Annotated in this window: 47 protein-coding genes (1 of these 47 running past the window's edge); 17 read left to right on the top strand and 30 right to left on the bottom strand. The window is 61.2% G+C overall.

Annotated elements, in window-relative coordinates:
* From H7C19_RS22255 to H7C19_RS22245, 3 genes are all read right to left on the bottom strand, one after another.
* Positions 1-1,601 carry the 5' portion of a stalk domain-containing protein gene (locus H7C19_RS22255; protein ID WP_185671269.1) on the bottom strand. 367 nt of this gene lie to the left of the window's left edge, so only the first 1,601 of its 1,968 coding nucleotides appear in the window; the start codon lies at positions 1,599-1,601; its stop codon lies off the left edge, out of view.
* A gap of 441 nt (positions 1,602-2,042) precedes the next feature.
* Entirely contained in the window at positions 2,043-2,243 is a 201-nt protein-coding gene (locus tag H7C19_RS22250) for a hypothetical protein (protein ID WP_185671268.1), read from the bottom strand.
* A 78-nt stretch (positions 2,244-2,321) separates the two neighbouring features.
* Positions 2,322-2,810, bottom strand: a complete 489-nt coding sequence (locus tag H7C19_RS22245) for a hypothetical protein (RefSeq protein WP_185671267.1) — start codon at positions 2,808-2,810, stop codon at positions 2,322-2,324.
* 158 nt (positions 2,811-2,968) lie between these two features.
* On the opposite strand from H7C19_RS22245, the gene H7C19_RS22240 reads away from it, so the two are divergent.
* From H7C19_RS22240 to H7C19_RS22220, 5 genes are read left to right on the top strand one after another with little or no spacing between them, the layout of a single operon-like run.
* On the top strand, positions 2,969-3,202 hold the full coding sequence (locus tag H7C19_RS22240; RefSeq protein ID WP_185671266.1) for a spore germination protein: 234 nt from the start codon (positions 2,969-2,971) through the stop codon (positions 3,200-3,202).
* Positions 3,202-3,438: a spore germination protein GerPB gene (locus H7C19_RS22235; RefSeq protein ID WP_185671280.1), complete on the top strand. Its 237-nt coding sequence runs from the start codon at positions 3,202-3,204 to the stop codon at positions 3,436-3,438. The genes H7C19_RS22240 and H7C19_RS22235 overlap by 1 nt, the downstream gene beginning before the upstream one ends.
* A 53-nt stretch (positions 3,439-3,491) precedes the next feature.
* Entirely contained in the window at positions 3,492-4,127 is a 636-nt protein-coding gene (gene gerPC / locus H7C19_RS22230; RefSeq protein WP_185671265.1) for a spore germination protein GerPC, read from the top strand.
* 1 nt (position 4,128) lies between these two features.
* Positions 4,129-4,353: a spore germination protein GerPD gene (locus H7C19_RS22225; protein ID WP_185671264.1), complete on the top strand. Its 225-nt coding sequence runs from the start codon at positions 4,129-4,131 to the stop codon at positions 4,351-4,353.
* The gene (locus tag H7C19_RS22220) at positions 4,350-4,781 is read left to right on the top strand and encodes a spore germination protein GerPE (RefSeq protein ID WP_185671263.1); all 432 of its coding nucleotides are present in this window, start codon (positions 4,350-4,352) and stop codon (positions 4,779-4,781) included. The genes H7C19_RS22225 and H7C19_RS22220 overlap by 4 nt, the downstream gene beginning before the upstream one ends.
* Before the next feature lie 358 nt (positions 4,782-5,139).
* On the opposite strand, the gene H7C19_RS22215 is transcribed toward H7C19_RS22220, so the two are convergent.
* From H7C19_RS22215 to H7C19_RS22205, 3 genes are all read right to left on the bottom strand, one after another.
* A complete protein-coding gene (locus H7C19_RS22215; RefSeq protein ID WP_185671262.1) occupies positions 5,140-6,819 on the bottom strand; it encodes a PucR family transcriptional regulator in 1,680 nt (559 codons plus the stop codon).
* A 394-nt stretch (positions 6,820-7,213) separates the two neighbouring features.
* The gene (locus H7C19_RS22210) at positions 7,214-7,804 is read right to left on the bottom strand and encodes a zinc ribbon domain-containing protein (protein WP_185671261.1); all 591 of its coding nucleotides are present in this window, start codon (positions 7,802-7,804) and stop codon (positions 7,214-7,216) included.
* Positions 7,805-7,942: 138 nt separating this feature from the next.
* Positions 7,943-8,764: a helix-turn-helix transcriptional regulator gene (locus tag H7C19_RS22205; RefSeq protein WP_246469667.1), complete on the bottom strand. Its 822-nt coding sequence runs from the start codon at positions 8,762-8,764 to the stop codon at positions 7,943-7,945.
* A gap of 160 nt (positions 8,765-8,924) precedes the next feature.
* Here H7C19_RS22205 and H7C19_RS22200 point away from each other — a divergent pair, with 160 nt between their 5' ends.
* Positions 8,925-10,223 carry an alpha-glucosidase/alpha-galactosidase gene (locus tag H7C19_RS22200; protein ID WP_185671260.1) on the top strand — a complete coding sequence of 433 codons (1,299 nt, stop codon included), beginning with the start codon at positions 8,925-8,927 and terminating at the stop codon, positions 10,221-10,223.
* Between the two features lie 90 nt (positions 10,224-10,313).
* Here the strand turns inward: H7C19_RS22200 and H7C19_RS22195 are convergent, their stop codons facing one another.
* The gene (locus tag H7C19_RS22195; protein WP_185671259.1) at positions 10,314-11,036 is read right to left on the bottom strand and encodes a DUF1361 domain-containing protein; all 723 of its coding nucleotides are present in this window, start codon (positions 11,034-11,036) and stop codon (positions 10,314-10,316) included.
* On the bottom strand, positions 11,033-11,983 hold the full coding sequence (locus H7C19_RS22190) for a hypothetical protein (RefSeq protein WP_185671258.1): 951 nt from the start codon (positions 11,981-11,983) through the stop codon (positions 11,033-11,035). The genes H7C19_RS22195 and H7C19_RS22190 overlap by 4 nt, the downstream gene beginning before the upstream one ends.
* Positions 11,984-12,260: 277 nt before the next feature.
* Here H7C19_RS22190 and H7C19_RS22185 point away from each other — a divergent pair, with 277 nt between their 5' ends.
* From H7C19_RS22185 to H7C19_RS22170, 4 genes are all read left to right on the top strand, one after another.
* A complete protein-coding gene (locus tag H7C19_RS22185) occupies positions 12,261-13,187 on the top strand; it encodes a sugar phosphate isomerase/epimerase family protein (RefSeq protein WP_185671257.1) in 927 nt (308 codons plus the stop codon).
* Positions 13,184-14,302: a Gfo/Idh/MocA family protein gene (locus tag H7C19_RS22180; protein ID WP_185671256.1), complete on the top strand. Its 1,119-nt coding sequence runs from the start codon at positions 13,184-13,186 to the stop codon at positions 14,300-14,302. Before H7C19_RS22185 ends, H7C19_RS22180 begins: the two co-directional genes overlap by 4 nt.
* Before the next feature lie 4 nt (positions 14,303-14,306).
* Positions 14,307-15,413 (top strand): Gfo/Idh/MocA family protein, encoded by a 1,107-nt coding sequence (locus H7C19_RS22175; RefSeq protein WP_185671255.1) that lies wholly within the window; start codon positions 14,307-14,309, stop codon positions 15,411-15,413.
* Between the two features lie 181 nt (positions 15,414-15,594).
* Positions 15,595-16,530, top strand: coding sequence for an AraC family transcriptional regulator (locus tag H7C19_RS22170; protein WP_246469666.1), 936 nt, complete (start codon positions 15,595-15,597; stop codon positions 16,528-16,530).
* A 519-nt stretch (positions 16,531-17,049) separates the two neighbouring features.
* Here the strand turns inward: H7C19_RS22170 and H7C19_RS22165 are convergent.
* The 9 genes from H7C19_RS22165 to H7C19_RS22125 form a co-directional block, all read right to left on the bottom strand.
* Positions 17,050-19,032 carry a glycoside hydrolase family 15 protein gene (locus H7C19_RS22165; RefSeq protein WP_185671254.1) on the bottom strand — a complete coding sequence of 661 codons (1,983 nt, stop codon included), beginning with the start codon at positions 19,030-19,032 and terminating at the stop codon, positions 17,050-17,052.
* 18 nt (positions 19,033-19,050) lie between these two features.
* Positions 19,051-20,478, bottom strand: coding sequence for a glycogen synthase GlgA (glgA, locus tag H7C19_RS22160; RefSeq protein WP_185671253.1), 1,428 nt, complete (start codon positions 20,476-20,478; stop codon positions 19,051-19,053).
* Between the two features lie 28 nt (positions 20,479-20,506).
* Positions 20,507-21,619 (bottom strand): glucose-1-phosphate adenylyltransferase subunit GlgD, encoded by a 1,113-nt coding sequence (gene glgD, locus H7C19_RS22155; protein ID WP_185671252.1) that lies wholly within the window; start codon positions 21,617-21,619, stop codon positions 20,507-20,509.
* Positions 21,616-22,785 (bottom strand): glucose-1-phosphate adenylyltransferase, encoded by a 1,170-nt coding sequence (locus tag H7C19_RS22150; protein WP_185671251.1) that lies wholly within the window; start codon positions 22,783-22,785, stop codon positions 21,616-21,618. The genes glgD and H7C19_RS22150 overlap by 4 nt, the downstream gene beginning before the upstream one ends.
* A 41-nt stretch (positions 22,786-22,826) precedes the next feature.
* Positions 22,827-24,737 (bottom strand): 1,4-alpha-glucan branching protein GlgB, encoded by a 1,911-nt coding sequence (gene glgB / locus H7C19_RS22145; protein WP_185671250.1) that lies wholly within the window; start codon positions 24,735-24,737, stop codon positions 22,827-22,829.
* 361 nt (positions 24,738-25,098) lie between these two features.
* Positions 25,099-26,583 carry an L-arabinose isomerase gene (gene araA, locus H7C19_RS22140; protein ID WP_185671249.1) on the bottom strand — a complete coding sequence of 495 codons (1,485 nt, stop codon included), beginning with the start codon at positions 26,581-26,583 and terminating at the stop codon, positions 25,099-25,101.
* A gap of 224 nt (positions 26,584-26,807) precedes the next feature.
* On the bottom strand, positions 26,808-27,038 hold the full coding sequence (locus H7C19_RS22135) for a DUF3892 domain-containing protein (protein WP_185671248.1): 231 nt from the start codon (positions 27,036-27,038) through the stop codon (positions 26,808-26,810).
* Positions 27,039-27,087: 49 nt separating this feature from the next.
* Positions 27,088-30,219 (bottom strand): beta-galactosidase, LacZ type, encoded by a 3,132-nt coding sequence (gene lacZ, locus H7C19_RS22130; protein ID WP_246469665.1) that lies wholly within the window; start codon positions 30,217-30,219, stop codon positions 27,088-27,090.
* A gap of 65 nt (positions 30,220-30,284) precedes the next feature.
* Entirely contained in the window at positions 30,285-32,312 is a 2,028-nt protein-coding gene (locus tag H7C19_RS22125) for a beta-galactosidase (protein ID WP_185671276.1), read from the bottom strand.
* A gap of 119 nt (positions 32,313-32,431) precedes the next feature.
* Here H7C19_RS22125 and H7C19_RS22120 point away from each other — a divergent pair, with 119 nt between their 5' ends.
* The 3 genes from H7C19_RS22120 (at position 32,432) to H7C19_RS22110 (ending at position 36,489) form a co-directional block, all read left to right on the top strand.
* The gene (locus H7C19_RS22120) at positions 32,432-33,262 is read left to right on the top strand and encodes an AraC family transcriptional regulator (protein WP_185671247.1); all 831 of its coding nucleotides are present in this window, start codon (positions 32,432-32,434) and stop codon (positions 33,260-33,262) included.
* A 319-nt stretch (positions 33,263-33,581) separates the two neighbouring features.
* Complete coding sequence (locus tag H7C19_RS22115; RefSeq protein ID WP_185671246.1) at positions 33,582-35,342, top strand: ABC transporter ATP-binding protein; 1,761 nt, start codon at positions 33,582-33,584, stop codon at positions 35,340-35,342.
* Positions 35,343-35,529: 187 nt separating this feature from the next.
* A complete protein-coding gene (locus tag H7C19_RS22110; RefSeq protein ID WP_221469397.1) occupies positions 35,530-36,489 on the top strand; it encodes a phosphotransferase enzyme family protein in 960 nt (319 codons plus the stop codon).
* Between the two features lie 222 nt (positions 36,490-36,711).
* On the opposite strand, the gene H7C19_RS22105 is transcribed toward H7C19_RS22110, so the two are convergent.
* The 3 genes from H7C19_RS22105 to H7C19_RS22095 form a co-directional block, all read right to left on the bottom strand.
* The gene (locus tag H7C19_RS22105) at positions 36,712-37,347 is read right to left on the bottom strand and encodes a bifunctional 4-hydroxy-2-oxoglutarate aldolase/2-dehydro-3-deoxy-phosphogluconate aldolase (protein ID WP_185671244.1); all 636 of its coding nucleotides are present in this window, start codon (positions 37,345-37,347) and stop codon (positions 36,712-36,714) included.
* A gap of 600 nt (positions 37,348-37,947) precedes the next feature.
* On the bottom strand, positions 37,948-39,879 hold the full coding sequence (locus tag H7C19_RS22100) for an ABC transporter ATP-binding protein (RefSeq protein ID WP_185671243.1): 1,932 nt from the start codon (positions 39,877-39,879) through the stop codon (positions 37,948-37,950).
* Positions 39,876-41,609, bottom strand: coding sequence for an ABC transporter ATP-binding protein (locus H7C19_RS22095; protein ID WP_185671242.1), 1,734 nt, complete (start codon positions 41,607-41,609; stop codon positions 39,876-39,878). The genes H7C19_RS22100 and H7C19_RS22095 overlap by 4 nt, the downstream gene beginning before the upstream one ends.
* A gap of 291 nt (positions 41,610-41,900) precedes the next feature.
* Between H7C19_RS22095 and lplA the strand changes: the two genes are divergently transcribed.
* Together lplA and H7C19_RS22085 are read left to right on the top strand one after the other, a co-directional pair.
* Positions 41,901-42,890, top strand: coding sequence for a lipoate--protein ligase (gene lplA, locus H7C19_RS22090; RefSeq protein ID WP_185671241.1), 990 nt, complete (start codon positions 41,901-41,903; stop codon positions 42,888-42,890).
* 22 nt (positions 42,891-42,912) lie between these two features.
* Positions 42,913-43,740: an aldo/keto reductase gene (locus H7C19_RS22085; RefSeq protein WP_185671240.1), complete on the top strand. Its 828-nt coding sequence runs from the start codon at positions 42,913-42,915 to the stop codon at positions 43,738-43,740.
* Positions 43,741-43,972: 232 nt separating this feature from the next.
* On the opposite strand, the gene H7C19_RS22080 is transcribed toward H7C19_RS22085, so the two are convergent.
* The 6 genes from H7C19_RS22080 to H7C19_RS22055 form a co-directional block, all read right to left on the bottom strand.
* Positions 43,973-44,908 carry an RluA family pseudouridine synthase gene (locus H7C19_RS22080; protein ID WP_185671239.1) on the bottom strand — a complete coding sequence of 312 codons (936 nt, stop codon included), beginning with the start codon at positions 44,906-44,908 and terminating at the stop codon, positions 43,973-43,975.
* Positions 44,909-45,137: 229 nt separating this feature from the next.
* The gene (locus tag H7C19_RS22075; protein WP_185671238.1) at positions 45,138-46,091 is read right to left on the bottom strand and encodes an ABC transporter permease; all 954 of its coding nucleotides are present in this window, start codon (positions 46,089-46,091) and stop codon (positions 45,138-45,140) included.
* Entirely contained in the window at positions 46,075-47,178 is a 1,104-nt protein-coding gene (locus H7C19_RS22070) for an ABC transporter permease (protein WP_246469664.1), read from the bottom strand. The genes H7C19_RS22075 and H7C19_RS22070 overlap by 17 nt, the downstream gene beginning before the upstream one ends.
* Positions 47,175-48,722: an ABC transporter ATP-binding protein gene (locus tag H7C19_RS22065; protein ID WP_185671237.1), complete on the bottom strand. Its 1,548-nt coding sequence runs from the start codon at positions 48,720-48,722 to the stop codon at positions 47,175-47,177. The genes H7C19_RS22070 and H7C19_RS22065 overlap by 4 nt, the downstream gene beginning before the upstream one ends.
* Positions 48,723-48,980: 258 nt before the next feature.
* A complete protein-coding gene (locus H7C19_RS22060) occupies positions 48,981-50,093 on the bottom strand; it encodes a BMP family lipoprotein (RefSeq protein ID WP_246469663.1) in 1,113 nt (370 codons plus the stop codon).
* Positions 50,094-50,187: 94 nt separating this feature from the next.
* A complete protein-coding gene (locus H7C19_RS22055; protein WP_185671236.1) occupies positions 50,188-51,120 on the bottom strand; it encodes a nucleoside hydrolase in 933 nt (310 codons plus the stop codon).
* A 307-nt stretch (positions 51,121-51,427) separates the two neighbouring features.
* Between H7C19_RS22055 and H7C19_RS22050 the strand changes: the two genes are divergently transcribed.
* Together H7C19_RS22050 and add are read left to right on the top strand one after the other, a co-directional pair.
* Positions 51,428-51,832 carry a DnaJ family domain-containing protein gene (locus H7C19_RS22050; RefSeq protein ID WP_185671235.1) on the top strand — a complete coding sequence of 135 codons (405 nt, stop codon included), beginning with the start codon at positions 51,428-51,430 and terminating at the stop codon, positions 51,830-51,832.
* A gap of 46 nt (positions 51,833-51,878) precedes the next feature.
* Entirely contained in the window at positions 51,879-52,910 is a 1,032-nt protein-coding gene (gene add / locus H7C19_RS22045; protein ID WP_185671234.1) for an adenosine deaminase, read from the top strand.
* Positions 52,911-52,993: 83 nt separating this feature from the next.
* Here add and H7C19_RS22040 read toward each other — a convergent pair whose 3' ends face one another.
* From H7C19_RS22040 to H7C19_RS22025, 4 genes are all read right to left on the bottom strand, one after another.
* Complete coding sequence (locus H7C19_RS22040) at positions 52,994-55,417, bottom strand: glycoside hydrolase family 95 protein (RefSeq protein ID WP_246469662.1); 2,424 nt, start codon at positions 55,415-55,417, stop codon at positions 52,994-52,996.
* Between the two features lie 117 nt (positions 55,418-55,534).
* Entirely contained in the window at positions 55,535-55,951 is a 417-nt protein-coding gene (locus H7C19_RS22035; RefSeq protein ID WP_185671232.1) for a MerR family transcriptional regulator, read from the bottom strand.
* A 21-nt stretch (positions 55,952-55,972) separates the two neighbouring features.
* Positions 55,973-56,596 carry a GTP pyrophosphokinase gene (locus tag H7C19_RS22030; RefSeq protein WP_185671273.1) on the bottom strand — a complete coding sequence of 208 codons (624 nt, stop codon included), beginning with the start codon at positions 56,594-56,596 and terminating at the stop codon, positions 55,973-55,975.
* 32 nt (positions 56,597-56,628) lie between these two features.
* Positions 56,629-57,321 (bottom strand): TerC family protein, encoded by a 693-nt coding sequence (locus tag H7C19_RS22025; RefSeq protein ID WP_185671231.1) that lies wholly within the window; start codon positions 57,319-57,321, stop codon positions 56,629-56,631.
* Between the last annotated feature and the right edge of the window lie 350 nt (positions 57,322-57,671).

The following is a 57,671-nucleotide window of genomic DNA, read 5'->3' as shown; positions in this document are numbered from 1 at the left end:
GGCTGCGTGATCGAGACTTCGCGGTCCGCGCCGTGGAACGTGCCGCGGATATGCTTGCCGTCGCGCGGCAATACGGAAAGCGTCGGCAGCGAGGTGAGCGCGTCCTTGTCGCCCTTCACCGCGAACAAGGTGAACTTCACGTCCGACGAAGCGTTCACGTCCGCATAGGCGGAGAACACCTGGCCTGGCTTCAGCGGCTTCGCGCCCAGCTCCTGCGCGACCAGCTTCGTCTCGCCCGGCGCAAGGGTGATGGACGTCGTGTCCCCGTTGTCCTGGGAGATCAGGTAGCGGCTTGCCGCGACCTTACCCGTGTAGGCGCCGAAGCTGTCCGGTCCGGCTTGGCCTCTGGCGCCGAGCGTCACCGTCGCGGGGACCGCGCTATCGTTCGTCGCGGCCAGGTAGATCTTGAAAGGCTCGGTTCCGATGTTCTGGTGATAGAGGAACAAGCGGAAGTCCCCGATCATCGAATCCCGGTACAGGATGCCTTCCCGGTCGAAGTCCTCCGGACTGTCCGAGGCGATCAGCGCGCGATCCGATACGGTGTATGTATAAGGCACGGTCTGCATCTTGAGCACGTCTGCGCCGACGATCGGATACTTCTCGCCGACCGGCGTGAAGCGCTGGTTGAACTGCTCTTCGGTATACATCACTTCGGACGTGATCGTCACGGTCTTGCTGATCTCGCCGACGGCGCCGTGGCGGTCGGTGACCTTGAGGTTGATCGTCTGCGTGCCTTCGGTGAAGAACGCCGGCTTGTTGTTGGTCCACTCGGTCGACGTGATCGCGTTCTCGTCGTCCGTCGATTGATCCGTATACTGAATCGGCTCCCCGATCTTGTAGACTTCCTTATCCGTCGTAAAGGCGGCCTGCGGCGGCTGATTCGGCGGGCGTACGGTTATCGTGACCGAATACGGGGTGCTCCAGGTATAAGTCGCGTCCATGACGCTGCGGGTGACGGTGTATGTTCCCGGTTCGGCGAACATCGCCTCGTTGCCTTCCCAGCGCTCGTCGACGATCTTCTCCGGGAATTGGGAGAGGCTCGAATACGTCACCGGCGTCTGTCCGGCGTAGATCTCCGTCTGGTTCACCTTGAAATCCGCGGTCGGCGCCAAGCTCCACGCGAGCGAGACCTGCCCCTTCGCGGGTACCGTCAGCTTCGAGCCGGTCAAAGTCGACCACATGCGCACCGGAATCATGAGACTGCCCTTTTGGTTATAGGGCTTGCCGGCCGCGTCCACTTTCTGTCCGTTTAGCGAGAACGTCGTCGAGCCCGGCTTCATGCGGATCTCGTTCGTCCCTTGCACCGCGATCGATTCCTTCGTCTTGCTGTCGTAGCGCAAGGAATAACCGTAGCGCGCGGCTAGCGCGCTAAGCGGCGCATAGGTCACGCCCGCGACGACGGCGGTCGGCTGGGCGGTCGGATAATTCACGCCGTTCAGCGACAGCAGAGCCTTGTTGGCCGTGAGCGTCAGCACGTTCCCGGGGCTGGCGGCCGTCGTCGCGTCCGCTCCTTCCGCATAAGCCGGCGTAACCGCCGTAACCAGTAGCGCGGCGCCCGTCAAGAGGGGCAGCCACCGTTGTTTCTTTCCATTCCAAGCCATTCGGGTAAGTCTCCTTTGCTTCGATAAGAGAGTGATGAGAATGTGCGTCATAACAAAGAAAAAGGTCTGAATCGTCAAGAACACATGTTGGGATAGACGAAAATCAGCGATAAAAGTTGCGATGCGTATGGGAAACGGCCATGAAATGTTCACAAACAAGTAAAAACGGAATTGCCTTCTTCTTAGAAGAGGGCGACACGTTTTTATCGGAGACGGATCAGTAAAGTAGAGGTGAAACTAATACTTTCTGATACGTCAAGTAAAAACGGAATTGCCTTCTTCTCAGAAGAGGGCGACACGTTTTTATCGGAGGTCATACAGAAAGGAATAGGAGTGAAACTAATGCATGCCGTATGAACAAACGAAACGGCACCGCCGCAATCTGCGGCGATGCCGTATGTCGGACGCTGCCGGGAAGCGCGAAGCGCTCCCCCGGTTCCGTCAGCTGAACCAGCGATCGACGATCAGCACGAGCAGGAGCAGCGACAGCGCCGATCCGCTCATGAAGAACCATCCTTGACGCTTCTTCGTCTGGAAGAAGCGGAGCACGCCCATACTGAGCAGCCCGCCCACCAGCAGAATAAAAATAACCCCCGTCACGAACAACGCGGGCGACACTTCCGATACGTCCACGAGCTCCACACCGTTAGCCTCCCTAATCCGTTATGCGTACGCCGTTCGCTTAGGCGGCGCACGCCCGTTGATAGCATTATAACGGATTCAGGCCTGAATGAACAATTCCACTTCGTTCTTTTCCGTGCGCCGCCTGCGGAATCGGATGACGAGGCGGCCTTGCTTCCATTCGGCGCGGCCCGACTTGGCATAAACGCGGCACGGCATCAGGACGGTCTCCGAGCGTCCGCCCGGCAAGCCGGTCAGCCGGAGCCGATCCGCCGTGGCATAGAGCCGTACGGGCTTCAAGTCGGTCTCATTCGGCAGCTTGAACGCGACGGTCACGTGTTTGGACGACCGCGAAATCTCCGAAGGAACGGTCTTGCGGGCATCCCCCTGAACGACGGGCTTTTCGGCCGGCATCTTCTCCGGCGTTTGCGACTCCGCGGGCGCCATGAAGTTACGAATGAACCGGTCCAGCCACGCGTCGTCGTCCTTTTTGTCCCACTTCTCCACCAGCTCCCAAGGAATCTCCCTGCCGAGCCAGTTCTGGATCTCCTTCCAATTCGGCAACGGGCCGTTGTCGAAAAAAGACATGTTCTCCTCCCCCTTGAGGCCGGGAATATCGCTCCGCTCCCAGTATATGCCCGCCGGGCGCTTGCGGTGTCCGCCGGGGAGACCGCGGAGCTCCGGTAACCTCTGGGCGCGGACTATCATACAATGAACCATGACTGCATCAAAGGAGTCGTTGCGACATGCCCAGCATCGTCGGAGCCGTCAAGATCTTAACCGTGGGCTCGAGCGGCGTCGTGCTCTTTGGCGATACCTTGCAAGTGAAGCCCGTCAGCACCACGAAGACGTTTGCCGGCGCGGGATCGTTCGTGACCGGGGACTTCCCTCGAACGAACTCGATCAGCTCTACGAATACGAACGACCCTGACGTAGTGGATTCCTCCTCAACCGAAGTCGGTAATTCAGGGATCATATGATTCAGTGGAATATTCACCAGCAGATCACTATCGGCCAACTGCGCGTCGATGCCGTCTCGAACTCGTCCGTCCTGCAGATCGGCAGCGCGGGCAGCATCCAATCGCTGTCTCAGCTCTACAACACCGGCGGGTACACGGGGCCCGCCCCGCAATTGACCCCGACCCAAACCGCGGCCCAAGCCGAAGCGGCCGGGCTCGCGCCCACTTCGCTCGTATCGCTGCCGAATCCGAGCTAGGCGGCTAAGACCCATCCTTAAACTCCGCGCGAGCGTCGAAGGAGCGGATGCACGTGACAACGAATTCGACCTGGCCATGGCCGCAAGGTCCTACCGACTGGAAGGATATCGTTTGGCAGCTTCAGCTCACGGAGCAGCGCCTGCAGACGGCGCTCGCGCAGATCGACGCGATGCAACGGCAACTGGACGATCTGCAGAAGAAGCCGCCGATCCACGTCGAATATCATTTCGATCAGCTCAAGGTCAGCCGCTTGGACGGCACGCTCAATATCGGGTTGACGCCGCAGGGACAGCAAGGCGACGTCGACTCGTTCGAGACGCCCGTGCCGGGCATGTGGAATCCCCCGGCGCAGCCTCAAGACGAGATGGCGGATCAGATCGGCACGCTTCAGCAGCAAGCGCTCGCGTTCATGGATCAGGACGCGCAGGCCGAGCTGGAGCGGCTGTCCGCGCAGCATCAGACGCCGCTGGAGCGGGAGCAGGCTCAAGCGGTCATCCAGGATGTCAAAGCGCAATTGCGTGCGCGGGTGCATCACTATGCCCGCACCTCGCCGTTCCCGCAAACGGGGAGAGACGAGGAGAAGATTCAGTGGCGGGACGGCATCCTGCAGAAAACGAAACGAGATGTCTTGTCGGCCTTCGACGCCTACCTGCGCACGCGCAAAGGACCGAATCCGGAAGGAGGATAACATGTTCCCTTCACGACAACCCGTGCAATTGAATGTGACCAACGGCCCCGTGGCCATCGGCTCGATCCGCATCATCGGCGTGTCGAGCTCCGCCTCGTTCCTCATCGGCGATACGGAGTCGCTCACGCTGTCTTCGTTCTTCGACACGCCGCCGGAATCGGTCATCGTCGGACCGCTCGCACCGATGCCCAGCCTGCCCGACGAAGAGTTGGAGCAAGGGCTGTGAGCCTGACCTGTCGGGAATCGCGGGTCCGCAACGTCTACTTCAATACCGTGTCGCAAGCCTCGGTCTTGCAGTTCGGAGACGACAACGGCACTACCGACTTGTTCAACCGCGTAATCGCCATCCAGCGCGCGATCGCCGATTTTGAGAGCAACGAGCTGCCCTTCTCCGCCTACTCGCTCTACTACCGGCCGATCCTGCTTCCCGCTCCGCAGGAAGAAGTAAGCTTCTCCTCCACGGCCTGGGGCGACATCGAGATCGGAGATGTACAGGTCATCGGTCTCTCCAACTCGGCGTTGACGCGATTCGGCTGCAGCGGACCGTTGACCGCCGAAACCCGCATCGTCAATATCCGGCACTTCAACGCCTCGACGATCTCACCGGCGACTCCGGTCGCTCCGGTTCCTCCCGTCCCTCCGGTATCCGCCTGAATTAGGCGTCGCCGGATTGTGCGGGCGCACAAGCTGCCCTTTCTTGTCTCGCATAGACTGATTCCGTGAGGCAGCTCACACCACACCACATTCACGGGAGGTTACCGGTATGGCATACGTTGGAGGCTATGGTGGCTATGGAGGCTATGGAGGCGTTGGAGGCTATGGAGGCGTAGGTTGCGGTCCTGTAGGCGGATATGGCGGCGGAGCAGCATTCGTTCTCGTCCTTTTCATTCTGCTGGTGATTATTCTCCGCGCAGTCCGGTACTGACCGCATTGCCCAAAAGCCTTGCAGCCGGACGGCTGCAAGGCTTTTTTGGCATGCGGAACGAAGAGGAGCGGACGCGGCGCTTCAAGCTCAGTTGCCGGCCGGGGTGATGTGGCCAAGCTTTAGCGACAGCTGAAGCTGCAGTCGATCCTCGGGATCGTCGAGCGACACGCCGAGGATGTTCTGGATTTTGTCCAATCGGTAGACGACCGTGTTGTAGTGCGCGTACAGCTTCTCGGAAGTCAGCTTGATATTGCCGTTGCACCGGAAAAACATCTCCAGCGTCTCGACGAGCCGCCCTCCCCCTTTGCGGTCTGCCTGCTGCAGCGGGTGCGCGAAGCGCTCCAGGAATTGCGCCCGCTCTTCGCTCGAAGGGATCAGATAGAGCAGCGAGTAGACGCCCAGCCGATCGTAAGCCACCCGTTCGCCGGGCAAGCCGCACACCTCGGCGACTTGACGGGCGCGACGCGCTTGGGAGAGGCTCATCGGCAGCAGCTCCGGGCGGCCGGCCGGGCGGCCGGCGAAGAGCCGGAGCGACGCGTCGCCGATCAGCGACCGCAGCTCCGGCTGCAGTCGCTCGAGCAGGGCCGATACCGCAGACGCCGACTGCGGTTCGGCCCGATCCGTCTCGGGGACGGGGACGATGAGCGCAAGCTCGCCGCCGAACGGCGACGCGAGGAGCGTCTCCACGGTTCGGAACCGTTCGGCGCGGAGCCGGCGCGCCAGCTCCCGGAGCCGATCGGGCGAAGGATGCCGCTCGCTCATGCCGACCAGCACGGCGCACAGAGGCGTATCCTCGGGCAACGAGCAGCCGCACACTTCGGCGCGAAGCTTCCAGTCGCCGGCCGCGACGATCTTGCCGGACAGCCAATCCTGAAGAAACTGCTCCAGGTACTTCCCCTCCACTTCCCGAACCGCTTCTTCGTTCGCCAACTCCATGCCGATCAGCACGGACAAGCGATCCATGCTCAGCATGCCCAGCGAATCGATGTCCGCGTGGCGCTCGATCAGCAAGAGATTGGCCGGTTTGCTCCGGCGGGACGGAATCGGGCAGACATAGACGCGATAGGCGCTCTGCTGCGTCACGAATACGCCGCGCGCGCCACGCCCGGCCATATGCCGATAGGCGAGCGCCTGCGCGAGGGGGCCGGCGAAGGGCGCTTCCGCTTCCCTCAGCGACTCCGACACCCACGGCTGATCGTGTTCCTGCACGACGGCCACCGGATTGCCGAGCATCCGCTCCATCGCGTCCAGCAGCGCCAACAGGCCGCTGCCCTCCAACATCAGACGGGTCATTGCCTGGATGCGGCTCTGAAGCTCGGCGAGCGGCGTCTCCTCGTTCGGCGAAGCCCGCTCCATCACCGCGCGGACGACGTCGGCGAGCGCCAGATCGCCGGGCAGCTCGACCACCGGCAAGCCGACGGCATCCGCTTCATCCAGCGCGGCCTTCAGCGTCTCGGGATCGGCCAACCGGGCCGATCGAAGGCCGACGGCCGCGACGCCCTGCCGCGCCAACTCGGCGAAGAGCTGACCGAGCCGCTCCGGTTCCTCCCGTCCCGGCAGGAGCACCCATTCGCCCGCGCGCGCCCACCGGGCGGCGTCCGGCGACTCCAGCACGCGGACGCGCGCAACGACGGCGCCGGCTCCCCGTTCTCCCGCGGCGAGTCTGGCTCCGTCCAACGGCGGCAGCTCCAACAATTCGCGAACCGATAACATCGTTTGATCCGGACGGTTCTCCGGCAGGGATTCCTTGCGGGGCATTGCAGCCATCATACACCCTCCTTGCATTGTGTATCGATTAAGTCGCGCAGAATACGTCACTTATAATGACATTTTAAATCACTTGAATGGTTTTGTCATACTTTATGTAATATTATATAACATAACTTGAGGAAAATCATTCGATTTATCAAAAATAAGGCCAAAAGGGCCCAGAATAGATGCCAGGAAGACGGCTGCTACCCCAAAATAGCGTTACATATCATTACATTCAGCATCTACCTATCGATGGTCTGCTTAGTCAACGCTACATAATAAAAACGCCCCTGCCGCCATCTTCCGATGGTCGGCAAGGACGCTCAGTTGCATGCCGCTCGCCTCGCGTTCGATCTGTCGCGGCCGCCGCTTCGCAGCTCATCATCCTCGGGAGCTGCCTGGGGGCACCTTACGGATAAACCGGATGCCCGCAGGTCTGGCAGAATCGCGCGTCCTCCGGCAGCTCGGCGCCGCACTCCGCGCACAGCCGGACCACATCCGCCTCGGACTCCGGTGCCTCCTCCAGCTCGACGCGCTCGGCCGTCGGGTCCGCATCGGCCGCTTCCGCAGCCGCGTCGGCGACCGACTCGGACGGCGCGAGCGGATCAGCCGTCGCGACCGGCTCCGGCGGTACCGGGTCCGCGAACGGGCTGCCGCACGCCGGGCAGAACCGCGTATCGAACGGCACCTTCTGGCCGCAGGAGCACTCCTTCTCGTTGCGCAGCGCGCGAATCCGGTCCTCCAGCCCCGTGATCTCGCGCCGGAAGCCCGCAATCTCTTCACAGGCCGGTATGATCACGCCTTCCGCGCGGGACAGATCGTGCTGCAAGTACGCCTCGTATACGGCTTCCCCGATATCGGAGAACCGTTTCTCGATTTCTTTCCGCTTGCCTGAAATTTGCGAATGAATTTTCGTAATCTCGACCGTCTGCTGCGCCTTCTCCGTCGCAGTCGTTACGCCCTTGCTGACGGTCTCCGTGAATTTCTTAAAAAAGCTCATCCAAGCCGCCTCCTCATCCCTTTATGATCCCATACGAAAACCCGAGCTTACGGTTCCGTTGATATCATCTTACTCATCCTGCGGGCGACGTACAAGTTTCCCCTTCTTCATCTATACGCAGGAACCGGGCAGTTCAGCCTAAGTCCGAAGTCCCTTGCGATAGTCGGACGGCGTTCCGCCCATCCACTTTTTGAACGATTTGGAAAAGTACAACGGATCCGCATACCCGACGGAGGCGGCGACCTCCTCGACGGTCAGCGCTTCCTGCAGCAGCACGACGGCCCGTTCCATCCGGAGCTTCTGCAGGTAACGGATCGGCGACATGCCGTGGTGCCGACGGAACAGCTTGGAAAGGTGCGTACGGTGGTAGCCCAGCTCCTGCGCCATCTGCGCGATCGATACCGGGCGGTCCAATTGCGCATGCAGCCACCTCGCGGCGCGGTCCGCCTCTCTCGCGGACGCTTCCTCCCTGCCGCCGGCCGCCTCCGGCGCTTCGGGCCGGTTCGCCTTCATCCACGCGGACCAGGCGATCCGCAGCCACCCGGACGCTTCGAAGTCCGCCGTCCAGCCGCCCTCCCGGAACGCCGCGGCCACGGCCTCCATCGCGCGGAGCGACTCGCCCGCCGCGTAAATCACCGGACGCTCGGGAGAGACGCCCGCCCGCTGCTGCCACCGCGCCAGCGCGGGCCCGCGGCAAGCGATCCAGCGATAGAGCCACGGGTCCCGCTCGTCCGACCGGTAACCGTGCAGGACGCCCGGCAGGATGAAAAAGCTGTCGCCCGGTCCCAGTTCGTATTCGCGGTCCCCGCACCGGAAGTAGCCCTTCCCTGCTTCAACGGTATGCACGAGCACGTAATCGAGCACCTGCGGCCCGATCCGGTGATCGGGCGCCGTCTGCGATCGGCCGGTGAACAGCACCGACGCCTCGTCGCCCTCTCTGGGATGGGGATTGACGGTCAACCAGATCGACTCCAGAACGGTCCACCCCCCTTCTACGCGGAACTCAAACTACAAAATTCCATGCAACGCTCTTTTCTGTCCATAGGCAACGGGAGCGTTTTCATCTATTCTAAATCGCAGATGAGCCTTCATACAAGTGGAATCAAGGAGGATTAACCAAATGTCCAAAATTACGTTCCTTGGCGCGGGCAGCACGGTCTTCGCCAAAAATGTCCTGGGTGACTGCATGCTGACGCCCGCCCTGCAAGGGTTCGAGATCGCGCTCTTCGACATCGACGCCGAGCGCCTCGCCGACTCCGAGCGGATGCTGAACAACCTCAAAGCGACGTCCGGCAGCACGTGCAGCATCCGGGCCTATGCCGACCGCAAGGAAGCGCTGCGCGGCGCCAAGTTCGTCGTGAACGCCATCCAGGTCGGCGGCTACGATCCCTGCACGATCACCGACTTCGAGGTGCCGAAGAAATACGGCCTGCGCCAGACGATCGCCGACACGGTCGGGATCGGGGGCATCTTCCGGAATCTGCGCACCATCCCCGTCATGCTGGACTTCGCCCGCGATATCCAGGAGGTATGCCCGGATGCCTGGTTCCTGAACTATACGAACCCGATGGCGGTGCTGACCAACGTGATGAATACGTACGGCGGCGTTCGCACCGTCGGCCTGTGCCACAGCGTTCAGGTCTGCGTTAACGACCTGTTCAAGGCGATCGACATGGACACGACCGGGGTGAAGTCGAAGATCGCCGGCATCAACCATATGGCATGGCTGCTCGAAGCGAGCAAGGACGGCGTCGACCTCTACCCCGAGATCAAGCGCCGCGCCGCCGCCAAGCAGCAGGAGAAGCACCCCGACATGGTGCGCTTCGAGCTCATGCTGAAGTTCGGCTACTACATCACCGAGTCGTCGGAGCACAACGCCGAGTATCATCCTTACTTCATCAAGCGCCAATACCCGGAGCTGATCGAGAAGTTCAACATCCCGCTCGACGAATATCCGCGCCGCTGCGTCAACCAGATCTCCCGGTGGAAGGAAATGCGCGAAAGCCTCGTGAACGACACCAAGCTGACGCACGAACGCTCCCACGAGTACGCTTCCTACATCTTCGAGGCGATGGAGACGAACCGCCCGTTCAAGATCGGCGGCAACGTGATGAACACGGGCCTGATCACGAATCTGCCGCGCGAAGCCTGCGTCGAAGTGCCGTGCCTCGTCGACGCCAACGGCGTCACTCCGACCTATGTCGGCGACCTGCCGCCGCAGTGCGCCGCGCTGAACCGGACCAACATCAACACCCAGCTGCTCACGATCGAAGCCGCCGTCACCGGCAAGAAGGAACACATCTATCACGCCGCGATGCTCGATCCGCACACGTCCGCCGAGCTGTCCATGGACGACATCGTCTCGCTCTGCGACGATCTGATCGAAGCGCACGGCGACTGGCTGCCCGCTTATCGCTAACCGATATTGCTGATAAGTAACGCGAATAGGCGAAGGCGCCTTGAACCCGCATTCGAGCGGGGGTCAAGGCGCCTTTTTTTTCATTTCCGGTCAAGATTCGGCCTCGTCTATCCGGCCCGCAAGCAGGCGCAGACAGAACAGCGACAGATAGACGATCAGGATCAGCATGCCGAACAGCACCGTGAAAGCGGCTCCGTTGGCGTCCAGCCCTTCGAGGATGCCGTCGATCAGTCGGAACGGACTGAACAGCACATCCCAGCTGTTCAGCCGGATCGCCCGGCCCAAGTAGACGCCGAAACCGCCGAGGAAGGAAGCGCCGACAATGAAGAGCCAACCGAACCAGACGCCTGCGTATTTCCGCACCAGTTGGTGGAATTGATGCATCGAGAGGTAGCCGAGCAGCAGGCCGCACCACGCGAACAAGAAGAATACGATCAGATCGTACCAGACCAGCAACGACTCGGAAGCGTTGATCCACGTGTATTGCGGATTGGCGATCAGGTGGATCAGGTCCGTCGTCAGATACGGCGCGTTCGGATAGAGCAGCATCCAAGCGACGCCGGCCACCAGGAGGGGAAGCACGCCCAGCCGCCGGCTGCTAGCCAGCCGGTCCAACCCCGAAGCCGCCATCGAGACGATCAGCGGGAGCCAAGCCAGGAACAGATTCCACAGCAGAAACCCGTACTTCTCGAAGCCGACCCGATCGGCTCGCACGATGAGCAGCAGCACGCACAGGAACGAGATGCCGCACAGCACGTAGAAAGCCGGCGCGAACGCCGCCGCCTGCGAAGCTTTACGCCCGGCGCGGCTCATCGGCCGCCCTCCAGCGTCGCCCGGTACCGCGCTTCCTGCTCGGCGATAGCTTGGGCGGTCTTCGCTTGGTCCGCTGCGACGCGGTCCAATTGGCGCCGCACTTCCCCGCCGCCTCGCTGCACGCGGTTCAGGGCGTCGTCGATGCGCCCCTGCACGATCCAATCGGTAAGGAAGCCGTCGAAGAAATAATCCGCGAACGTCAGAAAGCCTCCGACCTCTACATCCGGAACGCCTGCCTGCACGCGTAAGTCGTTCAGCTCCTTCTCGAACATCCGCAGCGCATGCTGCGCTTCATGCATCTCCGCGCGCGCCTCGTCGATGCGGTTGTGTTTGATATGCGTCGCGATCGCGCCGCCGCCCAGCATGTCGTAGGTCCCCCAGTTGCGGGCAGACCGCAAGCGCTCTTCGGCGGAGGCGAGCGCGCGTGCCGCCTTCTCACCGGCTTGCTTCGCTTCGTCCAGCTCTTTGCGCATCGCGCGCAACTCGCCCAGCGACTCCGAGACGCGTTGCAGCTCCGCGCTCGCGGCCAGATCATGCTCGCGAATCCAGGCTTCCCTGCGCGAGAGCAGCCGCTCGTAGGCGAGATCCGCGTCGATGACGTCGCCCAGCGACCGTCTGGCTTCGGCCAACTCGCCTTCCAGCGCCCGCAGCGCCGCTTCGGCCGCGTCGTACTTCAACCAGGCGTCCGCCGCCTCGCGCTCCTCCTCCCGGAGCCGCTCGTCCAGGCGCCCGATCAGCCGGTTCCATAGCCGCGCGACCGAAGCGCTCTTCAACTGATCGACGTCCGCCTCCTCCCGGCCGAACCGGTCGCGGCATTCGCGCACGACGCCCTCCTGCTTGCGGACTTCCTCCTGAAGGGCGCGAACCTTGCGTTCCTCGCGCGCCTTGGCTTGCAGATTTTGTTTGCAGCGTTGCAGCTCTTCGTTCCATTGCGCCATCGTATCCAAAGCGAATCCTCCTCTATCGGATCGACTCCCCGCGGATCCGACCCCTTCCATTCTTCTTCATAGATACAGTTATAGCGGCCAAAAAGTTGCATGCGACTCTGAAGCGTTTGATCGATAATCGGAAGATGACGGATCCGTTTAACTGTGGTTATGCCTTTGAATGCGTTTTAATCCACGATCGAAAGCCTGTGATACAATCTTTTCGATATCTTTATTCGCCTCATCCCCTTTTTCATCGCCCTAATCTCAATCAAATGCTGAAGGAGTGTCACAACCGATGAAATACTCCGTATTCACCGTGTCCACACCGGATTTGACGCCAGATGCACTTTGCGCGGAAGCGCAAGCGGCAGGGCTGCACGGCATCGAATGGCGCTGCAAGGAAACGCCCGAAGCGTTACGCAGCGAACCACCCTCCTTCTGGGGAAACAATCGGTGCACGATCGCGCCGGATATCGCGCCGGACGAGATCGCCGGCATCCGCGAGAACGCGGAACGTCACGGTCTCCGCAACATTGCGCTCGTCCCGTATTTGACTTGCGGCGATGTAGCGGGCACGGAACGGCTGTTCCGGCTGGCCCGGACGCTCGGAGCGGAGATGATTCGGGTGGGCGTGCCCGGTTACGACCCGATCGTCGGCTACGAGCGCCAGCTCGCTTCCGCCTACGCCTACTTGGACGAAGTCGACGCACTCGCCCGTTCTTACGGCGTGAAGGCGCTCGCCGAGATCCATCACGGCACGATCATCCCGAGCGCTTCGGCCGCCCACCGGCTCGTCTCCCGGTATTCGCCCGACCGGATCGGCGTCCTGCTCGATCCCGGCAACATGGTGCACGAGGGGATGGAGAATTACCGCATGGGCATGGAAATCTTAGGCCCTTATCTCGCCCACGTTCACGTGAAGAACGCCGGCTGGCACCTGTCCGGCGCAGGCACGGACGGCCGAGGCCATCCGAACGCGGCCCACGCGGCCGGAGACGGGAACGGCGCCGAGCCGGCCCCTCTCGATCCGATCGCCTGGCAGTGCTCCTGGCGTCCGATCGCGAGCGGCATCGTGCCTTGGAAGCAGGTGCTCGCGGCATTGAAAGCCGTCGGATACGACGGCTGGCTCGGCCTCGAAGACTTCAGCCGGACGTACGATTCCGGCAACATGATGCGAACATTCGTCCGTCAAATGCGGACCTGGGAGGATGAGCTGCAATGAGCGACATTCGATACGGCTTGATCGGCTGCGGCAATATGGGCAGCGGTCACGCGAACACCTTGACGTCAGGCGCCATACGCGGCGCGGCGCTGACGGCCGTCTGCGACGCTTCGGCGGACCGCCGCGTTTGGCTGCGGGAGCGTTACCCGAGCGTAACCGTCTTCGATACGACCGAAGCGCTGCTCGACTCGGGTCTCGTCGACGCGGTGATCGTCGCGACGCCGCACTTCGACCACCCCAAGGACGCGATCGCCGCGTTCCGGCGCGGCCTCCACGTCCTGATCGAGAAGCCGGCCGGCGTCTCCGCGGGGCGCGTACGCCTCATGAACGAAGCCGCGGCCGCCAGCGGGCGCCGCTTCGGCATCATGTACAATCAGCGGATGAACCCGCTCTATCAGAAAGTACGAGACTTGATCGCGTCCGGGGAGCTCGGGGAGATCCGCCGGACGAACTGGATCATCACGGACTGGTACCGCCCGCAGGCTTACTACGATTCGGGCTCGTGGCGCGCGACTTGGGCCGGCGAAGGCGGCGGCGTACTGCTGAACCAGTGCCCGCACCAACTGGACCTGTGGCAGTGGACGACCGGCCTCATGCCCTCGCGCATACGCGCGTTCTGCCATTTCGGCAAACACCGGGATATCGAAGTCGAGGACGAAGTCACCGCCTACGTCGAGTACCCGAACGGCGCGACCGGCGTCTTCATCACGACGACGGGCGAGACGCCGGGCACGAACCGCTACGAAGTGACGGGCGACCGCGGCAAGCTGGTCGTCGAGAACGGCAGGCTGACGTTCTGGCGCCTCCGGGAATCCGAGCCCGAATTCAACGCCCGCAATACCGTGCCGTTCGACCGGCCGGAGGAGTGGAAGATCGAGTTCCCGAACTTGGGTCCTAGCCCCGAGCACGCGGGCATCCTTCAGAACTTCACGGACGCTCTGCTGAACGGCGCTCCTCTCCTGGCGCCGGGAGAGGAAGGCATTCTCGGCCTCTCGATCTCGAACGCCATGCACCTGTCCGCGTGGCGAGAGGAATGGGTCGACCTGCCGCTGGACGAGGCCGCGTTCGAGACCGAGCTGCAACGCCGGATCGACACTTCCCGGGGAAGGGGCTGATCGCATGCTGCAACCGGATCGCTCCGCCTCCACCTTCGGCAACGGGGACGGGCAGCGCTATGCGCCCGTCGCCCGCAAGCCGGAACCGGTCTGCGGGCTCGGCGACTTCGTCATCGCCGCGGCCGCGCTGGACCACGGTCACATCTACGGCCAATGCAACGGTCTCGTCGAAGCCGGCGCGACGCTCAAGTGGGTCTTCGATCCCGATCCCGCGAAGGTCGAGGCTTTCCGCCAAGTCTTTCCGCAAGCGCAAGCGGCCGACTCGCTCGAGGTCATCCTGGATGATCCCGAAGTGCGGTTGGTCGCCGCGGCGGCCGTACCGTCCGAACGCTGCGCGCTCGGCCTCCGCGTCATGGACAGCGGGAAAGACTACTTCACCGACAAGACGCCGTTCACCGAGCTCTCGCAGCTGGCGGAAGCCCGCGCGAAGGCGCTGGAGACCGGCCGCAAATACATGGTCTACTACAGCGAGCGTCTGCACGCGGAGAGCGCGGTCTATGCCGGCCGGCTGGTCCGGGAGGGCGCGATCGGCCGCGTGGTGCAAGTGATGGGCACTGGTCCGCACCGCCTCGGCTCGGGAAGGCCGGACTGGTTTTTCCGCAAACGGGACTACGGCGGCATCCTCTGCGACATCGGCAGCCATCAGATCGAGCAATTCCTATATTACGCGGACTGCCGGGACGCGCGGGTCGCGCACAGCAAAGTCGGCAACTATCGCTCGCCCTCTTATCCCGAGCTGGAGGACTTCGGCGACGCGACGCTCATCGGCGACAACGGCGCGACCGGTTACTTCCGCGTGGACTGGATGACGCCCGACGGGCTTGGCACCTGGGGCGACGGCCGAACCGTCATCCTGGGCACGGACGGTTACATCGAGCTGCGCAAATATATTGACGTGGCGCGCGAACGCACGGGGAACCACGTGTATCTCGTGAATCATGAAGGCGAGTTTCATTTCGCGGTAGACGGCCAAGTCGGGTACCCCTTCTTCGGCGAGCTCATCCTCGATTGCCTTCAGCGGACGGAGAACGCCATGACGCAGGAGCACGCCTTCAAAGCCGCCGAACTGTGCCTCATCGCCCAGCGCGACGCGGTGCGGGTGACGGGCTGATATCGGCGGGAATACACAGCGCGAGTGCCGGGCCGATACCGCGGCAAGTCACGGTTGCGACTGCCGAGCCGTTATCGGCGGGAAGACACGGTGCGGGCGGCAGGCTGATATCGGCGGCGAGACATGGTACAATCACTCTCAGAACCCGGCGAACGACGCACCGGGTTGCGGGAGGTCTCCCTTGCCCAATCCGCCCTATATACAATGGATTCAACCGATCGAGATGGGATTCCGCAGCGACGGAGCGATGGCCCCCGGGTCGTACCACTCGCATCCGTTTTATGAGATCTACTATTTTCACGAAGGCTTGTGCACCTACTTGATCGGGGACAAACTCATGACGCTGGCGCCCGGCGATCTTATCCTGATGCACGGGATGACGCTGCACTGTCCGAATCCGGCGCCTCACGTCCCGTATATCCGGACGACCATCCACTTCGATCCCGCGTACCTGCGGACGCTGGTGCCCGCCTCCATCTCGGAGTCGCTGCTTCAGCCCTTCGAGGAGCTGCGCAACGCCCGACTGCCGCTGTCCGGCGTGGCGAGGGCGGAAGCGGAGCGCATGCTGGCGGACATGGGCGGCCTTTACGAGCAAGCCAAGATGCAGACCGAGGCGGAGACGAAGGATCAGACCGGCGAAGCGGCCAGCCCCTATGCGTACGAACGGTTCGCGCTTCGGTTCATCGAGCTGCTGTATCTCATCAAGGGCTGGTGCGGCACTTCGATGGACGAACGCCTGCACCGCTCCGAACGGGAGCGGCACATCCAACGGGTCATCAGCTTTCTCGAAGCGCACTACCACGAGCCGGTCACGCTGGAGCGCGTCGCCGATGCGCTTCACCTCTCGAAGACCTACTTGTCGAATTTGTTCAAGGAAGTTACGGGTACGACCGTCTTTCAATTTCTGTACAACCGGCGCATCAACCAGGCGAAGATTCAGTTCAAGTTGACGCCTCACCTCTCCGTGACGGAGGTCGCGCAGTCGGTCGGTTTTGCGCACCTCGCGCATTTTAGCCGCCAATTCAAAGCCGCGATAGGCTGCACGCCCGAAGCCTACCGCCGCAGGATGTCCGACGAAGCCCAAGCGCGCGCAGGACAGCTCTGGATGCAGGAATGAAGCAGGAACCCTCATGGCAGGGTTCCTTTTTTACGTTGGCTAGGCTCCTCCCACATGGCTCGGCTTCGACAACCCTCGATTCAGCAACATCCCCTTCGCTCTTGCTCGCGACCGTTTTGACGATATCCCCTTCGATCAGGGAACCCAGACATGACGTTCTGACGATATCCCCTTCGATCAGGAAGCGCCGTCAAGACGTTCTAACGATATCCCCTTCGATCAGGAAATATCACCTACGATTTTTCACTCTCTCTACTCCAACAAAACCAAACCAACAACTCCAGCGCAACCTCATTTTGGCTCATTCCAATGCGGAATGCGATCATCTCCTGAGCGAAAGGGATATCGTTCAAACGGGATACTTCGAGCACCACATGGAACGACCTGAGCGAAAGGGATACCGAATAAACGAGTTAATTCGAACGACAAATGCAGCACCTGAGCGAAGGGGATATCGTGCAAAGGCAACGAAAAACCCTTTCCCGCCGCGCCGCAAGGAAAGGGCTCTCCGCCATGATATTAAATCTCGCCCAGCGCGCTCGACAGCTGCTCCCGCTTGCGAACGTACCGGCACACGCTCTTGATGTAGGTCGCGTGCGACCAAGTCAGCGGCGCGACCGACAGCGGCGTGCCGTCGATCGGGTGTACCTGCTCCGGCAGGTTGCCGCCCTCGAGCGTCCGCCGGACGATCGACTCGAGCGCCGCCCGGGGACGTTCCAGATCGGCCAGCGACCGGGCCGTCTCGATCTGGAAGTCCGCCACCCACAGCGTGCAGATGACCCACGGATTCCCCGGCACGCGCTCTACGTCGCCAGTCTGCTGGAAGTAGTAATCGTTCGTGTACCGGGCGACGCCCCCGACCTCCGTGCGCACCGACAAGCCCTGTTCGATCGCTTGCATCGTCCGCGATACACGGTCGTCATCTGCAGGCAACACGCCGAATTCGAATAGGCCGAAGAGGCTGCTCTCGATCGTCATGTCTTTCTCCCAACGGCCGTCCCGCTGGACGAGACCTCGCGCGAAGCGACCCGCTTCCTCGTCCCACAGATGCGTCAGCATCCCCAGCTTCATCCGCTCCGCGACGTTGCGGTACCGGTCGCTGCGCTCGTAGTCGCCGAACAGATCCGCGAAGTAGGCCGCCCCCATCAAACCGCCGTAGACCGCGGCGACGGTGTACGTCCAGATGCCGTAGCGTTCCTCCCAGAGATCATAACTCGGCAACGGCAACCCTAGCGAAGGATCTACATAATCGCAGAGAAACGAGGCCGCTTTGCGCACCAGCGTCGGATAGAGCGACTGCGGCAGCTCGATCTCCCCGTGGCGTTCGTAGTCCTTCCAGAGCGCGAAGAGGACGAGCGCCGTCTCGTCCTCTTGGATCGGAAGACGGGACGCGCCCTGCACGACGTACGGATGCCAGCTTGAGCCGACCGTGCCGTCCGGATTGTATTTGTGGTACAGGTAACCTTCCGGGGACAACGCCTTCCCGCAGAAGTCGAAGAACGGAGCGATCGTCCCGTGGTAGCCCGCCATCGACATCGCGTCCGCGATGAGCGCGCCGTCGCGCGGCCACATGTAGCTGTAGTGATCGCGGTTGTACTGGAGGATATCCGTGTCGTTGGCGGCCAAGATGGCCCCCCGTTCGTCGATCTGCGTCCGCACGATGAGCAGGCTGTGCTTGAACAGGCGCACCACCTCGCTCGGCAGGTCGCCGAAGCGGAAATGGCTGCCGACCTTCGTCAGCCAATGATTCCAGTAGATGACGATCCGGCTGAGCAGCTTCTCCGGGTGGCTCTCCTGCACGTATTGATCGAGCCGCTTGACTTCCTCCAGATTTTCCCCGACCGACATCCAGTAGTACAGCGTACTTTCGCTCCCGCCGGGCAGCTCGACGCGGAAGCCGATCGTGCTGTCCACCGAGCCTTGCGCGATCGCGTTGCCCGACAGGTCGCCGTCCTCCGCATCCCGCCACGTCCCTTCGGCGGAGTGGAACCGCTTGATCCCGGTCGAGTATTGGTGGATGCCGCCGGTCTGCGAACGCCCGTTGAACATGAAGTAGGACGAGCGCTTGTAGTGGAACACCGTGCGGTTCGACGGATAGTAGGCAGCCGTGTCGCCGACTTCGTTGCCGTCGATCATGAGATCCTGGTGGAAAAACACCCGGACGTCCTTCGGATCCGAAGTCAGATTGCGGACGACGACCCGCTTCAGATAGATGCATTCCCGCTGATGGATGCCGTCGTTCATGTTCAGCTCCAGCCCGAGTCCTTCATGCCGGGCGGTCACGTTCGTGACGAGCGAATTCTCGATATAGCCGAGCTCGATCTCCCACGCGGGATCGTCCAGCCAGACGAACTTGCCGTTGCACCAGACGCCGAAACGGCAGGGCTGTCCGCCGGTATGGTTGAGCTGGCCGACGTAGGGAAAGTAAAGATCGCGCATGTAGCAGTGGTTGTCCAGGTTGACGAGCATTTTGCCGTTGCCGATGACCAGATGCCGTGCCATAAAAATTCCATCCTCTCCCTATTGAGCGAGCGTTCGATAGAGCTGCTCGTATTGCTTGGCGGAGTGGTCCCAGCCGTAATCCCGCTTGGCGCCGTTCGCCACGATTCGCCGCCAAGCCTCTTCGTCCTCGTAGAAAGCCAGCGCTCGACGAACGGTGTACAGCATGTCGTGCGCGGTCGCGGGACCGAAGCTGAAGCCGTTCCCCGTCCCCTCGTACTCGTTGTACGCCTCGACCGTATCGCGCAGCCCGCCCGTCTCGCGAACGATCGGCACGGTGCGGTAACGGAGAGAGATCAGCTGGCTCAATCCGCAGGGCTCGAACCGGGACGGCATGAGGAACAAGTCCGATGCCGCATAGATGCGGCGCGCCAGCCCTTCGTTGAATCCGAACCAGACGGCGATCCGGCCGGGATAGCGGCCGATCGCTTCGCGCAGCATACCTTCGAAGCGGGGGTCGCCCGAGCCCAGCACCGCGAGCTGCAAGCGTTCGCCCATCAGCGCGGGCAGCGCTTCGCCGATCAGATCGAAACCTTTCTGCAGCACGAGCCTGGAGACGATGCCGACGAGCGGCGCTTCGGCGTCGACCTGCAAGCCCAATTCCTCCTGCAGCGCGAGCTTGTTCAGCCGTTTCTTGGCCAGCGATTGCCGATAAGGCACCTTCAAATGCGGATCGCGCATCGGATCGTAGGACGCCGTATCGATGCCGTTGATGACGCCTACCAGGTCTCCCGCGCGTTCGCGCAGCACGCCGTCCAGCTTTTCCCCGAATTCGGGCGACTGAATCTCGCGGGCGTAGGTCGGGCTGACCGTCGTCAGCTTGTCCGCATACTTGAGCCCCGCCTTCATGCAGCTCGCCGCGCCGTAGAATTCCAGTCCGTCCTCGCCGAGCAGATCGTCGCCGACCGAGAGCAGATCCTGCAGGAGTCCCCTCGAGAACACGCCTTGATATTGCAAATTGTGAATCGTGAAGACGGTTCGGACGTTGCGCAGGCCCGGATCGTATGCGTACCGCGTCCGCAGCAGGAACGGGACGAGCCCGGTCTGCCAGTCGTGGCAGTGCACCACGTCCGGCAGCCGCTCGGTCCGCGCGAGCGCTTCGGCGACGGCGAAGCCGAAGAACACGAACCGCTCCGCTTCGTCCCCGTATCCGTAGAGATAGCCGCGTTTGAAGTAATATTCGTTGTCGACGAGCAGGAAGCGGACGCCGTCCGCCTCGATCTCCAGCAGACCGCAATATTGCCGCCGCCATCCCATCGTCACGTAGCAGTACCCCTTGTCGACCGCGCCCTCCAGATAACGGTCGGGAATCTCTCCGTACTTCGGCAGCACTACCGTGACGTCCACGCCGCGAGCCGCGAGCGCTTTGGGCAGCGCGCCGACCACGTCTGCGAGACCGCCCGTCTTCACCAGCGGAACGGCCTCCGACGCGACGAACCAGACGTTCATCGCCATCCTCCCCTCTCCGATCGGCCGTCTAGATGACATTGCGCTTCAGCGCAAGGAACGGCATGTGCGACGAACCTTTGAGCTGCTGCTGCGGCCGGATCTCCACTTCCTTGTCGAGAATGCAATTTTCCAGCGCCCCGTCTTCGCCGATGACGCCGTTCTGCATGACGATGCTGTTGCGGACGACCGCGCCTTTGCGGATCTTGACGCCCCGGAACAGGATGCTCCCCTGCACCGAACCCTCGATCTCGCAGCCGTTCGCGACGAGCGAGCCGGACACTTGGGAGCCGCTCCGGTAGCGGGTCGGCGGCTCGTCCTTCACCTTCGTATAGATCGGTCCCGGGGAGAAGAACAGCTCGTTCCACACTTCCGGCTTCAACAGCTCCATGTTGTGCCTATAGAACGCCGGAATGCTGTTCACGACGCCCAGCACCCCCTCGTGCAGATAGGCGCTGACGTGCAGCTCCTGCAGGCGCGAGAGGATCGCGTGACGGACGAAGTGGTCTTTCCCTTGCGCCAGCGAAGTCTCCACCAAGTCCAGCAGCAGCTCCTTGCGGAGCACGTACATCTCCATCGACACGATGTCCGAGGCGAGGCGGCCGTAATGATCCTGCATATCGACGACCCGGCCGTCCGCGTCCAGCTCCGCCTTGCGGGTCAGACCCGTCTCGGCGTTCGGCCACCGCTTGCAGACGACGGTAATGTCGGCGTTCCGTTCCCGATGATGGGCCAGCACCCGGCCAAAGTCGATGTTGCACACCATATGGCTGCGCGCGATGACGACATACTCGAGCGGACTGCGGGCGAAGTAGTCCCGGTGACGGTAGAAATGGTACAAATCGCCTTTGCCGAAGTCGGATTGGCTCTCCATGGCGGGAGGCAGGACGAACAGTCCGCTCTGCTTGCGGTGCAGGTCCCAGTTGCCGCCCGAACCGAGATGGTCGATCAGGGAGCGGTACTTCGTATGCGCGAAGATGGCCACCTTCGGAATGCCGGAGTTCACCATCGAGGACAGCGCGAAATCGATGAGCCGGTAACGGCCGCCGAACGGCACCGTGGCCAGGCAGCGGTTCGCCGTCAGCGTCCCCATCTCCTCGGTCTCGTGAATCAGATTGATAACGCCCATCAAGGACAGCTTCATACCGGGTTCGCCTCCTCCAGCTTCGGTTCCGCTTCGATATGGTCGCCGCTGCCGACGACCGCGATCTCCTCGGCGTCGATGGCGCCGATCGTGCAGCCGTCCCCGACGATCGCGCCTTCGCCGACGATCGCGCGGACGATCCGGACGTTGCGGCCGATGACGGCGTGCGGCATGATGACCGCGTCTTCGATCATGCTGCCCTCGCCGATGCGGACGCCGTGGAAGAGCACCGACCGGTTCACTTGCCCCTGAACGACGCAGCCTTCGTTGATCAGCGAGTTCTGGACGCTGGCTTGCGGGGACAGATAGTGGGCGGGGCGATTCGGATTGACGGAGTAGATCCGCCAAGCGCGATCGTTCAGATCGAGCGCGGGCTCATCCGCAAGCAGATCCATGTTCGCCTCCCAGAGGCTATCGATCGTCCCGACGTCCTTCCAGTAGCCCCCGAACCGATGGGCGTACAGCCTCGCCCCTTCGCGCAGCAGCGTCGGAATGACGTCCTTGCCGAAGTCGTTCGAGGAACCGCTCTGCGCTTCGTCGCGCATGAGCGCGTCCCGCAGCACCGGCCAAGAGAAGATGTAGACGCCCATCGAGGCGAGATTGCTCTTCGGCTGCTTGGGCTTCTCCGCGAATTCGACCACCCGGTCCTCCTCGTCTACGCTCAGGATGCCGAAGCGGCTCGCGTCGGCCCAAGGCACGGTGATGACCGCTAGCGTCGCGTCCGCCCGGTTGCGCTTGTGCGATTCGAGCAGCAGGTCATAATCCATCTTGTAGATATGGTCGCCGGAGATGATGAGCACGTACTCCGGATCGTAGCGTTCGATGAAGCCCATGTTCTGATAGATCGCGTTCGCCGTTCCTTTGTACCAGACGCCGCCTTTCTGCCGGACGTAGGGCGGCAGGACGTGCATGCCCCCGTCCCGGCGATCCAGCCCCCAAGGGCTGCCGATGCCCAGATACTGGTTCAGGACGAGCGGCTGGTATTGCGTGAGGACGCCGACCGTGTCGATCCCCGAATTGACGCAGTTGCTCAGCGTGAAATCGATGATGCGGTACTTCCCGCCGAAGTGTACGGCCGGTTTGGCGAGATCTTTGGTCAGGACGCCCAGGCGGCGTCCTTCCCCGCCGGCCAACAACATGGCAATGCATTCGCTGCGTTGCTTCATGAACGCTCCTCGCTCTCTCTCTTGGTATAGGTATCCCGAAGCTAGTCGGCGACCGCCGAATCTGGCTCCAGCAGCAGGAACGTAAGACGGGGCAATGGGATCTCGACACTGAAAGGCTGTCCGTGAAGCGGGCGGCGTTCGGCCTTGAAGCTGCGGGGGACGCGCGCGCCCTCGCCCCCGTAGTCGGCCGCGTCGCTATGCAGGACGAGGCGGTAAGACGTCCCCTCGGGCACGCCGATCCGGAACGCCGGGTAAGCGACGCCGGAGAAGTTGCAGACGGTGATCAGATGACGCTTGGGCGAGCTCGCTCGGCGGATGTAGGACAGCACGCTCTGCGCGGCGTTGTCGGCGTCGATCCAGGCGAACCCGTCCGGCGCATGGTCCCGCTGCCACAGAGCAGGCTCCGCGACGTACATGGCGTTCAGATCGCGCGTATACCGCTGCATCGCGGCGTGGAGCGGATAGTCCAGTATCGTCCAATCCAGTTGGGCGGCGTCCTTCCATTCGTCGAATTGACCGAACTCCCCACCCATGAAGAGCAGTTTCTTCCCGGGATGCGTCATCCAATAGCCGTAGAACAGGCGGAGATTGGCGAACTTTTGTTCATAGGCGCCGGGCATCTTGTTCAACAGCGACCGCTTGCCGTGCACGACTTCGTCGTGGGACAGCGGCAGGACGTAATTCTCGGTGTAGGCGTACATCATGGAAAACGTAGCAAGAGCGTGGCATTCGGAACGTCGGTCGGGCGGCGTCTCCATGTAGCGGAGCAAGTCGTTCATCCAACCCATGTTCCATTTGTAGTTGAATCCCAATCCGCCGAGGTAAGTAGGACCGGTGACGGACGGCCAAGCGGAGGAATCTTCTGCGACGACGAGGGTGTCGGGATAGTAACGGAATACGGTCTCGTTCAGCTTGCGGAGAAATTGCAGGGCTTCCAGGTATTCGGTGCCGCCGTGCCGGTTGAACGTGTGCATGTCGGACGGCTTGTCGAAGTGCAGGTCGATCATGCTGGCGACGGCGTCGACCCGAAGCCCGTCGAAGCGGTAGACGTCGAGCCAGAACAAGGCGTTGGAGATCAGGAAGCTCTGCACCTCGGGTTTGCCGAAGTCGAAGGCGAGCGTCCCCCAGAGCGGCTTCTCCGCGAGGCGGGCATCCGCGTGCTCATACAGCGGCGTCCCGTCGAACAGGCGCAGGCCGTGATCGTCCTTGCAGAAATGGCCGGGCACCCAATCGAGCAGCACCCCGATCCCGCTGCGATGGCAGCGGTCGATGAGCGTCTGCAAGCCGTCTGGCGGGCCGTAGCGGGCGGTCGCCGCATAATAGCCGGTCGCCTGATAGCCCCAAGACAAGTCGAGCGGGTGCTCCGCGAGCGGCATCACCTCCAGATGGGTATATCCCATCGAGACGGCGTAATCGACCAACTCGTCGGCGAGGCGCTCATAGGTCCAGAATTGTTCGGGACCGTCGATCTTCCAAGACCCCAGATGCACCTCGTAGATGAGCATCGGCCGCTCGTAAGGCGGGCTGCCGCGCTTCCGTTCTTGCCACGCCCGATCCTGCCGGTCATTGCCGTTCAGGCGAGCGACGACGGATGCCGTTCCGGGCCGGAGCTCCGACCGGAAAGCGAAGGGGTCCGCCTTCAGCGACCGGCGGCCAAACGCGTCGATCAGCTCGTACTTGTAGAGGTCGCCCTCGCCCATTCCCGGGACGAAGCCGTGCCAGACGCCGGTCGTTCCGGCTTGGGCCAGGGCGTGGCGTTCGCCGTCCCATCCGTTGAACGGACCCGCTACCCGAACCTCCCGCGCGTTAGGCGCCCATACGGCGAATCGTACGCCGCGAAGACCGCCGTCCTCTGTTATATGCGCTCCGAACGACCGATAGGCACGGAACAGCTCGCCGTGGTTGAACAAGTACAAATCTTCCTGGGAGAGTTGCGGAGAGATAGCCGTCATTCCGGGAACGCCTCCTTCGACAACGGTGGGGTCAAGCCTTTAACATAGCGTTAACAATTTGTCATTATTTCTTACATTTCACACCAATATTACACTCATTATAGAGGAAAACTTCGTTGATTTCATCCGAATTCTCAAAATATATTTCACATTCGCGCATATTCGTCAAAAACAGACTGCTTGAGTTATATCCATGTCATGTTTCGACACTTTGGGCGCCAGCAAGCGGGAACCGCAGCATCCTTGGCGGCCGAGGGCTGCGCAGCTGGAGCAAACGCAAAAGACGAGCGCCGAGTGGCGCCCGTCCGAATAAGAATTAGCGGGATATTGAATCGCTAATGAAATTCCTTCGTCTTGCCGATTAGCGTTGCGCCCAGGCGATGTGGCCGAAGCGCAGCTCGTTCTTGAGCTGGCGCACGTTGGTATCCTTGTCGATGACGACCGCTTCGATCCCGGCCATCTCGGCGAAGTCGAGCAGCTGCTCTGTCGTGACTGCGAACGAGTAGACCGTATGATGCGCGCCGCCGGCGAGGATCCACGCTTCGGCGCCGACCTGCAGCGACGGCTGAGGCTTCCAGAGCACGCGGGCGACGGGCAGCTTCGGCATCGGCCGTTCCACGGCGACGCCCTCTACTTCGTTGATGATGAGGCGGAAACGATTGCCCATGTCGACGACGGAGGCGTTCAGCGCCGAACCGGCTTTGCCGTCGAAGACGATGCGGGCGGGATCCGCCTTGCCGCCGATGCCGAGCGGATGCACTTCGATGCGCGGCTTCGAGGCGGCGAGCGTCGGGCAGACTTCGAGCATATGCGCCCCCAGCACCATCTCGTTGCCCGGCTCGAAGTGATACGTATAGTCCTCCATGAACGACGTGTCGACGCCGCCGGCGATGACCTTCATGAGCCGCGTGAGCGCGGCCGTCTTCCAATCCCCTTCGCCCGCGAAGCCGTAGCCCTGCGCCATGAGCCGCTGGACGGCCAGCCCCGGCAGCTGCGCCAGACCGTGCAGGTCTTCGAACGTGGTCGTAAACGCCTTGAAGCCGCCCGTTTCCATGAACCGCTTCAACGCGATCTCCAGGCGCGCCTGGTAGGCGATCGCATCGCGGATCGGTCCCGGCTTGCGCCCTTCGGCCGCAATCTCGTATTGTTCGTCATACTCGCCCAACAACCGCTCGACCTCGTCATCCGCGACCGCATTCACGATCTGCACCAGGTCGCCGACGCCGTGCGTATTGACGGACCAGCCGAACTTGATCTGCGCTTCGACTTTGTCGCCTTCGGTCACGGCAACCTGCCGCATGTTGTCGCCGAATCGGACGACCTTCAGACCGCGGCTCTCGGTGAAGGCAACCGCGGTGCGCTGCCAAGCGCCTAAGCGGTCCCGGACGGCCGCATCCGCCCAATGTCCGACGATCACCTTGCGCGCGATGCCCATCCGTGCGCCGATGAAGCCGAATTCCCGATCGCCGTGCGCCGCCTGGTTCGTGTTCATGAAGTCCATGTCGATCGTATCCCAAGGAATATCCCGGTTGTATTGCGTGTGCAGGTGAAGCAACGGCTTGCGCAGCTCCGACAGTCCTGCGATCCACATCTTCGCCGGAGAGAACGTATGCATCCAAGTGACGATGCCCGCGCAACGTTCGTCCGAATTGGCCGCGACGATGACGCTGCGAATCTCTTCGGACGTCGTGACAACCGGCTTGAACGTCACCGGGTAAGGCAAAGCTTGAGTCAGGCCTTCGGCGATCTCGGCCGAATGCGCATTCACTTCTTCGAGCGTCTCCGGCCCGTAGAGATGCTGGCTGCCGGTGATGAACCAGAATACGTAAGGCTTCACTTGGAGCATGATTCTACCTCCCATGATTTCATTTAACTTGTACGTACCTATTTATCGCCTCTTAGTTTACAAGATCTATCTTGTTATTTCAAGCTTCAAGCGACGATTCGCACGATAAATGATCGGAATATGGATCTCCGAAATCACAACTTGTATTTACAACATATGTACCAAAAAAAAGAGGCTCTCCCGGATCTTGCGATCGTAGGAGAGCCTCTTCCCCGCCCCTTCGATTAGAAGGTCGGCAGGTTGTCCAGATTGTTGTCCTCGCGGCCGTCCGGATCCGAGCGCAGGTGCTCGTCGCCGTCGCGGCCCTTGAAGACGTTCACGTTCTCGAGCTCGTCGTTCTTGGCCATCTGCTGCGCTTGCTTGTAGTCGACCACTTGGCCGTTGGACAGCTGCAGCTCGATAATATCGCCGTCGCCGTTTTTGCGCACGGCCACGATCTGTTCGCGGTTCGCCATTGTACCTTCCACCTCCCGACAGGAATATTCTCCCGTCCCGGAGGCGAAATTATTCGACGGCCTTCATCCGGAAGGCGACGAAGTACGTCCGGTTCGCATACAGCGTGAACTCCGGATGCGTCGGCGCGCCCCAGCTGTCGTCCCCGCCTACGCCCATCTGGCGCCCTATGATCCGCACGACCGTCCGGGATGGCTCGGGCAGCAGGTCGTGATGCGAATAATCCTCGAGCTCTTGCGGCAGATAAGGGCTCGCGTTCCATTCGAAGCGCGGCGCGCCCTCGAAGCGCAAGCCGCCGCCTGCGGCGTTCGCGACCGATGCGGACCGCACCTCCGTCTTGTTGCCCGACTCCTGCGGCCGCAGGTAAGGCGTAACCTGTTCCTTCACGAGTCCCTCATAGCGTCCGACCTTCGCGCCGCGGCTGCGGTCCCAATAGTTCTCGTGCGGCCCTTTGCCGTACCAGGACACCCGGTCGTACGCCGCATCCATCGCGATGAGGACGCCGTATTCCGGAATCTCGGGCAGGCCTTCGCCCGGCTGCAAGGTCAGCGCCACGTCGACGCTGCCGTCGCCATGCACGCGATACGACATCGCACATGCGGAGACCGGCGTCGTTGGCAGCTCGAAGTCCGCCGTGACGGCGACGCCGTCATTCGTCCGCTCCCACCCGAAGCTCCGCAGCTTCCGGCCCGCGCCGGCTTCGCGCCAGACGGCGGAACGCGCCGGCAGCCCGTTGCCTTTGTCGTTGTCGGTGTGCGCCCGCCAGAAGTTCGGCGCCGGCGCCGCGAGCAGCCGCTCCTCCCCGCCGAGCAAGTACGAGACCAAATCCCCCGTGCCGGTGTCGAAGCGCAATTCGAAGCGGTCTCCCTCTACCGTCAGGTTCCCGCCCTGATCGCGCACCTTCACCGGCCCTTGCGGATGCTGCTCGTCAAGGAAGGGCTCGTGCGCGAGCGGCAGCTCGAATTGGCCGAAGGCGATCTCGTGTCCCGTCGTCGCCCATGCGGTATCCTCCCGCAGGACGACGCTAAGCGTCAAGAGATACTCCTCGCCGCGGGCGGCTCGGGTCGGGTACGCTTCGGACAGGTCGACGGCCGCGGATTGCCCCGGCGCCGCCTGAATCGCCGTCCGTCCCTCCAAGACCGGCACGCCGCTCGCAGTCGTCCGCCAGACGAGGTCGTACGCGGACAGGTCGGTGAACAGGAATTTGTTCGTCAGCGTGAACCGGCCTTCGCGCAGATCTGCGGCGTCGAATCGGACGTTCTGATAGCAGGCTTTCGTCTCCAGCAGCTTCGGCGTCACCGTCCGATCTGCGAACAGCAGGCCGTTGCCGCTGAAGTTGCCGTCGTGCGGAGATTCGCCGAAGTCGCCGCCATACGCCAGGAACGGCTTGCCGTTCGGGCGCTTCGTCCGGATCGCCTGATCCGCCCAGTCCCAGATGAAGCCGCCTTGCAGGACGGGGTAACGGTCGAACAAGTCCGCGTACTTGAACAGATTGCCGTTGGAGTTGCCCATCGCGTGGCTGTACTCGCAGAGAATGAAGGGCTTGCGCGGCCGGCCGGGATGACTCGTCGCGTAAGTTTCGATATCCTGGGGCTTCGTGTACATCTGGCTCTCCACGTCGGATGCCGATTCCCACTTGCGGCAATGGAAGATGCCTTCGTAGTGCACGACGCGGGTCGGATCCTGCTCCCGCAGATAGTCGTGCATCTTGACGAAGTTGTCGCCGCCCCAGGACTCGTTGCCGAGCGACCAGATGACGATGGAGGGATGGTTCTTGTCCCGCTGCAGCATCGAGTTGCATCGGTCGATGACGTTCGCGGTCCATTCCGGCTTGCTCGCCGGCACGGATCTGGCATCGTTTTCTTCCGAATCCCCGTATTGCCAGCTGCCATGCGTCTCGAGATTCGTCTCGTCAATGACATAGAGCCCGTATTCGTCGCACAGCTCGTACCACTTCGGATGGTTCGGGTAGTGGGACGTACGGACGGCGTTGATGTTGTGCCGCTTCATGAGGAGGATGTCCTTCACCATGTCCGCCACGGACAGCGCGCGGCCGGTATCGCAGGAGAATTCGTGGCGGTTGACGCCTTTGAAGACGACGCGTTCGCCGTTGATCCGCATCAGTCCGTCGGCCGCGATCTCGAAACGGCGGAAGCCGACCTTGCAGCTCGCGAACTGTAGGGCCTCTCCTTGCGCATCCCGCAGCGTCAGCACGAGCGTGTACAGGTTCGGCTGCTCCGCGCTCCATTTGAGCGGGCGGCTCACGCGAACGGCGCCTGCGGCTTCGCGGGATTCCGCAGTGCCGACGGCCGCCTCGATGCGCAGCGGCGAAGCGAGCGCCGGCTTGCGATCCGCATCGTAGAGCTCGGCCGAGATCGTGACGGAGCCGGCATCCTGAGCGAAATAGTTGTCGAGGCGCAGCTTCACCTGCAGCTCGGCATCTTGGAAGTCGTCGTCCAAGCCGGTCCGGACGGCGAAGTCGTAAATGTGCGTCTTCGGCGCGGTGTAGAGATAAACATCGCGGAAGATGCCGCTCAGCCGCCAGAAATCCTGATCCTCCAGCCAGCTGCCGTCGCACCACCGGTACACCTCGACGGCCAGCTTGTTCTCGCCTTCGATCAGATACGGCGTCAGGTCAAAGTCGGCGGGCGTAAAGGTATCTTCGCTGTAGCCGACCAGTTCCCCGTTCAGCCAGACATAGAAGGCGGACTCCACGCCTTGGAAGCTGATGAACACCGGCTGGCCGGCCCAGCCCTCCGGCACGGCGAACGTCCGGACGTACGATCCGACCGGGTTGTAGACCGTCGGCGCGAACGGAGGCTCGATCGGCTCCCGTTCGCTCCAGGGGTAGCGAATATTCGTATATTGCGGATAGTCGTAGCCTTGCAATTGCCAATGGGAAGGCACGGGAATCTCGTCCCAGCCGGCACAATCGTAGCTAGGCGCTTCGAAGCCGCGCGCGCGCTTGTCCGGATTCTCCGCCCAGAAGAACTTCCAGGCGCCGTTCAGCGACAGATAGGAAGCGGACTTCTCCCGCTCTCCGGCGAGCGCCTCCTCCAACGAGCCGTGCGTGATGAACGTCGCATGGGCGTCCATGCGGTTCAACTGATAGATCTCCGGGTTGTTGTTCCACTCCGGGTAGCCGTTCTTCGGCGGCGTATATACAAGCTTGGTCTTGGTCAAGACGAACGCTCCTCTCCGTGGTCGGTTGCATGAACGGGTTGCATCGGGGCTAACCTTTGTATCGATCAACCGGGCTGCGCGATAATCGCGACGCCCCGGCCCGGCACGGTGACGGCGCCGGATACGGCTTGCCCGGTCAGCAGATCGACGCCGGCCGCGCCCGTCTCCGCCGTCGCGGGCTCGGCGAGATGGTTCAGCAGGAACAAGTACCGCTGTCCGTCCTTGACCCGCACGGTCGCTTCCAGCCCTTCCGGCGCTTCGACGAGCGGCTGAATTCCCTTTTCCGCCGTCAGGCGCGCCAGAAAGTCCTGCATGAACGCCGCGTCCGGGCTGGTCGCTACGTACCAGGCTTGACCGGCGCCGAACCGATTCACCGTCAGGGCCGGCATCCCCTTGTAGAAATCGGAGCCGTATTCGGCCACGACCTCCGCGCCTTCGGCACGGATCAGGTCGCAGAGCAAGCCGCAGGCATAAGTCCCTTTCAGGACGCCTTGCTCTCCTTTTACCACGATCCGGTTGCTTTGATCCGGGAACAGCGCGTCGATCTCCTCCGCCCAGATGCCGAGCAGCTTGCGCAGCTCCCCGGGATAGCCGCCGAGCGTTACGAGATCGTTCTCGTTCACGATGCCGCTGAAGAAGGTCGTCACGAACGTGCCGCCCGCCGCCGCGAACGCCTCGGCCTTCTGCGCGAAGCCCGGCTTCACCATGTAGAGCACCGGCGCGATGACGATGTCGTAGCCGCTCAGGTCGGCTTCGACGCTCACCATATCCGTCGGGATGCGCAGCTTGAACAGCGCGTCGTAATACTTGTGAACCTCGTTCACGTAGTTCAGTCCGACGGTCGGACCGCTGGACAGTTCCACCGCCCAACGGTTCTCCCAGTCGAAGACGATCGCGACCTTCGCCGCCGAACGCGCGTCGAGCAGTCGATCGGACAGCGCCTGCAGCTCCGCTCCCAACGCCGCCGTCTCTCTGAAGACGCGGGTATGCTCATGCCCGACGTGCTCGATGACCGCCCCGTGGTACTTCTCGCAGGCGCCGACCGAGCGGCGGAGCTGGAAGAACAGGACCGTGTCCGCGCCGCGCGCGACCGCTTGGTAGCTCCACAGCCGCATCACGCCGGGGCGCTTCAGCGAGTTGTAGGCCTGCCAGTTCTGCTGGCTCGGCGTCTGCTCCATGAGCATGAACGGCTGGCCCTGCTTCAGGCCGCGCATCAGATCGTGCGTCATCGCCGTCAGGCTGACCGGCGTCGTCAACGAAGGATAATTGTCCCAGGACACGACGTCGAGATGCTTGGCCCACGCGAAGTAGTCGAGCTCCGGATAGAGGCCCATCAAGTTGGTCGTGACCGGCAGATGCGGCGTATGCTTCTTGATCTCGTCGTACTCGAGCTTATAGCAATCGAGCAGGCTCTCGGATTGGAAGCGGCGGTAGTCGAGGGACATGCCTTGGAAATTCGTGTTGCTGCCGCCCCATTCCTCGCTGAGCTCGTTCGGCGGCACGATCTCGTCCCATTCGTAGAACGTGTGCCCCCAGAAACGGGTATTCCACGCCCGGTTGAGCGCGTCCAAGCTGCCGTATCGGCGTTCCAGCCACGATCGGAAAGCGGCCGCGCAGTTATCGCAGTAGCAGTACCCGCCATATTCGTTCGAGACGTGCCAGACGAGAATCGCGGGATGATCCTTGTAACGTTCGGCCAGCTTGCCCGCGATCAGGCGGGAGTAGCGGCGGAAGACGGGCGAGTTGGGACAGGAATTGTGCCGCCCGCCGAATTTGCGCTTGCGCCCGTGGTAGTCGACGCGAGTCACCTCGGGATACCGCTTCGCCATCCAAGCCGGATGTGCGCCCGTACTCGTGGCTAGACATACGTAGACGCCGTTCGCGTGCAGGCGGTCGATCGTAGCGTCCAGCCAGGCGAAATCGTACGTATCCTCGTTCGGCTGGCTGAGCGCCCAGGAAAAGACGTTGATCGTCGCGACGTCGATGCCCGCCAGCTTGAACATGCGGTCGTCTTCGGGCCATGTATCCGCTTCCCATTGTTCCGGATTGTAATCCCCGCCGTACCAGATCTTCGGCAGCTTCTCGTTGATCACGTCGTACACTTCCTTCATGTATAAGGATATCTCTATATTAATGGAGCGCTCTTTCGAGTAAAATATAATCATTCTCTATAGCGATATAAGAATATAACGATCAAACGGGGGTGCCCCAAATGGATTCTCTGCGCCGCTTCGCGTTGACGCCCGGGATCGAGCACCGGCTCCCGCTGTTCGTCGAGACGATCGGCACGATGCCCGATGAGAGCAAGATGGTACGCGCCGAAGGCTACCCCTACTATCACTGGCTGCAGACGGTCGAAGGAGAGGGACTTTTCACCTTCGCAGGCCGATCTTACGCCCTTCCCGTCGGCAGCGGCTTGCTCCTCTCGCCGCACGTGCCTCATTCGTATGCGGCCGTCGGCGGCAAGTGGCATACCGTCTACCTGACGTTCGGCGGCCCCGCCGTGCCGGAGATGCTGCGCGCGCTCGATCTGTCGGAGACCGGCGTCATCAAGTGGGACGCGTACTCGCCGCTCGCCGGCTTTCTTCACGGGATGCTGGACCGGATGGAGTCCGATTCCGATCTATTCGGCCTGAACGCCTCGTCGGATGCGTACCGGTTCCTGCTCACGCTGCGCCAATACGGCAGATTCGACAACCAAGCCTCCATCGTCCATACGTCCGAGAAGGTTCGCCCGCTGATCGATTGGATCGATCGGAGCTACGCCGATCCGGAGATCGGCCTTTCCGAGATGCTGGCGGTGCTGCGGCTGCCGTCGAGCACCACGAACGAGCTGTTCCAGCGCACGTTCGGCCAATCGCCGTACAGCTATCTGGTCCAGTACCGCATCCGCAAAGCGAAGGAACTGCTGATCGCCGCCCCCGATGCGACGGTCAAGTCGATCGCGCTGAAGGTCGGCTTCCGCGACGTGAGCCACTTCGTCGCCACATTCCGTCGCAAGACCGGACTGCCGCCAGAACGGTTCCGACAGCTGTACAAGTGAGGGCGGCTCGATGATGGCGGCGCTATCTATGGGCACGTACGAATCCGACCGTTGACAGAAGAGCGGACACGTGTATAATTTGGGATATATTTCATGTGCGGAAAGGGTGGTTGCGATGAAAAGTGTCGCTGTTCGTTCGGTAGAAAAGTCGATACTTCTTTCTATTTGCATTTTCATTGCGCCGATGTACCCCACCGTTTAATGCCGCGTCACAAAAGCGGTTGTATCCAGGGTCATGGCGATGTTGCCATGGCTTTTTTTGGCGTTCAAAGCGATCGGACTCAGCAGGTGATCTCATCGTTTGGAGGAGCGGAAGCCTATGAATCAGGGCCGAACGATCAAGCAGCTTATCAAGCGGGAAGGGTTTAAAATCTTTTTACAGCTATGCATGAAGTACAAGCACTTCTATGGGATGGTACTCCTGCTGCAATTACTCGGAACCGGCGTCTCTTTGCTGCTGGCGGAAACCGGACGGCGATTGATCGATACGGGATCATCCAGATCTCCGTCGACAATCGCCGAACTCATATTCGCCCTAGCCGTGTTCATTCTGCTGGGACTTGTCATTTCCTATTTTACCAGCGTCTGCAATCAGATCATCAATACCAAAATCGTATTTCAGATGAGGCAGATGGCGCTTCGACAACTTCTGCGGCTATCTTTGAGCTATCACGAGAGCAAGCACAGCTCTCAAGCCAACCACCTGTTGTTCAACGAATTGGAAGTCTTTAAGCAATTCATTGTGTTCGACGTGATCAAGCTGGTCTCCTTGCCCTTTTCCTTTATCGCCATCGGCGTTTATATGATGTCGGTCAATGCCGTACTCGGCATTGTTTCTTTGTGTATCGGACCGCTCCAGCTTTTTAGCAATCTCGTAACGAAAAAAGCTTTTAAGGAATTGGTGGCCCGGCAACAGGCGAATGGCGGAGAAGTCTTTCATCACATGGGCGAAGCGATGGCCGGCATTCGAGAGATCAAGATGAACCAGCTTGAACGTCCCGTCCTCCAAAAGTTTGGCAAAGTGAGCGACGATGGTATACGGCTTTGGATTTCGATTGAGAAAATGGAAGCGTTTCGAGAATTCGTTCGCGTCTTGCCGGAAAAACTGGGTTACTTGATAGGCATGGGGGTTGGGGCTTTTCTGATCGCCAACGGCAGCATCGGGCCGGGCGCTTTGATCGCCTTTATCGCTTTACTCGACAGAACCACCGAACCGTTCGCCAGCATCGTGGGCATCATCGGCTCTCTGCAAAGGGTCTCGTCGGGAGCGGAGAGATTGCTCGACCTGATGGAGATGTCCACGGAAAACGATAGCCAAGGTCGGACCCTCGAATCGAAGCCGGCGAGCATCCAATTCGATGGCGTTCATTTTGCTTATGAAGAGAATCGTCCGGTATTGAGAAACGTAACTTTTACCGTGCCGGCTGGCAAGACGCTTGCTTTGGTGGGCCCTAGCGGGGGAGGCAAGAGTACGATCGTCAAATTGCTTTATCGCTTTTACCACCCGGGCAAAGGCGCCCTCCGGATCAACGATCACCCGATTGAGGAATATTCTCTTGATTCCTTAAGAAGAAATCTGTCTGCCGTCGCGCAAGACGTTTACTTATTCGACGATACCATCGGCAATAATATGGCCGTCGGCGTGGGCGACATTGACAAGCAAGAGCTGTATCTCGCTGCGAAACTCTCGCAATCCCTTAGCTTTATCGAGAAATGGCCCGAACAATTCGAGACGCGAGTCGGAGAACGGGGCATCAAGCTCTCACAAGGACAAAAACAGCGCATCGCCATCGCGCGCGCCATTTTGCGGAAGCCGTCGATCTTGATTCTGGACGAGCCCACCTCCGCCCTGGACGTGGAGACCGAGGCGATGTTCCAGGCGAGCCTTTCGGAGTGGGCCGGAGACGCCACCAAGATCATCATCGCGCATCGGCTGTCCACGATTCGAGACGCGGACTATGTCGCTTTCCTCGAGGACGGGGAGATTTGCGAATTCGGCAGCCCCCGCGAGTTGATTGCCGCAGGCGGCCGGTTCGCGGACTTCTGGAGGAAGCAAGAAATCGTGGAATTTGCGATTTGATGGAAGCTAATCGGGTAAAGCGTGCGATTGGTCGGCTATTTATGCAACCAGAAGGCACAACGTACTAAACGCTAGCGGGGAACGAATGTACAACGTGAACAGCCTGCCGGATCAGACAGGGGAGTTAGCATCTAATCACTGAAAGTGATTTCGAGAAAATAAATTGAGGTGCAATATGAATCCATCTATGAAAGCCTTATTTACTGCCCAGATTGTAGCTGAAGCCGCGCAACGATATAGCTTCAAGCCAAACGAGCTAAGATTACTGGGGAACAATCAAAATTATACTTTCGGAAATTCAAATTATATAATTCGAATAACTCATTCGTCTCATAGGTGTCGAGAGTTAATCCAAGGAGAGTTGGAATGGATTCAATATCTTGCTGATAAAAATGTTCCCGTGTCATCTCCTGTTAAGTCAGTTAACGGCGAACGAATTGAGATGTTAGACGGATTTATTGTCGTGGCATTTGACAAAGCACTTGGATCTCCTTGGACAGATGCCATTACTCAAAACGAAGAATTCGAAAAGCTGGGTTCTGTTATCGGTAGAATGCACGCAGTAACCAAAAACTACATTCCCAGCTCACAGGAGATTGAAAGATTCACCTGGGATGACAATGCACTTTTAAGAGATTTCATGAGTAATGTCCCCACTTCTCAAGAACTCGTGATTACTCATTTTGAATCACTTATGCAGAGGGTTCGCAAGTTACCACGTGAATGCGAATCATTTGGACTCATTCATGGTGATTTCTGTTTTGGTAACTATGCAGTCCAACCAGATGGAAATATTACTGTTTTCGACTTTGATGAGTGTCAATACGGTTGGTTCATGCAGGATATTGCCGTTAACTTATTCTATGGAATTGCTGTACCAAACCCGAACGAAGATGTAGTGTCTTTTGCCAGAAGGTATCTTACATCGTTCTTTGAGGGTTACTACAAGGAAAACAGGATTGATTATAAATTGTTGCAAGACTTACCGCTGTTTCTAGATATGAGACAAGTTATTCTTTATTCTGCCCTATATAGAAATGGAAACCTTGGATCCCTCGATTACTGGTCTCAGGAGTTCTTGAAACGAGCGAGACACAATATGGAAAACAATTTATCAATGATTGAAATGGATATTTTGAATTTCTAGCTTACTGGCTGTTTTACTCAACTATTTGTTCATTGTGCAACCGGGTAACGAAAGTTCAAACGAACCGCCTAATGAAAAGGCGGTTTTTCTTTTAGTCAGAAATCAACATTCAAAGATACTGAGCCAAATCAAAGAGGACTGCACCGACGCAGCTTAATGCTGCGAAAGAACAGTCCAGTCCTTTTTCCTGGAAGCCCGAAGGATGCCCCGCATACTTTCGAGTTACCCTTTTTTGACCTCGGCCACAAAGTCCCTCGCCAGCTTCGTCAACCCTTCGAAGTTCCCGGCTTCGATCAGAGGTTTGTTCACCAGGTTGTTGCCCAAGCCGACGGCCACGGCGCCCGCCTCGATCGCGGCGCGGATGTTCTGCAGGTTGACGCCGCCGGTGGCGATCATCGGAATGTGGTCCAGCGGCGCGCGAATCTCCTTCAGATAGTTCAGTCCGAGCGAGCCTAGCGGGAATACCTTGACCGCTGAAGCGCCCGCCTTGTAGGCGCGAACGATCTCGGTCGGCGTCATCGTGCCCGGCCAGACATCGACGCCGTTCTCGACGCCGTAGTAGACGACCTCTTCGTCCAGATTCGGCGAGATCAAATATTGTGCGCCTGCGGCGACCGCTTCCTTGGCTTGTCCGATATCGAGTACCGTGCCCGCCCCGATGCGCATGCGTCCCTCGTATTCGGAACGGAAGCGCGAGATCATGCCCAGCGCGCCGTCCGTATTTAGCGTAACCTCCATGAACACGATGCCGCCGTCGTACAGCGCCTTCGCCACGGCGTCCGCGCTTTGGACGGATATTCCCCGAATGATGGCTACGATCTTTTCTTGCGATAAGGCTTTCAGCGTTTCCGTACGCATCCCGATTCCTCCTGTCGGTCAAGCTCTTGCGGCTTGACGCGCTATGCCGCCGCGATCGCGGATCTCCTCTGCAGCACCAGTGTACCACCATGCCCCGGCCTTGAAAAGCTTGAGTGCTACTGCGCACGCCCGCCGCAGCATCCGTCTTCGTCCGCACAGCAAGATCGATAACCCGTTTACCGTCGACCGCCTTTCGCTCGCACCTTCCACTCCTCCCATAGCGCCGATAGTCGATTCTTTCGACTATCTCCCTCGCTTCCTCTCTTCTTACAACCCCGTTAGTCGATTCTTTCGACTATCACCCTCGCTTCCTCTCCTTCTACAACCCCGATAGTCGATATTTTCGATCATCTCCCTCGCTTCCTCTCTTCCTACACCCCCGTTAGTCGATTCATTCGACTATCTCCCTCGCTTCCTCCCCTGCTACAACCCCGATAGTCGATTTTTCGACGATCCCACAGGTCCGGAGCTTCCTCCACTTCAGCACCATCAGCAGCAGTTCCATCACCATCGCCGCGCACCCCAATACCCTCCCCTAAAAATAAAAATCCCGCCCGGCTCCCGAAGGAGTCCGGACGGGACTGATGATCTTCCGCGGTCTTATACGGCGCTCCGCGCGCCGCTATCGGAGAATTGGCTGTTGTACAGGTCGGCGTAGAAGCCGCCTTGCGCCAGCAGCTCTTCGTGCGTGCCCTTCTCGATGACGCTGCCCTTGTTCATGACGAGGATCAGATCCGCTTCGCGAATCGTCGACAGCCGGTGCGCGATGACGAAGCTCGTACGGCCTTCCATCAGCGCGTTCATCGCCTTCTGGATCTGCACCTCGGTCCGCGTATCGACGCTGCTCGTCGCCTCGTCCAAGATGAGGATCGCCGGGTCGGCCAGGATGGCGCGGGCGATCGTGAGCAGCTGCTTCTGCCCTTGGGACAGGTTCGAAGCCTCTTCGTTCAGAATCGTATCGTACCCGTCCGGCAAGGTGCGGATGAAGTGGTCGGCATGCGCCGCTCGGGCCGCCTCCACGATCTCGTCCTCGGTCGCGCCAACGCGTCCGTAGGCGATGTTGTCCCGGATCGTGCCGTTGAACAGCCACGTATCCTGCAGCACCATGCCGAATAGACTGCGCAGGTTGCCCCGTTTCAACCGCGTAATATCCACGTCATCCACGGCGATGGCTCCCTCGTTCACCTCGTAGAACCGCATGAGCAGGTTGACGAGCGTCGTCTTGCCCGCCCCCGTCGGTCCGACGATGGCCACCGTCTGGCCGGAGCGGACGTCGATGTTCATGCCTTCAATGAGCGGAGCGTCGGCCTTGTAGCCGAAGCTGACGTTGCGGAAGGCGACGTTCCCTCGCGCGCGGGACACGTCCAGCTCCTCCTTCGCTTCGGGAACCTCCTCCTGCTCGTCGAGCAGCTCGAACACCCGCTCCGCCGACGCGATCGTCGACTGGATGATGTTCGCGATGTTCGCCGTCTGCGTGATCGGCATCGTGAACTGCCGTGCGTATTGAATGAACGCCTGGATGTCCCCGATCTTGATCGAGCCGCGCGTGACCAGCACGCCGCCGACGACGCTGATCGCTACATAGCCGATGTTGCCGATAAGGCTCATGAGCGGCATGATGATGCCGGACACGAACTGCGCCCGCCAGCCGGCGTCGTACAGCTCGTCGTTGATGCCGTCGAACTTGGCGAGCGCCTTCTTCTCGTGTCCGAACGCCTTGACGATCTGGTGACCGGTGTACATCTCCTCGACGTGTCCGTTAAGCTCGCCTAGATGCTTCTGCTGTCCTTTGAAATAGGTCTGCGAGCGTCCCGCGATCGCCTTGATCACGAGGAAGCTGAGCGGCAGCGTCAGCACGAGGATGAGCGTGAGCAGCGGACTGATCGTCAACATCATGATGATGACGCCGATCAGCGTGACGACCGAGGTGATAAGCTGCGTCAGGCTCTGCTGCAGCGTATTGCTGATATTGTCCACGTCGTTGACGACGCGGCTCAGAATCTCGCCGTGCGTCCGGGAGTCGTAGAACTTCAGCGGCATACGCGACAGTTTCTCGTTCACGTCGTTGCGCAGCCGGTACACCGTCTTCTGCGCGACGCCGGCCATCATGTATTGCTGCACGTAACCGAAGATCGAACTCAGAACGTAGAGTCCGGCGAGTATCGCCACGATGTTCCAGATGCCGTGATAGTCGATCGCGGCGCCCGGCACGCCCTTGATCTTGCCCATGATGCCTTCGAACAGCTTCGTCGTCGCATGGCCCATGATCTTCGGGCTCAAGATGGAGAATACGGTGCTCAGGATCGCCGTAGCGAACACCAGCAGCAGCTTGAAACGGAACGGCTTCAAGTAGCCCAGCAGCCGCCGGAACGAGCCTTTGAAGTTTTTGGCTTTCTGCCCCGGCATCGCCATCATCCCGGGCGGCCCGAATCCGGGACCGCGGCCGGGTCCGCCTGGTCCGCCGGGTCCGCCGCCTCCGGGACCTCTGCCGGCAGCGCCAGATCGGTTGTTTTCGTTCGCTTGCCCGCTCATGCGATCTCCTCCTCCGACAGCTGCGACGAGACGATCTCCCGATAGACCCCGGAAGCGCGCAGCAGCTCTTGATGCGTGCCGACATCGACGATTCTGCCCTCATCCAGCACGATGATCTGGTCGGCATCCATGACGGTGCTGACCCGCTGGGCGACGATAATGACGGTCGACGACTCCGTCTCCCCCTTCAGCGCGGCGCGCAACTTGGCGTCGGTCTTGAAGTCGAGCGCCGAGAAGCTGTCGTCGAACAGGTAGATGTCCGGCCGGCGCACGAGCGCGCGGGCGATCGACAGGCGCTGCTTCTGCCCGCCGGACACGTTCGTGCCGCCCTGGGCGATCGCCGATTCGAAGCCTTCCGCCATGCCCGAGATGAACTCGGTCGCCTGCGCGACGTCTGCTGCATGCCGGATCTCTTCCTCCGTCGCATCTTCCTTGCCGAATCGGATGTTGTCCGCGATCGTGCCGGTGAACAGCACCGCCCGCTGCGGCACGAGGCCGATCTGGGCGCGGAGCTCCGCTTGCTTGCGCTGCCGCACGTCGACCCCGTCGATGCGGACCGAACCGCTCGCCGCGTCGTAGAACCGGGGGATCAGATTCAGCAGCGTCGACTTGCCCGAACCGGTGCCGCCGATGATCGCGGTCACTTCGCCCGGACGCGCCTTGAACGTGATGCCCGAGAGCGCCGGCTGTTCCGCGCCCGGATAGCTGAAGGTGACGTCTTCGAACTCGACTTCTCCGCTGGTCGCGATACCCGACCTCGCATTCGGCGCGTCGACCAGCGTCGGAGGCAGGTCCAGCACCTCGTTGATGCGAACGGCCGAAGCGGATGCCCGCGGCACCATCACGAACATCATGGACAGCATAAGCATGGAGAACATGATCTGCATGGCGTATTGCAAGAAGGCCATCAAGTCGCCCACGGCCATATGGCCGCTGCCGATACGCTGCCCGCCGAACCAGATGATGGCGATCGACGAGAAGTTCATGATCAGCATCATGAGCGGCCACAGGGCGGCCATGATCTGGTTCACGCGAATCGAGGTGTCCGTCAGATCCCCGTTGGCTTCGACGAACCTTTTCTTCTCGTGCTCCATCCGGTTGAACGAGCGGATGACGCGGATGCCGGTCAGATTCTCGCGCAGCACCAGGTTCAGCTTGTCCAGCTTTTTCTGGATCACTTTGAAGAGCGGAATCCCCTTCCCGGCGATGGCCACGATCGTGAGAACCAGCACGGGAATCGCCACCACGAGCACGAGCGACAGCTTCGCGTCCTTGGACACGGCCATGATGATGCCTCCGATGCACATCATCGGCGCCATGACCATCATCCGCAGCATCATGACGAGCACTTGCTGCACCTGGTTAATGTCGTTCGTCGTCCGGGTGATGAGCGAGGCGGTCCCGACCTTATCGAACTCCTGCAGCGAGTAATTCTCCACCTGGTTGAATATCTTCGCCCGTACGATCCGGCCGAAGCCGGCCGCGATCCGCGACGAATACAAGCTGGCCAAAATGGAGACGACCGTTCCCCCGAGCGTGACCAGCAGCATGAAACCGCCGATCTTCAGGATGTAGTCGGTGTCTCCTTGGCGCTCGACGATGCCGATGTTGACGATGTCCGCCATCAGCGTAGGCAAGTACAGCTCCGAGAGCGACTGCAGCAGGATGAGCGCCATGACGAACGCGATCAGCCAGCGGTAAGGCTTCAGCAGCCGGAATAGCTTAAGCATCCGATGTCCATCTCCGTTTCTTTTTCTAATATTGTGAGTATACTCAGTATATATAGCGGCGTCAAGGAGAAAATGCCAGACGTTCCCAAACCCCCGAAATCCCAAGGAACATGGCGTTAGTTCCCTTATGCGGGACTTTCAAGTCTCCATGCGAACGCGCAACGCCTCTTATCGTACGATTCCTTTATGAACTGAATGTGAACCGGGCCGAATTTGTCGGCGAGTCCCAAATGTCATAAAATAAAAAAAGACCGAGACCGGTCGCAGAGTCGGATGAAGGAGGCACGCGTCTTGCAGTTCATCGATAACGGCAACCATCACGATCCCGCGCTGAACCTGGCGCTCGAGGAGTATACGCTCCGGCAGCTGCCCGGCGACCAGCCCTACCTGCTGTTCTACATCAACCGGCCATCCATCATCATCGGAAAAAATCAGAATACCGCCGAGGAAGTCAACGCGGCGTATGTGGAGAAGCAAGGCATTCAAGTCGTACGCCGGCTGTCCGGCGGCGGCGCGGTCTACCACGACCTGGGCAACTTGAACTTCAGCTTCGTCACCAAGGACGACGGCCAGTCGTTCCACGACTTCCGCAAGTTCACCGAGCCGGTCGTGGCGGCGCTGCGCGAACTCGGCGTCGAGGCGGAGCTATCCGGCCGCAACGACATTCAAGTCGGCGAGCGGAAGATCTCCGGCAACGCCATGTTCTCCACCAAAGGCCGCATGTTCAGCCATGGCACGCTGCTCTTCGACTCGCACATGGAGAACGTCTCTTCGGCGCTGAACGTCAACCCGCTGAAGTTCGAATCGAAGGCTACCAAGTCGGTGCGCAGCCGAGTCGCCAACATCGCGGAATTCTTGCGCGAACCGATGACGATCGAGGCGTTCAAAGCGCGGCTGCTCGCGTCGATCTTCGCCGGGGCGTCGCCGGTTCCCGAATACAAACTGACCGAGGACGATTGGACGGCCGTCCGCAAGCTGGCGGACGAGCGGTACCGGAGCTGGGACTGGAACTACGGGCTGTCTCCCGCGTTCAACTTGCGTCAGGCGAAGCGGCTCGCGGCGGGCACCTTCGACGTCCGGCTGAACGTTCAGGAAGGCAAGATCGCGGAAGCGGCCGTGTTCGGGGACTTCTTCGGCCGGGGCGAGGTCTCGGAAGTGACCGATCGGCTGAAGGGGGTTCGTTACGACCGCGAGTCCATCGCGGCGGCGGTGGCGGACGTCGACCTTGCCTTCTACTTCGGGCCGGTCGAACGCGAGGAATGGCTGCAGCTGTTCATCTAATATCTTAGAGGAGCGATGAATCATGACCACTTCCCTTCAAGCGGCGACGACGCTGCATAACGGCGTGAAGATGCCTTGGCTCGGACTCGGCGTCTGGAAAATGAACAACGACGAGGAAGTCGTGAACGCGGTGCGCTCCGCCATCGACGCGGGCTACCGCAGCATCGACACCGCCATGATCTACCGCAACGAGGAAGGCGTCGGCCAGGCCGTGAAGGCGAGCGGCGTCCCGCGGGATGAGCTGTTCGTCACGACGAAGATCTGGAACGAGGATCAAGGCTACGACAAAGCGCTGAAGGCGTTCGAAGACAGCAAGCGCCGCCTCGGCCTCGACTATGTCGATCTGCTGCTCATCCACTGGCCGGGCACGGACAAGTTCGTCGATACTTGGCGGGCGCTGGAGCGATTGTACGCGGACGGCCAAGTCCGCGCCGTCGGCGTATCCAACTTCAAAGTCCGCCACCTCCAAGAGCTTGCCGCGAACAGCCCGCTCGCGCCTATGGTGAACCAGGTGGAGTTCCACCCGCTGCTGACCCAGCAGGATACGCTGGCCTACTGCCGGCAGCACGGCATCCAGCTGGAAGCCTGGAGCCCGCTTATGCAGGGCAACCTGGATCAGCCGCTTCTCCGTTCGCTCGCGGACAAGTACGGCAAGTCCCCGGCGCAGATCGTGCTCCGCTGGGATCTCCAGAAGGGCGTCGTGACGATTCCGAAGTCTTCGAACCCCCAGCGGATCGCCGAGAATGCAGACATCTTCGACTTCAGCCTGACGGACGAGGAAGTCGGCCGGATCGAAGCGCTGAACGAGGAGCGCCGCTTCGGGGCGGATCCGGATACGTTCCTGTTCTAATCGGAACGATCGGTTCGGAAGCCGCGCAACCGAGCGTCTTCGATGGGCCTTTCGCTTTTCTCGCATCGCCAAAAGGGGTTGCCGCCCGCAAGATACGTCTTGCGATGCGGCAACCCCTTTATAAGTCCTACAGAATGTATAAGTTTTGCGTCTATCCATCCCCGTATGCCCGACGATAAAAACGCGTCACCGTCTAGAAAGACGGCGAAGCTGTTTTTACTTGGCGCCCCGTCTATACGCCGGTAAGCCCCAGCTTGTCCACGGTCCGCTTCAGCAGCGGCGGCAGCGGCGCGCGGAATTCGCGGCCGTCCGGCATGACAATGCGCCAGGCGTGCAGCAGCTGGTGGTTGATGCCGGCGAAGATCTTACCGCCGTACTTCACGTCTCCGAGCAGCGGATGGCCGATGCTCTGGAAGTGCGTGCGGATCTGGTGCGTCCGCCCGCTCACCAGCTCGACCTCGATGAGCGAATAGCCGTTCGCGTCCGACAACGCGCGGTAGCGCGTGGTTGCGGACTTCGTCTCCTCCGCCGCGTCCCGGGCGCCAGCCACGCGGCTGCGGTTCGCCTTCTCGTCGCGGACGAGCGCGCCCGTCAGCTCTCCCTCGCCCGCGAGCCGGCCCTCGACGACGGTCACGTAATACTTCTCCAGCTCGTGCTTCTGAATCCATTGGTTCAGTTGATGCAGCATGCCGGCCGTCTTGCCGATCAGTACCAGTCCGCTCGTATTGCGGTCCAGCCGGTTCGCCGTCGCCGGCATGAACAGCGGGCTGTCCAGCTCGCCTTTCTTGTACAGATAGGCGTGCACCCGGTTGATGAGCGTATCCTTCTGATCCGTCTGATCGGGATGCGTCAGCATGCCCGCGGGCTTCATCGCGACGAGCAGCTGATCGTCCTCGTAGACGACGTCGATATTCGCGTTGACGCCGACGTATTTCGCTTTTTTCTGACCGATCGACGCCTCGCCGTATTGCGTCTCTTCGATATACAGCAGCAGCTCGTCGCCGGCCGCTAGCTCGTAATCCTGTTTTTTGCGTTTGCCGTTCACCTTCACTTTGCCTTGGTCGATCATCTTGTAGATCTGGCCTAACGGCAAGTTCGGCATGAGATTGCGCAAGTAGCGGTGCAGCCGCTTGCCGCTCTCCGATGGCGTAACCGTGCGGGTAATCATGAATCCTTCCACGCTCCGTCTCTGGTCGAAATAACAACAGCGTACCAAGCCCGGGCCAAATGATCAAGTCGCCCTTACCCGGCGCCGGCCCACGTTCGAGGAGCAAGCGCGTTTTCCGCTCGTCCGTATGCCGGCGCCTTTGGGTCCGGGCGTCAATCCGGAAACAGAGCGAGACGCGCTCCGGTTGACCGAAGCGCGTCTCGCGCGAGCATACGTCGAACGACCGCGGCTATCGCTTGGACGGATCGTAAGGCTGTCCGGCCGCGGACGGACCGCGAACCGAACCGACCACGCCGGCGAGCACGAGCAGCGTCAGCACGTACGGCAGCATGTAGAGGAACTCGTTCGGGATATGCGCGGCAAAATCGAACTGCGTGATGAAGTTGCGAAGCGCCTGCGCCAAGCCGAAGAAAAAGGCGGCGCCGAACACGCCGTACGGGTTCCAGCGGCCGAAGATGAGCGCCGCGATGGCGATGAAGCCTTGGCCGGAGATCGTGTTGTGCGAGAAGTTGCTCGTCGTGGTCAGCACGATCGTCGCGCCGCCCAGACCCGCCAGCGCGCCGCTGATCAGGACGCCGACGTAGCGGTATTTGGTGACGTTGATGCCGACCGTGTCGGCGGCGCCGGGATGCTCGCCGACCGCGCGCAGACGCAGGCCGAACGGCGTCCGGAACAGCAGGTACGCGCTGAGCGGCACGAGCACGTAAGCCAGATAAGTCGTCGGATAGTTGTTGAAGAGTGCCTGGCCGATGAACGGAATGTCGGCGAGCCCGGGGATCGCGACCTTCGCGAAGGTCGCGTCCAGCAGCGGCGTATCTCCCGCGCCTTCGAACATGAACTTCACGAGATAGAGCGTAATCGCGAGCGCCAGGATGTTGATGACGACCCCGACGATCGTCTGGTCGGCCTTCACGCTGACGGTCGCGTAGGCATGCAGCAGCGCGAACAGCGTGCCGGCCGCGATGCCGCAGAGCACGCCGATCCACGGCGAAGCGCCCTCGCCACCGGCGTCCTGCATGTAGTAAGTGCCGATCGCGGCGGCGAACGCGCCGCCCGTCATCATGCCCTCGAGCCCGATATTGAACACGCCCGACCGCTCGCTGAAGACGCCGCCCAGCGCGGCGAAGATGAGCGCCGCCGAGAAGACGAGCGTCGAGTTGATCAGATCAGCCAGCATTGCCATCGGCGCTCGCCCCCTTCCGTTTGTTCGCCGCGCGCCGGTTGAGCAGCGGCTTGAGCAGCTTCGTGATGATGCCGTGCGAGGCGACGAAGAAGATGATGCTGCCGATCACGATGCGCACGATCTCCGTCGGCACGTTGGCGTCAAAGTTCATGCCGGCCGAACCGTAGGTGAGTACGCCGAACAGAATCGCGCCGAACAGGATGCCGACCGGATGGTTGCCGCCCAGCAGCGCCACCGCGATCCCGTCGAAGCCGTAGCCTTCGGAAGCGCCCGAAGCGACTTGATAATGGAACACGCCCAAGACGGAGAACACGCCGCCGAGACCGGCGAACATGCCCGAGATCATCATCGTCTTGATGAAGGTCGTCTTGACGTTGATGCCCGCCGCGCGCGCGGCGTCGGCATTGAAGCCGACCGCGCGGAGATCGTAGCCCTGCTTCGTCCGCCAGAGCAGAATGTAGAACAGCCCGACGCAGATCAAGCCGATCCAGATTCCCCAGTCCATGCGGGCGCCCCCCATCGCCTTGGACAGCCATCCGATCGACAGGGAAGCCGTCTCGTCGATGTTCGGCGTCTTCTGCTGGCCTTCCGCCACGAGGAACTTCATGAGCAGGAAGGTAGAGAGATAGAGCGCGATCCAGTTCAGCATGATGGCCGAGATGACCTCGTGCACGCCCCGGTACGCCTTCAGATAACCGCACAGCGCGCCCCACAGGCCGCCGCACAGCATGCCGACCAGCACGGCGAGCGGCGCGTGCAGGAACGCCGGCAGATGAATCTTGATCCCGACGAAGGTGGCCGCGGTCATGCCGATGATGTATTGTCCGTCCGCGCCGATATTGAAGACGCCCGCGCGGAAGGCGAAGCCGACCGCGAGACCCGTGAACAGAATCGGCGTGATCGTCAGCATCGTCTCCCCGATGTCGTAAGAGGTTCCGAACACCTTGCGGATCAGCGCGCCATAGGCGGCGATCGGATCGAAGCCGCCCAGCAGCATGACGATCCCGCCGCAGATCAGTCCCAGCAGGATGGCGACCGCGGGTACGAGCGCGGTCGGTTGATTCAGAGATGAGATCCACTTGCTCAAGCTGCTCCGCCTCCTTGGTCTTTCGATGCTTGGCCGGCCATCATCAATCCGATCTTGTCGTCGTCTTCGTCCAGCTCCGGATTGACTTCGCCCATGATCCGTCCGCCCGAGATGACCTGAATCCGATCGCTGAGCTTGTACAGCTCGTCCAGTTCATAGGAGATGAGCAGGATCGCCTTCCCTTCGGACCGGGCCTGCATCAGCCGTTCATGGACGAACTCGATGGCGCCGATGTCGAGGCCGCGCGTCGGCTGAACCGCCACGAGCAGCTGCGGATGGCGCTCCAGCTCGCGCGCGATGATCGCCTTCTGCTGGTTGCCGCCCGACAGCGACCGGGCTCGGCTCTGAACGCCCGCCGACCGGACGTCGAACTCCTCGACCAGCTTCTTGGCATACGTATCGATCTCTTTCTCGTTCAGGAACCCGCCGGGGAAAAACCGGTTCCGCTCGGAGGTCCCCAAGATCATATTCTCGCTCAGCGTAAAGTCGAGGACGAGCCCGTGCTTCTGCCGGTCCTCCGGAATGCTGGAGATGCCGGCTTCGATTCGCGCTCTGGTCGGCAGCCGGGTAATATCGGTTCCGTTCAACGCGATCTTCCCGCTCAGCGCGGGACGCAATCCCGTAAGCGCCTCCACGAGTTCATGCTGTCCGTTGCCGTCGACCCCGGCAAGACCCAGTATCTCTCCCGCTCGGATCGTGAGGGAGACTTCGTCCACCGCGTGCGTGCCGCGCTCGCCTCCCGCGACGGTCAAGCCTTCGACTTCGAGCACCACCGGCCCGGGTTCGCGCTTCTCCTTCTCCAATTGGAAGGAGACCCGGCGACCGACCATCATCTCCGCCAATTGACTCTCGTTCGTCTCCGCCGTCCGGACCGAGCCCACGACTTTGCCCCGTCGGATGATCGTCACCCGGTCCGAGACTTCCATGATCTCCTTCAGCTTGTGCGTGATGAGGATGATCGACTTGCCTTCGCCGGCGAGCTGCCGCAGAATCTGCATCAGCTCCTGAATCTCCTGAACGGTCAGCACGGCCGTCGGCTCGTCGAAGATCAGAATCTCCGCGCCGCGGTAGAGCGTCTTCAGAATCTCGACGCGCTGCTGCATCCCGACGGTGATATCCTCTACTTTGACGAGCGGATCGACCTTAAGTCCGTATCTCGCGCTCAGTTCCCGCACCCGCTCGTTCGCCTGCTTCAGATGAATCGACAAGCCCCGTACCGGCTCTACGCCGAGGACGATATTCTCCGCCACCGTGAACGGCTGCACCAGCTTGAAATGCTGGTGCACCATGCCGATGCCCAGCTCGATCGCCTTGCCGGCGCCATCGATCTTCACCTGCTTCCCGTTCACGCGAATCTCGCCTTCGTCCGGCTGATACAATCCGAACAAGATGCTCATGAGCGTCGACTTGCCCGCCCCGTTCTCGCCGAGCAGCGCGTGAATCTCTCCCTTGCGCAATTCAAGGCTGATGTCATCGTTCGCGACGATGCCGGGGAACCGCTTGGTGATTCCCTTCAACTCGACCACGGGTACCGATTGTTCCATTCCATTCAGCTCCTGTTCGAATAAAGGCTCTCAAGTAAAAACGGCTTCGCCGTCTTTTGAACGTATCAGAAAGTAAGTAAGAGTTTCACCTCTACTTAGCTGATACGCCTCCGATAAAAACGTATCGCCCTCTTCTGAGAAGATGGCGATTCCGTTTTTACTTGGAAGAGGGAAGTCGCGTTTTTATCGGAGAAAAGTTCCGGAAAAGAAAGGGCAAGGCCGATCGGCCTTGCCCTTGGCGACCATCTTTGCGACGATTTACGGCGCGGTAGGAACCTTGATGTCGCCGCTCACGATCTTCTGCGAGTATTCGTCGACTTTCTTCAGAATCTCGGCAGAGACGTTCGGATTATCCTTAGGCAAGCCTACGCCGCCTTCCGCAAGTCCGAGCTCGACGGTCTTGCCGCCTTGGAATTGGCCGTTCAGTACTTCCTTGGACACTTTGTAGACAGCTTCGTCTACTTTTTTCATCATGGACGTCAGCGTGACATCGTTGCCGAATTCCAGCGATTGGTCTTTGTCGACGCCGATGACCCATACTTTTTTGCCCGCTTTGAAGCGCTGCTTGGCTTCGGTGAAGACGCCGTTGCCGCTGCCGCCCGCCGCGATGAAAATAATGTCGTTGCCCGCGTCGTACATCGTGGCGGCCGCGAGTTTGCCGAGGTCCGGCTTGTTGAAGTCGCCTACATAGTTGACGGTCACCTTCGCGTCCGGATTCACCGCCGCGACGCCGGCTTTAAAGCCCGCTTCGAACTTTTGGATAACCGGCAGCTTCATACCGCCGACGAAGCCGATCTTGTTCGACTTGGTCGTGAGGCCCGCGACGACTCCGACCAGGAAGGAGCCTTCGTTCTCTTTGAACAGGACGGATTCGACGTTCGGCAGGTCGACGCTCGTGTCGATCAGCGCGAACTTCGCGTTCGGGTTCTGCTTGGCTACCGTCGTAGCCGCTTCTTGGAACAGGAAGCCGATGCCCCAAGTCAGATCGTAGCCGTCCTTAACGAAGTTGCTCAGGAACGGAATGTAGTCGCTGTCCTTCTTGCTCTCTTGGTACTTGACGGATGCGCCGTCGTCCTTCTCCAGCTTCTGGAGCGCTTCCCAAGCTTGTTGGTTAAAGGACTTGTCGTGGACGCCGCCGAGGTCGGTAACCATGCCGACTTTCTTGGTGCCGCCGGCGGATGGACTGGCCGGTTCGCTCGCGCTCGGGGATGCCGGCTCGCTTGGCGCCGCCGATTCGCTAGGCGATGCGCTCGCCGAAGGGGAGCTCGCGCCTTCGTTGTTCGCTTTTTTGCCGCAAGCGGACAAGACCAGGATCGCAGCCATGATGACGATCACCATTAGGCTGACGGGCTTCATACTTTTCTTGTACATGTTACGATCTCTCCCCATGTGTTCGTTTGGTCGAACATCTAATTGTCAAACGGAGACGCGCCGCGCCGCGGCAGCGCTCCGTCATAACCAATCCTCACGCCTGCTTCAGGAGCTCGGTCATATAACCGAAGAACCCATCGCGGTCCACGTCGTATACCAAATTGACCGGACGCCCCTCCGGATCCTCCTGCGTCCGCCCTTGCGCGAAGCCGTCCGTGCGGACGATGCTGCGCACCGTCTTCGTCTTCACGAGGTCGGGCTTGCCGACATAGGCGGCTGTCAGCACGTCCCATAAATAATATGTCGAGTTCGTCTCAAAGAATACGAGCGGCGGCACGAGCGCATAGCATTGGCCGATGAAGTCGATCGCCTCGTGGCGCCGAAGCTTCGCCCACGCATCCCGGACATCCAGCGTCAGAGGCACGCGGTTCGTGCTCTCCAGCGCGACGAGATCGATCGGAATGCCGCTCGCCCATACCCGCGCCGTCGCCTCGGGATCCCAATAGGCGTTCCACTCGGCGGTGCCGTCGTGCTCAGGCTCCTCAACGTTGCCCTTCGGCAGGAAAGTGCCGCCCATCCAGACCAGCCGTTCGATCCGCGCTTCGATCTCCGGAGACTCGTCCAGCGCGCGGGCGAGATCGGTCAACGGGCCGGTGAAGACGAGCGTCGTCTTCCCTTCCGTCTCCAGCACCTTCTGAATGAGATGACGATGGGCGGGCAGCGGGACGATCGGATTGTCGATCCGCTCCGCCTCGTTCAGGATCGGCAGCGCGTCCACGTAGAAGGACATGATGCGCCAGGCTGCGGGGAACGGATTCTTCCCCCTCGAATCGGATCTTGCCACTTCGATCTCGTCCCCGGCGCCGAACCGGTCGATAATCTTGCAGCTGGCTTGCACGGAAGGTTCCAGATAACCGTCTGCCGGAATGACGGAGACGCCGGTCAGACGCACGTCCGGCATACGCAGAAGCAGGAGCAGGGCAACGAAGTCGTCGCCTCCGCCGTCGTGATTGAAATAGACGTTCAAGAATGGCCCTCCCTAGTGGTCCGCTTGCATGCTTGTCTCCAAGACGCGATATATCACTCTCAGATCACATCAATCTTACATCCACGTAGAACTTGAAACGAGTTAATCTGTCCATATTGTGTATCAAAATCGAAAATAAATCAATACTTTGTCTAATCGTTCCCGGTGCCAAAAAAACGTAATCGCATACATTTGTATTTGATGTTATTTTTCATAACATTTATTAGAATATTCGCGCGTCTCGCGCCTTGCATGGCGCGATAATCGTGCTACAATCGATAAAAGACCGAAAGGAGTCGACTTCGCCATGGATTTCGCCGCCTCGATCGCCGAACAGCGAATACGGGAAGCCGAGCGGCAGGGCGCGTTCGAGCAGCTGCCGGGGAAAGGCAAGCCGCTGCCCCCGGACGAATTGGACGCGGTGCCGGAAGAGCTCCGTCTCGGCTACAAGCTGTTGAAGAACGCGGGCGCGCTGCCGCCCGAGATGGAGCTGCGCAAGGAAATGGTCACGTTGGAGGACTTGATCCGTTGCTGCAGCGACGAACAGGACCGCGGCCGGATGCGGGCGGCGTTGACCGCCAAGCGTCTGCGTTACCGTCTGCTGATGGAAGAGCGGGGCTGGGGCCGCATCGGCGCCGCCGAAGAATATCGCGCGCAGGTCGAGACGCAGCTGACGGAATCGGATCCCGGCGCGAAGCGGCGGCCGCGGTAGAAACAACGAGAGAAGTCGATGAAACTACATTAAAGGAGGAAACGCCATGGAAGATTGGCTGCGAAGATTGCCCAAGGTGGATTTGCATCTGCATCTCGACGGCTCGGTGAAGCCGGACACTTGGCTTGCGCTCGCCTCGGACCAAGGCATCCCTTCGCCGGTTCGGGACGCGGCGTCGCTCCTCCCGCTCATGCGGGTAGACGACACCTGCGGCAGCCTCCCCGATTACTTGGACAAATTCGCCTTCGTTCTCCCGCTCCTCCAGACGGGCGAAGCGCTGGAGCGGGTCGCGCGCGAAGCCGTGGAGCAGGCATCCGCGCACAATTGCCTGTACGTGGAGGTGCGATTCGCCCCTCAGCTGCACACGCAGCGCGGACTGACGCCGGACGACGCCATCCGCGCCGTCATCGCCGGTCTTCGCGAAGGCGAGCGGCGCACCGGGGTCGTCGCGCGCGTCATCGCCATCTGCATGCGGCATCACTCCGAAGCGCTGAACCATCCGGTCGTCGAAGCGGCGGTGCGCCACTACGGCCGCGGACTCGTCGCCGTCGATCTGGCGGGCGACGAAGGGGCGTTCCCCGCCGAGCGGTTCCGGGACGTCTTCGCGCTGGCGCGCGAGGCCGGCATTCCCATCACGATCCACGCGGGAGAAGCCGCGGGACCGTTCAACATCCGCGAAGCGGTGGAGGGCTTGGGCGCGGCGCGCATCGGCCATGGCGTGCGGCTCCGCGAGGATGCCGAGCTGCTCGAATGGATACGCGAACGCCGCATCCCGCTCGAGCTGTGCCCGACGAGCAACATCCAGACGAAGGCGGTGTCCTCCTGGTCGGACTTCCCGCTGCGCGATTATTACGACCGCGGGCTCGCCGTGACGGTGAACACCGACAATCCGACCGTATCCGGGACCGACATGACCCGCGAATGCCGCGAGCTGGCCGAGCGGTTCGGCTTCACCGCCGCCGAGCTGGCCGGCATGATGCGCAATGCGCTCGACGCCGCGTTCGTCGAGGAGCCGGCGCGCGCCCGGCTGTACGCCCGCTTCGAAGCGCAGCTCGCGGAGATGGGCATCGCGCTTTGATCGCCGGCCTCTTCCCCGATTCGCGCTTCAACCCGCAAAGGGCTGCGGCCGCCTCATTGGCGCCGCAGCCCTTTTTCGATGCGCTAAGACCGGCTTGCCGTCCTGCTTAACGTATACCGCTTCCCAGGTTCCGCCTGCCAGACGATTCGTCCGTCCGCGCTCCGCGCGAACGCCACCGGCAGCCCTTCGCTGGAGATGCCGTAGGCTTCAGGATGCGCGACGCGCACGCGTCCTTCTCCGCCTCGCGCGCCCGCCGTCAGATCGGCTTCGGTCAACCGGCCTTCCCGCCAAGCCATCGTCACCAGCCAATCGCCGCGCGCCCGCAGACCGGACGCCTCTCCTTCGGCCCATGCCTTCGGGAGCGCGGGCAAGAGCCGCAGCTCTCCCGCATGGCTCTGCAGCAGCATCTCCGCGATCCCCGCCGCGCCGCCGAAGTTGCCGTCGATCTGGAACGGCGGATGCGCGTCCCAGAGATTGTCGTAGGTCGACTTGCGCAGCAGCGTCGTTACGTAGTCATGCGCCGCTTCGCCGTCCTCGAGGCGCGCGAACAGGTTGATGATCCAAGCGCAGCTCCAGCCCGTGTGCCCGCCGCCGTTCGCCAGCCGGCGAAGCAGCGAGGACCGGCAGGCTTCCACCCAAGCCTCGTCGCGTTCCGCGGCGAATTGGTCGCCCGGATAGAGGCCATAGAGATGGGAGACGTGCCGGTGACCCGGATCCGCTTCTTCGAAGTCCAGCACCCACTCCTGCAGCTGGCCGTGGCGTCCCGTGCGGTAAGGCGGCAGCTCCTGCAGCCGCGATGCCAGCTCGGCGCGGAACGCTTCGTCCGCGTCGAGCCGGACGGACGCCTCGATCAGGTGTCCGAACAGCTCGCGGATCAGGGTCATATCCATCGTGGAAGCATAGCTGACGCTCGCGGCCTCGCCTTCCGGCGTGAGGAAGTCGTTCTCCGGCGAGGTCGACGGACAGGTCACCCAAGTGCCGTCGGGCCCCCTGACCAGCCAGTCCAGGTAGAACAGCGCCGCTTCCTTCATCGCCGGATAGGCCCGCTCCCGCAGGAAGCGTTCGTCCAGCGTGTATTCGTAGCGGTTCCAGAGATGCCAGCAGAGCCAAGCCGAGGCCATCGGCCAGTAGGCCCATTGGGCGTTGCCGCCGACGGCGTTCGCGTTGCGCCAGACGTCCACGTTATGGTTGACCGCCCATCCGCGCGCGCCGTAATGGCGCTCGGCGACCCGGCTGCCCGTCACGCGGAGGTCGTCGATCATATCGAACATCGGCTCGTGGCATTCGCTCAGGTTGCAGGACTCCGCCAGCCAATAATTCATTTCGGCGTTAATGTTGACCGTCCAGTTGCTGCTCCAGGCCGGTCTCAGCAGCGGGCTCCAGATCCCCTGCAGATTCGCCGGCTGCGAACCCGGCCGGGAGCTGGCGATGAGCAGATAGCGGCCATAGTCGAAGTACAGCGCCGTCAGCGCCGGATCCTCCGCGCCCCCCTGCACCGAGCGCAGCCGCTCGTCCGTGGGCAGCGCCGCGGCGGCCGACTGCGCGCCGTCGTTCCCGAGCCGCAGTTCGACGCGGCCGAACAGGGCGCGGTAGTCGGCCGCGTGTCGGGCGAGCAAGTCGTCGTAGGACGCCCCGGCCAATCGCGCCAGCGCCTCCGCGCATCGCAGGTCCGGGCGCAGCTCCGCCGCCGCCGGATCGCGGTCGAAGCCGGCGAAGCTCGTCGCCGCGGTCAGCTTCAGCACCGCCTCGTCCGCCGAACGAACGACGCAGCGGCCGCCCTCGCGGGACACGGTGCCGCCCTTCGTCTCCATCGATACGCGGACGGCGAAGGCCATGCCCCGGCCTTCCGCATAGACGACCGGTTCGCCGTCATGGACGTAGTTCGGATTGACGCGCAGCGGGCAGCGGCCGTCCATCCCCCATACGCGCTCGTCTTCGCCCTCCGGCGCAGGCGCATGCCTCAGCAAGCTGTCGAGGACGAAGCTGAAGTGAAGCGCCCCCGGACGGTCCGCGGTCAGCCGGACGACCAGCGCCTGATCCGGCGCCGAGACGAACGCCTCCCGCGCGTACCGCACGCCGGCTTGGCGGTAGGAGACGCGCGCGACCGCGGTCTCGAGGTCGAGCTCGCGGACGTATTCCTCCGCCTCTCCTTCCGCCGGCCAAGTCAGCGTGAGCGCGCCCAGCGGCATGTAGGATTCGTTCCACGGGCCGAGCAGATCGCGCTCGACCACGTCCTGGGCTTGCCGAAAGCGGCCCTCGAACGCCAGCCGCCTCGCTTCGGACAGCGACGCCGCGAACGCGGCGGGATCTCCCTGTAGCGTGCGCGGCTCTCCGGACCATAGCGAATCTTCGTTTAATAGGATTCGGTCTTCGCGGACGCCGCCGAACACCATCGCGCCCAACCGCCCGTTCCCCAGCGGCAGCGACTCTTTCTCCCAATCGGTCGCCGGCTGCCGGTACCACAATCTTCTCGCGGACGCGTTGCTTTCCATATCGTCGATCCCCATTTCTTCGGTTGCTCTCTTGTCCCGATGACGCATACGCTTTCATTTTATCGGGATGCAAGTGCGGATGCCATATGGGATATTACGATGGGGATATGAGATTTCAACGGCGGGGCGCCCTCAGCCCCGCAGTTCGTTCACGCGGGCCAGGCGGCGTTCGAACCCTTCCTTCAGCTCTTCGAGCTTCGCGATGCGAGCCGTCATCCGCTCGATCTGCTCCGCGAGGATCGGGGCCGCCTCGTCGAGGAACGGCGTCTTCTCCTCCGGCGCTTGTCCGCGGCGGTACGCCTCCCGCAGCGCTTCCATCTTATCTTCCATCTCGACCAGGATGCGAATCTCCTGCAGGGAGATGCCCAGCAGCTCCTTCAGACGGATGATCTGCTCGAGCTGCGCGAGCGAGCGGCCTTCGTAGTAGCGGTGTCCGCCGTAGGTTCGCGGCACGTCCGTGAGCAGGCCGATCTCTTCATAGTAATGGAGGGTTCGCGCGGTTACGCCGAACCGTTCGCAAACCTCGTCCACCGAAAATCGTTCTTTCATGTTCGCGGCCCTCCCCGCTCTTTAGACTTCGTCCGTCCGGTATTTCTGGACTTGCTCGTTCAGCGAGAACATCCGCTCGTCCAGCGAAGCGATCAGATCCGCGGCTTCCTTCAGCTGACTGCCGATCTCTCCCGGCACCTGCTCGTTGAACTTGTAGTAGATCTTGTGCTCCAGGCTCGCCCAGAAGTCCATGGCGATCGTCCGGATCTGGATCTCCACGGGCACGTGTTCGAGATGATCGGTCAGGAAGACGGGAATCCGGATGTTGAGATGAAGACTCTGATAGCCGTTCGGCTTCGGGGAAGCGACATAATCCTTCACTTCGAGCACGTCCACGTCGTGCTGCTTGCTGATCATCTCCAGCATTCGGTAAATGTCGGTCGAGAACGAACAGATGACGCGGATGCCCGCGATGTCCCGGATGTGCGCTTTGGCGTTCTCGATCGTCACGTCCATCCCTTTGCGCAGCAGCTTGTCCCGGATGCTCTCGGGAGACTTGATGCGCGTCTTCATATGCTCGATCGGATTGTAATTTTGGATAAAATGAAGTTCTTCGTTCAGAATGTTCAGCTTCGTGCTCACCTCGTCCAGCGCGAACTTGTAGGTGAGCAGCATCTTGCCCCATTCCCGCATATCGTCAGGCATGCTCAATGTAATGCGCTCCTTCTATAACGCGATTAGCGCGAATATTTGTGTTTGCGGCGCGTGCTGCGTCTCTCGTGGTAAGCGGCCGCCGCGCCGTAGGCGACGAAAAAGACGCCCATTAAGAACGGCAGCGCTTCGGTAAAGTCCGATAGCATCCCTTCCAGCAGTTCGCCCGCATAGGGGTCTCCGACCAGCATCTCCCCTGCCGAATAGCCGAGCAATCCCGCGCCGATCCAGACGAGGATCGGGAATCGCGTCATCAGCTTCGTCAGGAACCGGCTGCACCAGATGATCAGCGGGACGCTAATGGCCAAGCCGACGATGATCATCGCCAGGTTGCCCCGTGCCGCGCCGGCTACCGCCACGACGTTGTCGAGGCTCATGACGACGTCCGCGACGACGATCGTCCGGATCGCGCCGGCGAGCGTCGTGCCGCCCCGAATGTTCTCCCCCGCGTGATCGTCGTGCAGCAGCTTCCAGGCGATGTACAGCAGAAGCAGCCCGCCTGCCGCCTGCACGAGCGGAATTTCCAGCAGCCGCACTGCGACGAACGTCAGCACGACGCGCAGCGCCACGGCGCCGAACGTGCCCCAGAAGATCGCTTTTTTCTGATGATCGGGAGCGAGGTTGCGGCTGGCCAATGCGATGACGACCGCGTTGTCCCCGCTAAGAATGATATTGATCAAGATGATGTCGAGCAGGGTTAAGACCCATTCGCCGTCCATATGCGACTCCTTCCGCCGGGCATGTCCCGCTTCGGGGCGTCCGGGATGTGTGTCTCCGTTGCCAAGATTGCCTAAAGTCCATTGTACCCGATTCGGCCTATACAAGTAAAAACGGGCTCGCCGTCTTCCCAAGCGGGCGCACCTTTCGCCGCTGAGCGATACACCGGGCCGCAAACGGCGAAGCGGGCCACGTTATCCGCTCAAGGCGGTTATCTCGGGCTGCGTATGGCGAAGCAGGCCACGTTATCCGCTCAAAGCGATTATCTCGGGGCTGCGTATGGAGAGGCGAGCCACGTTAACCGCTCAAGGCGGTTATCTCGGGGCTGCGCATGGCGATGCGGAACACGTTA

Origin of the sequence: Cohnella nanjingensis (assembly GCF_014212125.1) — a bacterium.
Classification (GTDB): Bacteria; Bacillota; Bacilli; order Paenibacillales; family Paenibacillaceae; genus Cohnella; species Cohnella nanjingensis.
The sequence above is the reverse complement of the archived record's forward strand: the minus strand, read 5'-3'. Positions and strand labels throughout refer to the sequence as shown.

Coding starts and splice junctions, on each gene's coding strand:
- H7C19_RS22165 (WP_185671254.1), bottom strand. CDS start 19,032: ATGGCACGGCATCTGGTCATCGGCAACGGCAAAATGCTCGTCAACCTG.
- H7C19_RS22245 (WP_185671267.1), bottom strand. CDS start 2,810: ATGTCTTTTTTCGACAACGGCCCGTTGCCGAATTGGAAGGAGATCCAG.
- H7C19_RS22060 (WP_246469663.1), bottom strand. CDS start 50,093: ATGTACAAGAAAAGTATGAAGCCCGTCAGCCTAATGGTGATCGTCATC.
- H7C19_RS22150 (WP_185671251.1), bottom strand. CDS start 22,785: ATGAAGCAACGCAGCGAATGCATTGCCATGTTGTTGGCCGGCGGGGAA.
- H7C19_RS22025 (WP_185671231.1), bottom strand. CDS start 57,321: ATGGACGGCGAATGGGTCTTAACCCTGCTCGACATCATCTTGATCAAT.
- add (WP_185671234.1), top strand. CDS start 51,879: ATGGAAGATTGGCTGCGAAGATTGCCCAAGGTGGATTTGCATCTGCAT.
- H7C19_RS22225 (WP_185671264.1), top strand. CDS start 4,129: ATGTTCCCTTCACGACAACCCGTGCAATTGAATGTGACCAACGGCCCC.
- H7C19_RS22095 (WP_185671242.1), bottom strand. CDS start 41,609: ATGCTTAAGCTATTCCGGCTGCTGAAGCCTTACCGCTGGCTGATCGCG.
- H7C19_RS22075 (WP_185671238.1), bottom strand. CDS start 46,091: ATGGCAATGCTGGCTGATCTGATCAACTCGACGCTCGTCTTCTCGGCG.
- H7C19_RS22120 (WP_185671247.1), top strand. CDS start 32,432: ATGGATTCTCTGCGCCGCTTCGCGTTGACGCCCGGGATCGAGCACCGG.
- glgD (WP_185671252.1), bottom strand. CDS start 21,619: ATGAAGCTGTCCTTGATGGGCGTTATCAATCTGATTCACGAGACCGAG.
- H7C19_RS22040 (WP_246469662.1), bottom strand. CDS start 55,417: ATGGGGATCGACGATATGGAAAGCAACGCGTCCGCGAGAAGATTGTGG.
- H7C19_RS22100 (WP_185671243.1), bottom strand. CDS start 39,879: ATGAGCGGGCAAGCGAACGAAAACAACCGATCTGGCGCTGCCGGCAGA.
- H7C19_RS22180 (WP_185671256.1), top strand. CDS start 13,184: ATGAGCGACATTCGATACGGCTTGATCGGCTGCGGCAATATGGGCAGC.
- H7C19_RS22115 (WP_185671246.1), top strand. CDS start 33,582: ATGAATCAGGGCCGAACGATCAAGCAGCTTATCAAGCGGGAAGGGTTT.
- H7C19_RS22105 (WP_185671244.1), bottom strand. CDS start 37,347: ATGCGTACGGAAACGCTGAAAGCCTTATCGCAAGAAAAGATCGTAGCC.
- H7C19_RS22085 (WP_185671240.1), top strand. CDS start 42,913: ATGACCACTTCCCTTCAAGCGGCGACGACGCTGCATAACGGCGTGAAG.
- H7C19_RS22215 (WP_185671262.1), bottom strand. CDS start 6,819: ATGGCTGCAATGCCCCGCAAGGAATCCCTGCCGGAGAACCGTCCGGAT.
- H7C19_RS22080 (WP_185671239.1), bottom strand. CDS start 44,908: ATGATTACCCGCACGGTTACGCCATCGGAGAGCGGCAAGCGGCTGCAC.
- H7C19_RS22050 (WP_185671235.1), top strand. CDS start 51,428: ATGGATTTCGCCGCCTCGATCGCCGAACAGCGAATACGGGAAGCCGAG.
- H7C19_RS22110 (WP_221469397.1), top strand. CDS start 35,530: ATGAAAGCCTTATTTACTGCCCAGATTGTAGCTGAAGCCGCGCAACGA.
- H7C19_RS22035 (WP_185671232.1), bottom strand. CDS start 55,951: ATGAAAGAACGATTTTCGGTGGACGAGGTTTGCGAACGGTTCGGCGTA.
- H7C19_RS22065 (WP_185671237.1), bottom strand. CDS start 48,722: ATGGAACAATCGGTACCCGTGGTCGAGTTGAAGGGAATCACCAAGCGG.
- glgB (WP_185671250.1), bottom strand. CDS start 24,737: ATGACGGCTATCTCTCCGCAACTCTCCCAGGAAGATTTGTACTTGTTC.
- H7C19_RS22210 (WP_185671261.1), bottom strand. CDS start 7,804: ATGAGCTTTTTTAAGAAATTCACGGAGACCGTCAGCAAGGGCGTAACG.
- H7C19_RS22200 (WP_185671260.1), top strand. CDS start 8,925: ATGTCCAAAATTACGTTCCTTGGCGCGGGCAGCACGGTCTTCGCCAAA.
- H7C19_RS22030 (WP_185671273.1), bottom strand. CDS start 56,596: ATGCCTGACGATATGCGGGAATGGGGCAAGATGCTGCTCACCTACAAG.
- H7C19_RS22240 (WP_185671266.1), top strand. CDS start 2,969: ATGCCCAGCATCGTCGGAGCCGTCAAGATCTTAACCGTGGGCTCGAGC.
- H7C19_RS22195 (WP_185671259.1), bottom strand. CDS start 11,036: ATGAGCCGCGCCGGGCGTAAAGCTTCGCAGGCGGCGGCGTTCGCGCCG.
- araA (WP_185671249.1), bottom strand. CDS start 26,583: ATGCTCCAAGTGAAGCCTTACGTATTCTGGTTCATCACCGGCAGCCAG.
- H7C19_RS22135 (WP_185671248.1), bottom strand. CDS start 27,038: ATGGCGAACCGCGAACAGATCGTGGCCGTGCGCAAAAACGGCGACGGC.
- H7C19_RS22185 (WP_185671257.1), top strand. CDS start 12,261: ATGAAATACTCCGTATTCACCGTGTCCACACCGGATTTGACGCCAGAT.
- glgA (WP_185671253.1), bottom strand. CDS start 20,478: ATGAACGTCTGGTTCGTCGCGTCGGAGGCCGTTCCGCTGGTGAAGACG.
- H7C19_RS22175 (WP_185671255.1), top strand. CDS start 14,307: ATGCTGCAACCGGATCGCTCCGCCTCCACCTTCGGCAACGGGGACGGG.